Source organism: Burkholderia sp. SRS-W-2-2016 (assembly GCF_001931485.1).
Taxonomy (GTDB): domain Bacteria; phylum Pseudomonadota; class Gammaproteobacteria; order Burkholderiales; family Burkholderiaceae; genus Paraburkholderia.
Genome location: NZ_MSDV01000073.1, coordinates 1 through 57,671 on the forward strand (window position 1 = coordinate 1; position 57,671 = coordinate 57,671).

At 64.0% G+C, this 57,671-nt stretch carries 45 protein-coding genes and 1 pseudogene (1 of these 46 running past the window's edge); 31 read left to right on the forward strand and 15 right to left on the reverse strand.

What is annotated here, in order from left to right; all coding sequences use genetic code 11:
* The first annotated feature begins 141 nt into the window (after positions 1 to 141).
* The 3 genes from BTH42_RS29980 (at position 142) to BTH42_RS29990 (ending at position 3,764) form a co-directional block, all read left to right on the forward strand.
* Entirely contained in the window at positions 142 to 1,335 is a 1,194-nt protein-coding gene (locus BTH42_RS29980) for a CaiB/BaiF CoA-transferase family protein (RefSeq protein ID WP_075304805.1), read from the forward strand.
* Positions 1,332 to 2,312, forward strand: a complete 981-nt coding sequence (locus BTH42_RS29985) for a hydroxymethylglutaryl-CoA lyase (RefSeq protein ID WP_075304806.1) — start codon at positions 1,332 to 1,334, stop codon at positions 2,310 to 2,312. Before BTH42_RS29980 ends, BTH42_RS29985 begins: the two co-directional genes overlap by 4 nt.
* Before the next feature lie 120 nt (positions 2,313 to 2,432).
* Positions 2,433 to 3,764, forward strand: coding sequence for an MFS transporter (locus tag BTH42_RS29990; RefSeq protein WP_075304807.1), 1,332 nt, complete (start codon positions 2,433 to 2,435; stop codon positions 3,762 to 3,764).
* Positions 3,765 to 4,342: 578 nt separating this feature from the next.
* On the opposite strand, the gene BTH42_RS29995 is transcribed toward BTH42_RS29990, so the two are convergent.
* Together BTH42_RS29995 and BTH42_RS30000 are read right to left on the reverse strand one after the other, a co-directional pair.
* A complete protein-coding gene (locus BTH42_RS29995; protein ID WP_143752261.1) occupies positions 4,343 to 5,185 on the reverse strand; it encodes a hypothetical protein in 843 nt (280 codons plus the stop codon).
* A gap of 256 nt (positions 5,186 to 5,441) precedes the next feature.
* Complete coding sequence (locus BTH42_RS30000; protein WP_256702408.1) at positions 5,442 to 7,616, reverse strand: GGDEF and EAL domain-containing protein; 2,175 nt, start codon at positions 7,614 to 7,616, stop codon at positions 5,442 to 5,444.
* A gap of 27 nt (positions 7,617 to 7,643) precedes the next feature.
* Here BTH42_RS30000 and BTH42_RS36185 point away from each other — a divergent pair, with 27 nt between their 5' ends.
* Positions 7,644 to 7,814 carry a hypothetical protein gene (locus tag BTH42_RS36185; RefSeq protein WP_256702409.1) on the forward strand — a complete coding sequence of 57 codons (171 nt, stop codon included), beginning with the start codon at positions 7,644 to 7,646 and terminating at the stop codon, positions 7,812 to 7,814.
* Positions 7,815 to 8,005: 191 nt separating this feature from the next.
* On the opposite strand, the gene BTH42_RS30005 is transcribed toward BTH42_RS36185, so the two are convergent.
* From BTH42_RS30005 to BTH42_RS30025, 5 genes are all read right to left on the reverse strand, one after another.
* The gene (locus tag BTH42_RS30005; protein ID WP_075304810.1) at positions 8,006 to 8,578 is read right to left on the reverse strand and encodes a PAS and helix-turn-helix domain-containing protein; all 573 of its coding nucleotides are present in this window, start codon (positions 8,576 to 8,578) and stop codon (positions 8,006 to 8,008) included.
* A 79-nt stretch (positions 8,579 to 8,657) separates the two neighbouring features.
* Positions 8,658 to 9,182, reverse strand: coding sequence for a DUF5943 domain-containing protein (locus tag BTH42_RS30010; RefSeq protein ID WP_075304811.1), 525 nt, complete (start codon positions 9,180 to 9,182; stop codon positions 8,658 to 8,660).
* 25 nt (positions 9,183 to 9,207) lie between these two features.
* The gene (locus BTH42_RS30015) at positions 9,208 to 10,179 is read right to left on the reverse strand and encodes a dipeptidase (protein WP_075304812.1); all 972 of its coding nucleotides are present in this window, start codon (positions 10,177 to 10,179) and stop codon (positions 9,208 to 9,210) included.
* 46 nt (positions 10,180 to 10,225) lie between these two features.
* Positions 10,226 to 11,581, reverse strand: a complete 1,356-nt coding sequence (locus tag BTH42_RS30020; protein ID WP_075304813.1) for an MFS transporter — start codon at positions 11,579 to 11,581, stop codon at positions 10,226 to 10,228.
* A 177-nt stretch (positions 11,582 to 11,758) separates the two neighbouring features.
* The gene (locus BTH42_RS30025; RefSeq protein ID WP_075304814.1) at positions 11,759 to 12,769 is read right to left on the reverse strand and encodes a LacI family DNA-binding transcriptional regulator; all 1,011 of its coding nucleotides are present in this window, start codon (positions 12,767 to 12,769) and stop codon (positions 11,759 to 11,761) included.
* A gap of 333 nt (positions 12,770 to 13,102) precedes the next feature.
* Here BTH42_RS30025 and BTH42_RS30030 point away from each other — a divergent pair, with 333 nt between their 5' ends.
* From BTH42_RS30030 to BTH42_RS35100, 9 genes and pseudogenes are all read left to right on the forward strand, one after another.
* On the forward strand, positions 13,103 to 14,194 hold the full coding sequence (locus tag BTH42_RS30030; protein ID WP_075304815.1) for a Gfo/Idh/MocA family protein: 1,092 nt from the start codon (positions 13,103 to 13,105) through the stop codon (positions 14,192 to 14,194).
* Positions 14,195 to 14,335: 141 nt separating this feature from the next.
* The gene (locus BTH42_RS30035; RefSeq protein WP_075304816.1) at positions 14,336 to 15,250 is read left to right on the forward strand and encodes a sugar phosphate isomerase/epimerase; all 915 of its coding nucleotides are present in this window, start codon (positions 14,336 to 14,338) and stop codon (positions 15,248 to 15,250) included.
* 33 nt (positions 15,251 to 15,283) lie between these two features.
* The gene (locus BTH42_RS30040; RefSeq protein WP_256702411.1) at positions 15,284 to 16,531 is read left to right on the forward strand and encodes an aldose 1-epimerase family protein; all 1,248 of its coding nucleotides are present in this window, start codon (positions 15,284 to 15,286) and stop codon (positions 16,529 to 16,531) included.
* Entirely contained in the window at positions 16,528 to 17,298 is a 771-nt protein-coding gene (locus BTH42_RS30045; protein WP_075304818.1) for an SDR family NAD(P)-dependent oxidoreductase, read from the forward strand. Before BTH42_RS30040 ends, BTH42_RS30045 begins: the two co-directional genes overlap by 4 nt.
* An 11-nt stretch (positions 17,299 to 17,309) precedes the next feature.
* Positions 17,310 to 18,506, forward strand: a complete 1,197-nt coding sequence (locus BTH42_RS30050; protein WP_075304819.1) for a CaiB/BaiF CoA-transferase family protein — start codon at positions 17,310 to 17,312, stop codon at positions 18,504 to 18,506.
* Complete coding sequence (locus BTH42_RS30055) at positions 18,503 to 19,627, forward strand: extracellular solute-binding protein (protein ID WP_075304820.1); 1,125 nt, start codon at positions 18,503 to 18,505, stop codon at positions 19,625 to 19,627. Before BTH42_RS30050 ends, BTH42_RS30055 begins: the two co-directional genes overlap by 4 nt.
* Positions 19,628 to 19,650: 23 nt before the next feature.
* On the forward strand, positions 19,651 to 20,421 hold the full coding sequence (locus BTH42_RS30060; protein ID WP_075304821.1) for an enoyl-CoA hydratase/isomerase family protein: 771 nt from the start codon (positions 19,651 to 19,653) through the stop codon (positions 20,419 to 20,421).
* Between the two features lie 715 nt (positions 20,422 to 21,136).
* A pseudogene (locus BTH42_RS30065) lies at positions 21,137 to 23,362 on the forward strand (type VI secretion system Vgr family protein); the annotation flags it as partial.
* A gap of 1,264 nt (positions 23,363 to 24,626) precedes the next feature.
* The gene (locus BTH42_RS35100; RefSeq protein ID WP_143752262.1) at positions 24,627 to 25,622 is read left to right on the forward strand and encodes a hypothetical protein; all 996 of its coding nucleotides are present in this window, start codon (positions 24,627 to 24,629) and stop codon (positions 25,620 to 25,622) included.
* 289 nt (positions 25,623 to 25,911) lie between these two features.
* Here the strand turns inward: BTH42_RS35100 and BTH42_RS30070 are convergent, their stop codons facing one another.
* On the reverse strand, positions 25,912 to 26,640 hold the full coding sequence (locus tag BTH42_RS30070; protein WP_075304822.1) for a GntR family transcriptional regulator: 729 nt from the start codon (positions 26,638 to 26,640) through the stop codon (positions 25,912 to 25,914).
* A 171-nt stretch (positions 26,641 to 26,811) separates the two neighbouring features.
* On the opposite strand from BTH42_RS30070, the gene BTH42_RS30075 reads away from it, so the two are divergent.
* From BTH42_RS30075 to BTH42_RS30105, 7 genes are all read left to right on the forward strand, one after another.
* Positions 26,812 to 28,032, forward strand: coding sequence for an alanine--glyoxylate aminotransferase family protein (locus BTH42_RS30075; RefSeq protein ID WP_075304823.1), 1,221 nt, complete (start codon positions 26,812 to 26,814; stop codon positions 28,030 to 28,032).
* Between the two features lie 235 nt (positions 28,033 to 28,267).
* Complete coding sequence (locus tag BTH42_RS30080) at positions 28,268 to 29,578, forward strand: MFS transporter (protein ID WP_075304824.1); 1,311 nt, start codon at positions 28,268 to 28,270, stop codon at positions 29,576 to 29,578.
* Positions 29,575 to 30,336: a 2-keto-4-pentenoate hydratase gene (locus tag BTH42_RS30085; RefSeq protein ID WP_178392265.1), complete on the forward strand. Its 762-nt coding sequence runs from the start codon at positions 29,575 to 29,577 to the stop codon at positions 30,334 to 30,336. The genes BTH42_RS30080 and BTH42_RS30085 overlap by 4 nt, the downstream gene beginning before the upstream one ends.
* 57 nt (positions 30,337 to 30,393) lie before the next feature.
* Entirely contained in the window at positions 30,394 to 33,444 is a 3,051-nt protein-coding gene (locus BTH42_RS30090; protein WP_075304825.1) for an FAD-binding and (Fe-S)-binding domain-containing protein, read from the forward strand.
* A 329-nt stretch (positions 33,445 to 33,773) separates the two neighbouring features.
* The gene (locus BTH42_RS30095; RefSeq protein ID WP_372237298.1) at positions 33,774 to 35,933 is read left to right on the forward strand and encodes a hypothetical protein; all 2,160 of its coding nucleotides are present in this window, start codon (positions 33,774 to 33,776) and stop codon (positions 35,931 to 35,933) included.
* A gap of 131 nt (positions 35,934 to 36,064) precedes the next feature.
* A complete protein-coding gene (locus BTH42_RS30100; protein ID WP_075304827.1) occupies positions 36,065 to 36,322 on the forward strand; it encodes a hypothetical protein in 258 nt (85 codons plus the stop codon).
* A 104-nt stretch (positions 36,323 to 36,426) separates the two neighbouring features.
* The gene (locus tag BTH42_RS30105; protein ID WP_075304828.1) at positions 36,427 to 37,026 is read left to right on the forward strand and encodes a LysE family translocator; all 600 of its coding nucleotides are present in this window, start codon (positions 36,427 to 36,429) and stop codon (positions 37,024 to 37,026) included.
* 1 nt (position 37,027) lies between these two features.
* Here BTH42_RS30105 and BTH42_RS30110 read toward each other — a convergent pair whose 3' ends face one another.
* The 4 genes from BTH42_RS30110 to BTH42_RS30125 form a co-directional block, all read right to left on the reverse strand.
* On the reverse strand, positions 37,028 to 38,758 hold the full coding sequence (locus BTH42_RS30110) for a cyclic nucleotide-binding domain-containing thioredoxin-disulfide reductase (RefSeq protein ID WP_075304829.1): 1,731 nt from the start codon (positions 38,756 to 38,758) through the stop codon (positions 37,028 to 37,030).
* A 216-nt stretch (positions 38,759 to 38,974) separates the two neighbouring features.
* Positions 38,975 to 39,967 (reverse strand): DedA family protein/thiosulfate sulfurtransferase GlpE, encoded by a 993-nt coding sequence (locus BTH42_RS30115; protein ID WP_075304830.1) that lies wholly within the window; start codon positions 39,965 to 39,967, stop codon positions 38,975 to 38,977.
* Positions 39,968 to 40,306: 339 nt separating this feature from the next.
* Positions 40,307 to 40,558 (reverse strand): hypothetical protein, encoded by a 252-nt coding sequence (locus BTH42_RS30120; RefSeq protein ID WP_075304831.1) that lies wholly within the window; start codon positions 40,556 to 40,558, stop codon positions 40,307 to 40,309.
* A 461-nt stretch (positions 40,559 to 41,019) separates the two neighbouring features.
* Positions 41,020 to 42,420, reverse strand: coding sequence for a GntP family permease (locus tag BTH42_RS30125; RefSeq protein WP_075304832.1), 1,401 nt, complete (start codon positions 42,418 to 42,420; stop codon positions 41,020 to 41,022).
* A 328-nt stretch (positions 42,421 to 42,748) separates the two neighbouring features.
* On the opposite strand from BTH42_RS30125, the gene BTH42_RS30130 reads away from it, so the two are divergent.
* The 7 genes from BTH42_RS30130 (at position 42,749) to BTH42_RS30160 (ending at position 52,079) form a co-directional block, all read left to right on the forward strand.
* Positions 42,749 to 44,260, forward strand: a complete 1,512-nt coding sequence (locus BTH42_RS30130) for a sigma-54-dependent Fis family transcriptional regulator (RefSeq protein ID WP_075304833.1) — start codon at positions 42,749 to 42,751, stop codon at positions 44,258 to 44,260.
* 107 nt (positions 44,261 to 44,367) lie between these two features.
* Positions 44,368 to 44,634 carry a hypothetical protein gene (locus BTH42_RS30135; protein WP_075304834.1) on the forward strand — a complete coding sequence of 89 codons (267 nt, stop codon included), beginning with the start codon at positions 44,368 to 44,370 and terminating at the stop codon, positions 44,632 to 44,634.
* Positions 44,635 to 45,214: 580 nt separating this feature from the next.
* Positions 45,215 to 45,418 carry a hypothetical protein gene (locus tag BTH42_RS30140; protein ID WP_075304835.1) on the forward strand — a complete coding sequence of 68 codons (204 nt, stop codon included), beginning with the start codon at positions 45,215 to 45,217 and terminating at the stop codon, positions 45,416 to 45,418.
* A gap of 132 nt (positions 45,419 to 45,550) precedes the next feature.
* Complete coding sequence (locus BTH42_RS30145; RefSeq protein WP_075304836.1) at positions 45,551 to 46,750, forward strand: serine hydrolase; 1,200 nt, start codon at positions 45,551 to 45,553, stop codon at positions 46,748 to 46,750.
* Between the two features lie 117 nt (positions 46,751 to 46,867).
* Positions 46,868 to 47,164: an H-NS family nucleoid-associated regulatory protein gene (locus BTH42_RS30150; RefSeq protein ID WP_075304837.1), complete on the forward strand. Its 297-nt coding sequence runs from the start codon at positions 46,868 to 46,870 to the stop codon at positions 47,162 to 47,164.
* Between the two features lie 699 nt (positions 47,165 to 47,863).
* Positions 47,864 to 49,465: a peptide chain release factor 3 gene (locus tag BTH42_RS30155; RefSeq protein ID WP_075304838.1), complete on the forward strand. Its 1,602-nt coding sequence runs from the start codon at positions 47,864 to 47,866 to the stop codon at positions 49,463 to 49,465.
* 196 nt (positions 49,466 to 49,661) lie between these two features.
* Positions 49,662 to 52,079 (forward strand): GNAT family N-acetyltransferase, encoded by a 2,418-nt coding sequence (locus BTH42_RS30160; protein WP_075304839.1) that lies wholly within the window; start codon positions 49,662 to 49,664, stop codon positions 52,077 to 52,079.
* 163 nt (positions 52,080 to 52,242) lie between these two features.
* On the opposite strand, the gene BTH42_RS30165 is transcribed toward BTH42_RS30160, so the two are convergent.
* Together BTH42_RS30165 and BTH42_RS30170 are read right to left on the reverse strand one after the other, a co-directional pair.
* Complete coding sequence (locus BTH42_RS30165; RefSeq protein WP_075304840.1) at positions 52,243 to 52,788, reverse strand: hypothetical protein; 546 nt, start codon at positions 52,786 to 52,788, stop codon at positions 52,243 to 52,245.
* Positions 52,789 to 52,887: 99 nt separating this feature from the next.
* Positions 52,888 to 53,673 (reverse strand): IclR family transcriptional regulator, encoded by a 786-nt coding sequence (locus BTH42_RS30170; protein WP_075304841.1) that lies wholly within the window; start codon positions 53,671 to 53,673, stop codon positions 52,888 to 52,890.
* A gap of 245 nt (positions 53,674 to 53,918) precedes the next feature.
* Here BTH42_RS30170 and BTH42_RS30175 point away from each other — a divergent pair, with 245 nt between their 5' ends.
* The 4 genes from BTH42_RS30175 (at position 53,919) to BTH42_RS30190 (ending at position 57,567) form a co-directional block, all read left to right on the forward strand.
* Positions 53,919 to 54,959 (forward strand): aldo/keto reductase, encoded by a 1,041-nt coding sequence (locus BTH42_RS30175; RefSeq protein WP_075304842.1) that lies wholly within the window; start codon positions 53,919 to 53,921, stop codon positions 54,957 to 54,959.
* Positions 54,960 to 54,965: 6 nt separating this feature from the next.
* On the forward strand, positions 54,966 to 55,796 hold the full coding sequence (locus tag BTH42_RS30180; protein WP_075304843.1) for an amidohydrolase: 831 nt from the start codon (positions 54,966 to 54,968) through the stop codon (positions 55,794 to 55,796).
* A 135-nt stretch (positions 55,797 to 55,931) separates the two neighbouring features.
* Positions 55,932 to 56,675: an SDR family oxidoreductase gene (locus tag BTH42_RS30185; protein WP_075304844.1), complete on the forward strand. Its 744-nt coding sequence runs from the start codon at positions 55,932 to 55,934 to the stop codon at positions 56,673 to 56,675.
* A 43-nt stretch (positions 56,676 to 56,718) separates the two neighbouring features.
* Entirely contained in the window at positions 56,719 to 57,567 is an 849-nt protein-coding gene (locus BTH42_RS30190; RefSeq protein WP_075304845.1) for an ureidoglycolate lyase, read from the forward strand.
* A 41-nt stretch (positions 57,568 to 57,608) separates the two neighbouring features.
* On the opposite strand, the gene BTH42_RS30195 is transcribed toward BTH42_RS30190, so the two are convergent.
* Positions 57,609 to 57,671, reverse strand: the 3' end of a protein-coding gene (locus tag BTH42_RS30195; protein WP_075304846.1) for a PaaI family thioesterase. It continues 375 nt past the right edge of the window; only the last 63 of its 438 coding nucleotides appear in the window; the start codon falls outside the window, past its right edge; it ends in the stop codon at positions 57,609 to 57,611.

A 57,671-nucleotide genomic window follows, 5' to 3' on the forward strand; every position in this document is an offset into this window, starting at 1 on the left:
CCCAACCACCCCCCGCCCGCGCTCCCCCCGCCGCTGACCGTTCGCCGTTCGCGAACGGTCGTTGACGAATTGCGGTTGGACGCGAGCGCCGCACCGCTCCTAAGCTGTCTCCCAACACGAAACCAGTTCGGAGACAGCAACATGGGTGGACCCCTTCAGGGTATTCGCGTCGTCGAGATCGGAACCCTCATCGCCGCGCCGTTCGCCGCGCGCCTGATGGCCGAGTTCGGCGCCGACGTGATCAAGATCGAAGCGCCCGTCACCGGCGACCCGCTGCGCAAATGGCGCAAGCTCCACGAAGGCACGTCGCTGTGGTGGTATCTGCAATCGCGCAACAAGAAATCGATCTGCGTGAATCTGAAATCGCCCGATGGGATCGACGTCGTCAAGCGCCTCGTCGCCGATGCTGACGTCGTGATCGAAAACCTGCGCCCCGGCGCGCTCGAAAAGCTCGGTCTCGGCTGGAACGTGCTGCACGCGCTGAACCCGAAACTGACGATGGTGCGCATCTCCGGCTACGGCCAGTCCGGTCCGTATCGCGACCGGCCTGGCTTCGGCGCGATCGGCGAAGCGATGGGCGGGATCCGCTACACGACCGGCGAAGTGGACGGCGCGCCGGCGCGCGTCGGCGTGAGTCTCGGCGATTCGCTCGCGTCGCTGCATGGCGTGATCGGCGCGCTGATGTCGCTGCTGCGCGTGAAGACCGGTCAGGGCGACGGCCAGGTGGTCGACGTATCGCTGGTCGAGAGCGTGTTCAATCTGATGGAAAGCCTCGTGCCCGAATACGACCTGCTCGGCCACGTGCGCGAGCGCAGCGGCGGCGCGCTGCCGGGCATCGCGCCGTCGAACACGTACCGCACCGAAGACGACGGCTACGTGGTGATCGCCGGCAACAGCGATCCGATCTTCAAACGGCTGATGCAGCTGATCGGCCGCTCCGACCTCGCCGACGATCCCGCGCTCGCGCACAACGACGGCCGCGTGAAACAGGTGGCGATGCTCGATCAGGCGATCAGCGCATGGACCTCGCATCACTCGACCGACGACGTACTGGCCGCGCTCGAACGCGCGGAAGTGCCGGCGGGGCGGATCTATTCGGTCGCCGACATCGTCGCCGATCCGCACTACCAGGCGCGCGAGATGTTGCTGCCCGCGCAATTGCCGGGCGGCGCGTCGGTGAAGATGCCGGGCATCGTGCCGAAGCTGTCGGACACGCCGGGCGAAGTGCGCTGGCAAGGGCCGGCGCTCGGCGAGCACACCGGCAGCGTGCTCGGCGAACTGGGTTTCGCAAACGATGAGATCGAGCGGCTGCGCCGCGAAGGAGCCGTGCAATGAACGCATTAAACGCCGCCGCATCCCAACCCACGCATGACGACCGCCTGATCGTGCAGGAAGTCGCGCCGCGCGATGGTCTGCAGATCGAACCGACGTGGGTCGACACGCCCGACAAGATCGCGCTGATCGATGCGCTGTCCACCTGCGGTTTCTCGCGCATCGAAGCGGGCTCGTTCGTGTCGCCGAAAGCGATCCCGGCGCTGCGCGACGGCGAGGCCGTGTTCCAGCAGATCGAGCGACATGAAGGCGTGATCTACGTGGCGCTGGTGCCGAACCTGAAGGGCGCCGAGCGCGCGTTGTCCGCGCGCGCCGACGAACTGAACCTCGTGATGTCCGCGAGTCAGACCCACAACCGCGCGAACATGCGGATGAGTTGCGAGTCGTCGCTGGCGGCGTTCGACGACATCGTGCGTCACGTGCAGGGCTCGGGCGTGCTGCTCAACGCGACGGTGGCGACCGCGTTCGGTTGCCCGTTCGAAGGCCGCATCGACGAGGACCGGGTGGTCGGTATCGTCGATACGTATCGCGAGATGGGCATCGAAGGCATCACGCTCGCCGACACGACCGGCATGGCGAATCCGCGCCAGGTCGCGCGGCTCGTCGCGCGCGTGCTAGAACGGTTGCCGGCCGCCGCGCTCACGCTGCACTTTCACAACACGCGTGGCCTCGGCCTCGCCAACGTGCTCGCCGCTTACGAAGCCGGCGCGCGCCGCTTCGACGCGGCGCTCGGTGGCCTCGGCGGCTGCCCGTTCGCGCCGGGCGCGTCGGGCAACATCTGCACGGAAGACCTCGTCAATCTGTGCGACGAAATGGGCATCCCGACCGGCATCGATTTGCCGAAGCTGCTGACGTTGTCGCGCGGTCTGCCGGCGTTGCTCGGCCATGAAGTACCCGGACAACTCGCGAAAGCGGGCCGCAATTGCGACCTGCATCCGGTGCCCGACTACGTGCTGCAAATGCAGGCGGCAGCCTCATAAAAGCACGTAACGAGCAAGTAACGAGCAAGTAGCAAGCACGCAACAACAACCTAACCGCAATCCTCGTTCAACCGATCAAACGACCGGACGGCACCGCCGAATCCGGCAATGGAGACAAGCATGAGTGACCTGGGCGTAATGGCGGGCGACCGCCGCGAACTTGGCGCGGACGATGCGATCGCCGTGATCCGCAAAGTCGCGTGGCGACTAATGCCGCTGATCATGATCTGCTATCTGTTCGCGTTCTTCGACCGCATCAACATCAGCTTCGCGAAGTTCCAGCTGCAAAGCGATCTGGGCCTGTCCGACACCGCGTATGGCCTCGGCGCGAGTCTGTTCGTGATCGGCTACGTGTTGTTCGAAGTCCCAAGCAATCTGTTCCTCTACAAGGTCGGCGCGCGGCGCTGGATCGCGCGGATCATGATTTCGTGGGGCCTCGCGACCGCGGCAATGGTGTTCGTCAGCAACGAATGGCAGTTCTATGGGCTGCGCTTCGTGATCGGCGCGATGGAAGCGGGCTTCGCGCCCGGCGTGCTGTACTACCTGACGCTGTGGTTTCCGAACGCGTATCGCGGTCGCATCACGTCGATGCTGTTTCTCGCGTCGGCGTTTTCGGGGCTGGTCGGCGCGCCGCTCGCGGGACTCGTGATCGGCCATATGGACGGCGTGCTCGGCATGCCGGGCTGGCACTGGCTGTTCCTGCTCGGCGGTCTGCCGTGCATCGTGCTCGGCCTGCTGGTGCTGAAGTTGCTGAAAGACCGGATCGAGGACGCGGGCTGGCTGTCGCCGGCCGAGAAGACGTTGCTCTCCCAGCAGATCGCGCAGCAGAGCCGCCCGCCGCAGACCGGGCACTCGCTCGCTGGCGCGTTGCGCACGCCGGGCTTTCTGGTGCTGTGCCTCGTGTACTTCCTGATCCAGGTCGCGTCGTATGGACTGAATTTCTGGGCGCCGCATCTGATTCACGTGGCGGGCACCAAGAATCCGACCGTGGTCGGTCTGTTGACCGCGGTGCCGTACGTGTGCGGCGCGATTGCGATGGTGGTGGTCGGGCGGCTGTCGGACGCAAGCGGCGAGCGACGCAAGTTCGTGTTCGGCCTGCTGTTGATGTCGGCGCTCGGCTTCTTCGCGGCCGGCTACTTCGACAAGCAGACCACGCTGCTGGTGGTCGCGCTCGCGGTGATGGGCGCCGGCGTGGTCGCATCGATTCCGGCGTTCTGGGCGCTGCCGCCGAAGCTGCTGAGCGGCGCGGGCGCGGCCGGCGGGATCGCGCTGATCAATACGCTCGGGCAGCTGGGCGGGATCGTCAGCCCGGTGATGGTGGGCCGCGTGAAGGATCTGACCGGCAGCACGACGCCGGCGCTGTATGTGATCGGCGCGATGAGTCTGCTGTGCGCGCTGATCGTGTTGTACGGGTTGCCGGAGTCGCTGCGCCGCCGGGAGACCGCGCGTTGAAGTGGCGGTGCGCGGCGCGGGCGGTGGGTGGCTTGTCTCGTACGCCACGCCGTGTCGCTGCCCGCTGCCCGCTGCTGCACCCGCGCACGATAGGCCTGTCGCATCAAGCACTTGGCGGGCCTATGAGCAGGTTGTCCACAAGCTTGTTCCCAAATTTTGTGGACAACTGGATGCGTGGACGTCGCGAGTAATACGGCGTCCTTGCGAATTGCCGGTCGCGACTATCACGGACTCCGTAGCGACCGGCGCTGCCTACGCCTGCACCGCGAGTCGATAAATCTCTCGCATCAAGCACTTAGCGTCGCTGTGAGAAAGTTGTCCACAGGCTTGCCAACATTTTAGGTGGACAAGTTTCGCTGTGGATTTGCCACTCAGCGGTCCTGAGCATCGCACTTCGACGTCACGCTCGCGTGAATTTTTCCCACTCGAATCTGCTCGCGGCGCAACGCTGCTCAAGTCTGCACCGGCGACAATAAATGCCGGTGCATCAAGCACTTAAGCGGGCTGTGCGAAGGTTGTCCACAGGCTTGCGAACATTTTGCGTGGACAACTTTCGTTATCTTCGGCGTCCCTAATGATCAGGACGTCGAACTCGAAGTCTTCTTGACTACGAACATGATGCCGGCGGTCTTGTCGGTTTTCGAGGTCGCGCCGTAGAACGTCGACGCGGTCGAATCGTAGAGCCCCATGCCGGTCATCGCGATCCCGTTGTACGTGCAGGTGGTCGCCGCGAACGTGATGCTCAGGTCGTACGCGTTGTTGGTCGCGTGCGTGGCGACCGTGCCCGAGAAGAAGCAGCCGCTCGCGCTTTCGCCGGTCACGGTGCCGGCCGGCAGGATGATCAGCGACAGGTCTTCGGTGCCGCCGGCGGTGGTGCCCACGGTGCCGGAATAAATGCCGGCGACGGTGGTCAGCGACGGCGTGGCGCTAGATAGCGTGCTGTCGTAAGTCGACGCAAACGTATTCGATGCGCTGCCGGTGTTGTGGGTGATGGTCCCGGACATCGATGCATAGGTCGAGTAACTTGCCGACAGCGTGCTCGCCGCGACCCCGGTGCTCAGACCGGTCGTCGTGACCTGGTAGTCGTAGGCACTTGAGGTCGCAAAGCTGCCGCCCGAACCGCTGCCCTTGCCGGTCACTACGCCGCCGACGGTGTTCGTGGTGGTCGTGGTCGTCGCGGCGCTGCTCGACGCGTCAGTCGATGAAGCGGCGCTCGTGCTCGTGGTCGGCACCCCGCTATAGAAGTCATAGAACGTGCCGTCGGTGAGCACCATCGAGACGAAGGTCCGGGAATCGCCGGTCGTCCCTTTGAAGATGCCGACGAAACTATCGGGCGCGGCCGCCGCGGAGCTGTCGCCGCCACCACCGCAGCCCGCCAGAATTGATGTCAATGCGAAAGAGAGGACGACTCGTTTATTCATGTGGTTAGCAGAAGGGTCCGGAAAATTTCGGCAAATCGTAGCTTGGCGTTGCCGGGGACCATCCGCTAATAAAAAACGAGTCTTGCTTTCTGCTTCTGCGATCGAACCGGTGCATTCTACGCATCGGCGTCATTTCGCTATCCGTATGATTTCTTTGCCTTACGCGGCGTGTTGAGAAGAGGCGAGTTGGTGTATAGGCGTGATCGCTCGGAGTAATCGCGTACTGGCTGCCGGATTTCGTTTGTTGCAACGGCGCTCAGTTGCCGTCGACACTCAGCAAAGGCACCGGGCTTTCCGTCTGCCGCATCACGATCGATCGGCATGCATCGACGAGTCTGTCCGCCGCCATCGGTTTCGTCAGGAAGAACCCCTGTACGTAGTCGCAATGGGCGTCGCGCAAGATGTCCAGTTGCGCATTCGTTTCGACACCTTCGGCCGTCACCTTCATCCCGAGCTGGTGCGAGATCTGAATGATGCCTCTGACGATCGACACCGTGGCTTCATCGCGCAACAGTTTCGCGGTAAAGGAGCGGTCGATCTTGACCGTGTCCGGCGAGAAGTCCGCGAGATAACGCAGGCTCGAATAGCCGGTGCCGAAGTCGTCGATAGCAATACGCACGCCCAGGCGCTTCAATGACATCAGCGTTTGCTGCGCCAATGTCGGGTCGTCCATCAGTGCGCTTTCGGTCAATTCGATTTCGAGGCAACGCGGCGGCAACTGATGCTTGCGCAGTGCCCTGTCGACCACCGCGACGATCGAGTCATCCTTGAGCTGGCGCGCGGACACATTCACCGACACGCACAGCCCCTTTCTGCCGGCAATGCGCCAACTGGCCAGTTGTGCGAGCGCCGCGTCCATCACCCACGCGCCGACTTCGACAATGAAGCCGCTCTCTTCGAGGATCGGGATAAAGCTCGCGGGTCCGACCATTCCGCGGGTCGGATGATTCCAGCGAACCAGCGCCTCGACGCTTTTCACGGCCAGCGATGCCGGCTCGTGGATGCCCTGGAAATGCAGCACGAACTGGTTCGACGCGAGCGCGGTCGGCAGACTGCGCTCCAGTTCGAAGTCTTCCAGCACGTCGCTGGCCGCTTTGTCGGCGAACTGGAAGCCGTTGCGACCGGCTTTTTTCGCCGCGTACATTGCGATATCGGCGCTGGTCAGCAGCGCTTCGTGGTCACGTCCGTGCTCGGGAAACAGCGAGATGCCGATCGATGCGGTGACGAACGGCGCGGCGTGATTGGTCCGTACTTCGTTCGAGAACATGTTCAGAAGCGACTGCGCGAGCGTTGCCAACGCGGCCTTGTCGCTCTCGCCGCTGACGATCACCGCGAACTCGTCGCCGCCGAGACGCGCGACGCATGCGGCCGGCGGGAGCGCCTCCTGAATGACCTTGCCGATGTCCTTCAGCAGGCGGTCCGCGACCGTATGGCCGAGCGTATCGTTGAGAACCTTGAAGCGGTCGAGATCGATGAACATCAGACCGAACGCGACGTTTTGCCGGCACAGCGCCTTGATTCGTTGAACTAATGCAGTGCGATTGGCGAGGCCGGTCAGGCCATCGGTATAAGCGAGCCGGTCGAGCGCGACGAGGCGTTCCTGTTCGACGGTAATGTCTTCGCTGACGCCGACCACGCGCGCGACGTTGCCGGCTTCGTCGCGCACCGGGTAGGCGGTGCTTCTGATCCAGCGAATGCAGCCGTCGGGACGGCGGATCCGGTATTCGCAACGGCCCTCGGAGGCTTCTTCGACGATGCGGCGCATTTCTGCGAGCAGACGTGCACTGTCGTCGGGGTGCACGAGTTCGAGCCACGCGGAAGAGTTTTCGCCGAGCATCCGCGGCGTGATGCCGAACACCTGCTCGACGCCCGTGCTCACATACAGGCAGTTCGTCAGGTCCGCGCTGTACGAATAAAACACCAGGCGGACATGCGACTCCATCTCGCACATCAACTCGCTCTTTTCGCGCAGTGTGTTCAGCAATTCGGTTTGCCGGGTCACGTCTTCCGACGCGCACAGCAGCGCGATCACTTCACCGTTGGCGTCGGGAACCGGCGCGAGCGTCGAATTCCACCATTTCGTTCGACCTTTGGTGGTTTTGCAGCTGCCGGTGAACGAAGCACTGGTGCCCGACAGTGCGCTCGCCAACGCGGTTTCGGCGGCGATGCGATCGTCGCCGTGCCAGAAACTGAGCCAGTCGGCGCCGGCGAGCTGTTCGGGCGACTCCGCTTCCATCAGCGCGGCGCCGTATTCGGAAACGCGCAGCATGTTGCCGTCGGGCCCGAGTACTTTCAGGCAGTCGCGATTCGCGTTCAGCAGGCCGCGGGCGAGCGTGAGCGTCGCGCGTTGGCGGGCGTGGTCGGAGGCGAGTTTGCGGGCGACGGCCGCTAATGTTGCGATGCCAGTTGTGAGGGAGAGAGCGACGCGCACCGCGTTTGCTGCATCGCTGGCGGCGGAATGTACGAGGGTGGCGGCGCCGATGCCGGCCGCCGTGGCAATCAGGAGATCCGTCAACGCGACCGTTTTAAGCCGGCCATAGCGCGACAGGAAAAAGGTCAGGAACAGTTGATTGCGAGCGGGCGGGCAGACGCCGGGTTCGATAGCGGCATCGAACCCAAACTGATCTGAATTGCATTTTTTAGCGCGCCATGCCGCTTTAAACTTCACGCCGTCCTCCCCGACTTCCTGTTCGATTGGCGGTTCGAACTATCTTTGCTACTTGCGTATTTAATTACGGTCGGGATTCGTAAATCTTTAATGGAGGTCGTTGCTGAAAAAGGGACGTTCGGAAATTCTCCCGCGTCGTGTCGAAACGCGATTCAGGCGAGAAGCCGCGCGATCAGGTCGGGCGTTGCCCGCACGTCGTACTTTCGCAGCAGGCTCGCGCGATGGATGTCGACCGTGCGCGGGCTGATGCTCAGCTCCTTGCCGATCTCCTTGCTCGTCAAGCCATGGACGAGAAACGCGGCGACGTCGCGTTCGCGCTCCGTCAACGTGCTCGCCACGTCGGTCTGCTTGGTGTTCCCCGACAGATCGGTAAAAGTCCAGACTGCCAGTTCGAATGGCCGTTTCGGGTTATATCCGTAGCCGCAAACCGTGACCCAGAAATGGCTGCCGTCGACGCGACGCATGATGCGGTCGTCGCTGAATATCGCGTGTTTCGCGAGCAGCGGCGCGAGGCGCTGGCCCGTCGTCGCGAAGTCTTTCTGCTGCGGATAAAGCTTGGAAAACGACTGATCGATGATGTCGCCGCGTTTTGCCCTGAACAGTTCCAGTGCCCGCGTATTGCAGTCCACCATGATTCGCTCTCTGGCCACGATGACCGCGACAGGCAGATGCCTGAAGAGATCCTCGTAGTCGAGAGTGGGCATCGTGTCGGTCAGGTTCGGCATTAGGTTCACCGTAGGCGGCGTTCTGATCAGGCTTGGGGTACGTAGTCTCCTAGGTGATTGTAGCGCGCGTGCGTGCCGGTCACGCGACCTGAAACACGCAGCAATCGTGGCCTTCGCCAGCGCATTGCGTTTCGACCGAATGCGCGCGCGGGCCCTTGATTGCGCTGTCGGGTGCCGTGTCATTGACCCAGTCCATCGCGCCGGCGAACCAGCCCGCGAACATGTAGCAGAGCTTTCCGTGCCGGCCCGGCTGAGCCAGCACGAACGACGAATGATGCAGATGGATGCGCGCGGTCGAGGTCGCCGGATCGGCGTCGGCGATGCTGAACGAACCCCAGCCGCGCTGCGACAGGCGCTTCAGATAGTGCTCGAACACGGCCATGCCGCTGATGCCGTGCTGCGCCGCTTCTTTTTCGCACCAGTGATAGGCGGACTTGTAGCCGGCCGCGTAAAGAATCCGCGCATACGCTTCGCGACCGAGCGCATCTTCTATCGCGGCATGATTGTTCGTGAAGAAATGACGCGGAACGTACAGCATCGGCAATGCGTCGGTGGTCCAGACGCCGGTTTGCGGATCGACGTCGATAGGCAATTGAGGCTGCATGGCGGGCTTCTATTCTCCGTTCGATTCAACCGTTCCAGACTTCGCCGAATACGCGCAACCAGTTTTCGCCCATGACTTTCCTGATGCGCGATTCGCTCCAGCCGGCGCGCTCCATCGCGGCCGTCAGATTCGGAAATTCACCGATCGTGCGAATGCCCTCGGGATTGACGACCTTGCCGAAATCCGTCAGACGGCGATAGCGGCCCTTGTCGTGCGTAATCCAGTCGAAGAACTCGGTGCTGTAGCCCTGGGTGAAGTCCGTGCCGATCCCCACCTTGTCTTCGCCGATCACGTCGATCACGTACTCGATCGCTTCGAGATAATCGTCGACGGTCGCATCCGCGCCGCGTCGCAGAAACGGCATGAACATCGTCACGCCGACAAAGCCGTTCGCCGCGGCGATCTCGCGCAACTGCTCGTCGGTCTTGTTGCGCGGATGCTCTTTCAATCCGGATGGGCAGCAGTGCGAATAGGTGACGGGCTTCTTCGAACACGCAATCGCGTCCGACGAGGTTTTCGCGCCCACATGCGAAAGATCCACCATGATGCCGACGCGATTCATCTCCTGAATCACTTCGCGGCCATAGCCGGACAAGCCGCCGTCCGGTTCATATGAGCCGGTGCCGACGAGGTTCTGCGTGTTGTAGCAAAGCTGCACGACATTCACGCCGAGTTCCTTGAACACTTCGATATAGCCGAGGTTGTCCTCGAACGCATAGGAGTTCTGGAAGCCGAAGATGATGCCCGTCCTGTTTTCTTTCTTCGCGCGCAGGATGTCGTCCGTCGTGCGCACGAGCGTGAGAATCTCGCTGTACTCGCGGATCTGCTGTTTCATTGCCGCGATGTTGTCGATGGTCTTCTGAAAGTCGTCCCACACGGAGACGGTGCAATTGACGGCGGTGACGCCGCCCTTGCGCATGTCTTCGAACACGGAGCGCTCGAACTTCGAAATGTTCAGACCGTCGATGATGATGCTCGAATCGTGAAGGCTACTCATTGCGTGGTTCCGTTCGGTTTCGCAGAAAGAGGGGGACGTGACGCGCTCAAATGGTTCGTTCGAAGCTGCGCCGGGCCGAGCTTGCACCGCTTCCGGTCGGGGCGCCGGCTTCCGCGAGCGAGATTCTGGACGTTTCGGGCAGCGCGAGGCCGCCGATCATCGCGACGATCGACATCGCGATCAGGTAATACGCGGGCGACAGCGTCGTACCCGTCGTCGCGATCAACCAGGTCGCGACCAACGGCGCGGTGCCGCCGAACAGCGTGTAAGCGAGGTTGTACGTAATCGCGGAAGCGGTGTAGCGGGTTCTGGTGGCGAAAACTTCCGACATCAGCGGCGCGGTGACCACGCCCGATAACACGGCGCCGATCGCAAGGAGCGCGACGCCGGTCAGCGAGGGCGTCAACGCGCCCGAACCGCCGAGCGAGAAAGCGGGGTACACCGACAGGATGATGAAGATGCAGGTCGTCGCGATCGTCGCGCGGCGGCCCACGAGGTCGGAGAACAAACCGGCGAGCGGGCACAGCGCGGCGGCGAACACGAGCGCGAGGACGGTCACCAGCAGCGAGGTGCCGCGGCTCAGATGCCCGGCCACCTGCAGATAGGTCGCGAAATAAGTCGTGAACGTGTAGAACGACAGCGCGGTGACCGACACGAACGCGCCGAGCTTCAGGATGTTCGCCGACTGCGAGTGCAGGGTTTCCAGCAACGGCGCATGCGCGACTTCGTGCTTGCCTTCGAGCGCCTGAAACGCGGGCGTTTCATTCAGACTGACACGCAGATATACGCCGATCAGACCGACCGGTGCCGCGATCAGGAACGGTACGCGCCACCCCCAGTCGATCATCGCCTGCGAAGACAGCGACGCTTCGAGCAGATAGGCAACCACGGCCGCGCAAGCGAACGACGAGAAGGTCGAAACAGGAACGAAGCTGCCGAAGAACGCGCGACGCCGGCGCGGCGCGTGCTCCATCACGTAAGCGCAGGCGCCCGCGTATTCACCGCCGGCGGAGAACCCTTGCACGCAGCGAATGACCGTGAGCAGAAGCGGCGCCCAGTAGCCGATGCTCGCGTAAGTGGGCAGCAGGCCGATCAACGTCGTCGAGCCCGCCATCAGCAGAATCGTGAAAGCGAGCGTGCGCTTGCGGCCGATCCGGTCGCCGACCACGCCGAAGAACAGCCCGCCCAGCGGACGGAACGCGAAGGCGACCGCAAAGACCGCGAAGGTCTTCAGGAGTCCGACAGTCGGGTCGCCACTCGGAAAGAACTCGCGCGTGAGGATCGTGGCGAGAAATCCGTATGCGGCGAAATCGAACCATTCGACAAAGTTGCCGATCGACGCAGCGGCGATGACGCGCCGTAGCGTCCGGGTGTCGACTTCCTGGGTACCGTGAGCTGGCATCGTTCCTCTCCTCGTGAAGTTTCGCTTCCTTGCGGTAGTGAAACGAGAGTAGAGGCTTCAATTACCTAGGTCCATACGTGTCAATTACCTAGGTAATCGCGAATGCGATGCCATGCGAGCGGTGCCGCTCCGGCGGCAATACTTCGGACGATTAACGAGTCTGTTGCCCCGTGCGGATCAATTCAGCGGGATGTTCTCGCGAAAGATCACCTGCAGGCGCGGCATATAGGTCGGCTCGGTTTGTCCTCGCACCGCCGATGCCAGAAGCCGAACCGCTTCACGCGCCTCGACCCGCGGATTCTGTTCGATCACGGCGTCCATCGTGCGATCGAGCAGGAACTGCCGCGAGGTATCGGTCAGGTCGTGGCCGACGAACATGATCTGCCGATGCACGCCCGCTTCCTGCAACGCGCGGCCGATACCGGAGTTGCCCGCGCCGATATTGTAGATGCCCGCGGGTGTGCCCTGCTCGAGCATTTGCCGGGTCAACTCGTAGGCGCGCGTGCGGTCGTCGCCGATTTCGAGCATGCGGGTGATCCTGAGGTGCGGAAACTCTTCGCTCAGCAACGCGCGAAAGCCCATCTCGCGCTCTTCGTGGCCGCGATAGGCCAGTGAGCCGAGAAACACCGCGACTTCCCGCGTTTCGCCTTGCGGCAGGAAGCGACCCAGCAGCCACGCCGCGAGGCGCCCGGCCGCACGATTGTCGATACCCACATAGGCGATGCGCGACGAAGTGGGAATGTCCGATACCAGCGTGCAGACATGCACGCCGCTTGCCTGCAGCGCCGCGATCGCCTCGCGGACCTGCGGATGGTCGAGCCCGACGAGTCCGACCGCGTCGGTGTTGCCTTTCAATTGATGCAGTTGGGCCGCGAGCTTTTCGGCATTGAACCCTTCCACCAGGTGAATGCGTGCGTGCACTTCCGGCCGGCATTGCGCCTCAACCAACAGATGCTCGTGCAGCAACGCCATGAAACTGTTGTCGCCGGCGGGCAGCACGAAGCTCAGGCGGATGCCGGCCTGGCTTTGCTGATCCGCCTGGGCCTCATGGCCGAGCTTGCGGGCGACGGCCAGCACATGGTCGCGGGTCAGGCTGCGCACTCCGTCGCGGCCGTTCAGAACGCGATCCACGGTGGCGGTCGAAACACCCGCTGCTTCCGCGATTGCCGTGATGGTGGCGTGGCTCATCGTTTGATTGACTCGGTTGAAATGTCGATGAGGGGATCATATCACATCATTTTGATGTGATTCTTCATTGTGGCTTTTGCTAAATGGAGACCAAGGTCTGTTCATGTGAACGTGCGGGAAAAGACCGGCTGGCGGGCATTTGAGGCCTGTTTTATCTATGCTTGGGCCATCGGTGGGACGCGCAGCGAGCTAAGCCTGTCCGAAAAAAGCTTCAAAATGATGTTGCACGTCAATGAAAATGAGGTGATAGTTGCATCTCAATAGAACGGTGATGCCTCGGTAGTCATAGCGTTCGCGACGGCAATCCTCACCGTCCAACACAAGGAGACGAGCATGTCGATCGACGGGCTGCAACCCGATGCGCCGGTGCGCGAACGCGGCTACACCATTGGCTGCATCGGTGCCGGCATGATCATGGCGGACTGTCATCTGGCCGCTTATCGCGAGGCAGGTTTCGAGGTGGTCGCGATTGCGTCGCGCACGCCCGCCCGCGCGCAGGAGGTTGCGCAACGATGGTCGATCGGGCGCGTGCACGACACGCCGCAGGCGTTGATCGACGACCCCGAGGTGGACATCGTCGATCTCGCGTTTCCTCCCGATCAGCAGCCGGCGCTGATTCGCGCCGCGCTCGCGGCGCCGCACGTGAAGGCGGTGCTCGCGCAGAAGCCGCTCGCGCTGTCGCTGCCGGAAGCGCTCGCGTTGCGCGACGAAGCGCGCCGCGCCGGCAAGCATCTGTCGGTCAATCAGAACATGCGCTACGACCAGTCGATGCGCGTGCTCAAGCAACTGCTCGATCAGAACGCGTTGGGAGAACCGGTGCTCGCGCAGATCGACATGCATGCGATTCCGCACTGGCAAGGCTTTCTCGAAGGCTACGACCGGCTCACGCTGTCCAACATGAGCGTGCATCACCTCGACGTGCTGCGTCATCTGTTCGGCGAGCCTGCCGAAGTGACCACGGTGGTTCGCACCGACCCGCGCACGCGCTTCGCTCACCAGGACGGCATCGCGGGGACCACGTTGCGCTTCGACTCGGGCCTGCTGGCGTTTTCGCTGGAGGATGTGTGGGCCGGACCGCGACACGCCGGTTTCGCCGACGATCAATACATCCACTGGCGCGTGGAGGGCACAGAAGGTGTCGCGAAAGGCACGATCGGCTGGCCGCACGGCAAACCCTCGACGCTCAGCTACGCATCGCAGCGTCTGACGGACGGCCAGTGGGTCACGCCCGAGTGGTCGACGATGTGGTTTCCGCACGCATTCGTTGGCGTGATGGAGCAACTGCAATACGCGCTCGCGAGCGGCGCCGAACCGGCGCTGACGGTGGCCGACAACGTCCGCACGATGGCGTTGGTGGAGGCGGCGTATCGCTCCGCGGCCGAGCGCCGTACCGTGCGCATGTCAGAAATTGCGCTGCCCGATTAGAGCTCTGCGCGCCGAGTCGTGCGCGGTTTCGCAAGTCCCGCAGGTCAAGCAAAAGTCCCGCAAGTCCAGCAAGTCCACTAGCGAGCAGGCACCCGGTTGCCCCAAGAAAGCGGCGCCTGGCTCATCCCAAGGAGACAGAGGATGATTCAACCCGGCATTTTCTCAGGCTATTTTCCGTACGATCTGGCCACCGCGGCGGACAAGATTCGCGCGCACGGCTTCAACACGGTGCAACTGGACTTGCACTTCAAGGACATGGATCTCGGTCGCGGCCAGATCACCGTGGACAAATGCGAGCACATCCGCAACACGTTCCGCGATCACAACCTGCCGATCTCCTGCATTTCCGGTTACACGAATATCGTGCACCCGGATCCGGAGGAACGGCGGCGGCGCAATGATTATCTGAAGGAAATCATCGCGCACGCGCAGCACCTGGGCTCGCCTTATGTGATCTCGGAGACTGGCACCTTCGCGACCGACAGCGACTGGGTCCATCACCCGCACAACAAGACCGACGAAGGTTGGGACCAATGCCGTGCCGTCATTCAGGAACTGTCGCAGCATGCGTACGATCACGGCGCGGTATTCCTGCTCGAAACCTACGTGAACAACGTGGTGGGCTCGGTCGAGGAAACGCTGCGCATGTTCTCCGAAGTCGATCATCCGGGTCTCGGCTTGCTGATGGATCCGACCAATTACTTCGAAGACCATAACATCGATCAGATGGACAAAACGCTCAACCAGGTGTTCGACGCGCTGTCCGACAAGATCTGCATCGCTCACGCGAAGGACGTCAAGCGCGCGGGCGGCGACAAATCGGAAAAGCACTCCGATATCGGCGATGCCGATGCCGCCGAGAGCCACACGTTCCGCGGCGTCGGCGAGATCGAGCTGCCCGCGCCGGGGCTCGGCGCGTTGAACTACGACCTGTACCTGCGGCGTCTGGCGAAACGTCACCCGAATATTCCGATCATCATCGAACACCTGACGGAAGACGACGTGCCTCGCGCGAAGGCGTTTCTGGATGGCCGGCTGCGCGCGAACGGTGTTTGAACGCCGCGCGCGAGTGTTGCGCTCGATCCCACCTTGCAAACCCTGCCGGCACCTCAGGTGCCGGTTTCCGGAGTAGCCGCGCATATGGTGCAGTTATACGACACGACGATGAGCCGGCAGCAGCTCGAAGCGCGCAGCGGGCAATTAGGCCAGTTTGCGGGCGTGAGACTGCTCACGCTGGAAGACGGGCTGGAGCGCGGGATCCGGCTGCTGGAGTTTCGCAGCGGCACGGGTCTGCGCTTTACCGTGCTGATAGACCGCGCGATGGATATCGCCGACTGCGAATATCGCGGTTACGCGGTGGGCTGGCATTCGCCCGCCGGCTTCCGGCATCCCGGTTTGCACGAGTACGAGGGCGAAGGTGGCTTGGGTTGGCTGCGTTCGTTTTCCGGCCTGATGGTCACCTGCGGGCTGGACCATATCCTCTTCATGCATGACGCGCCGGCGGACAACTATGTGTACAAGCCGCGCCAGAAAGTGCAGCACTCCATTCATGGGCGAGTCGGCACGATCCCCGCGCGCCTCAGCGGTTACGGCGAGCGTTGGGACGGCGAGCGCTGCTTCCTGTGGGCGGAAGGCGTGGTCTCGCAGGGCACGGTTTTCGGCGAGCACCTGGAGCTGCATCGGCGCATCGAGATCGAGGCCGGCACCAACGCTATTGAACTAAGCGACCGCGTGGTCAATCGCGGCTTTTATCGCACGCCGCACATGCTGTGCTACCACCTGAACATCGGCTATCCGGTGCTCGACGAGGGCGCTCGTTACCTGGCGCCGATCGCCGACGTGGTGTGGGCCGCGCATGCCGACACGTACCGCGCGCAAGGCGTCGGTTATCAGCGTATGCCTGAGCCTCAATTGGGCTTTCACGAGCAGGTGTGGCAGCACGAGATGAAGGCCGACGACACCGGTCTCGTGCCCGTCGCGCTGGTGAATGACCGGCTCGGCATCGGCGTCGAAGTGACGACTCGCAAGGACCAGTTTCCTTGCCAGTATCAATGGCAGAACCTGCAAGCCGGGCAGTACGCGCTGGGTATCGAGCCGTCGACCAATCACGTGCTCGGCGACGGCGGCGCGCGCGAGCGCGGCGAACTGATCTGGCTCGAGCATGGCGATGAGCGTTGCTATCAGACCAGCATTCGCATTCTGGCCGGCAAAGACGAGATTGCCGGCAGCGAGCGGCGGATTCGCGCGATTGCCCAGCAACCGCGCGACGACTACCCGGAACTGTCCGGCGAGTTTGTGCCGTTGCGCGGGCGTCAGCCGCGAGGAGAGCCGCGATGAGCGCGCAATCGATGCAGTTCTCGCTGCGTGGCCGCCGCGTGTTGCTGACGGGCGCGGCGGGCGGTTTGGGGCATGGCGTGAGTCTCGCGTTGTTGCGGCAGGGCGCGCATGTCGTGGCGCTCGATCGCGATGCCCAGGCGCTCGCGAGGCTGCGCGACGCCGCGGCACCAACGTTTACCGAGCAGCTGCAAACGCTGCAGGTCGATCTCGCGGACGAAGCCGCGTTGCAGGAAACGCTGGCCCGGCTGACCGCCGATGCCGCGCTCGACGTGGTGATCAATAACGCAGCCATTTATCCATCGAAGCCGTTCGACGCGTATTCCAACGACGAGCGCGCATTGATCTATCGCGTGAACGTCGCCGCCGCGCTGCAAATCGTTCGGGCGGCGTTGCCGGGTATGCGCGAACAGCGGTGGGGCCGCATCGTCAATATCGCGTCGATCACGCTGTCGGGCGGTTGGGAACGCCTGCAGCCCTACGTCGAATCGAAGGGCGCGATGGTCGGCAATACCCGCGCGCTGGCGCGCGAATTCGGCGCCGACGGCATCACCTGCAACGCGATCTCGCCGGGCGCGTTTCCAACGGCGGCCGAAGCGATTCATCCGGACCTGGCCAGCTACGAGCGCATGGTGCTCGAGCGTCAGTCGATCAAGCGGCGCGGCCACGCGAACGACATCGCCGCCGCAATCGTATTTCTCGTGTCCGACGAAGCAGGGTTTATCACTGGGCAGACGCTCAGCGTCGATGGCGGCTGGATCATGCACTGAAGGGAAACATCATGGGTATTTTGACGGGGTACAAGGTTCTGGATTGCTCGATCGCGATGGCCGGGCCGTTCGCCGCGCAGCGGCTCGGCGATCTCGGCGCCGACGTGGTGAAGATCGAGCCGAAAGAAGGGGAGTGGCAGCGTCACGCGCCGGCCGGCGGCATCAAGGGCAACAGGATCAACGTGTCGTTCCTTTCGCTGAACCGCAACAAGCGCTCGCTGGCGGTCGATCTGAAAAGTGAGGATGGCCAGGCAATCATGCGCCAGCTGGCCAGTCAGGCCGACGTGTTCATTCAAAACTACCGCCCCGGCGTGGCCCAGCGCCTCGGTGTGGACTACGAGAGCCTCGCGCGAATCAATCCGCGACTGGTCTATGTGTCGATGTCCGGCTACGGCGAAGATGGTCCGTATGCGCGCCGGCCGGGTCAGGATCTGCTGTTGCAGGCGATGTCGGGCGCGATGCTGTCCACCGGCTGCGACGGCGAGGCGCCGCGCGCGGCCGGTCAATATCTGGTCGACGCGGTGACGGCCTACTGCGCGTTCGAGGGTGTGCTGGCGGCGCTGTTGCACCGTGAGCGCACCGGTGAAGGGCAGAAGGTCGAAGTCAACATGCTCGACGCGATCACCACGTTGCAGATGCAGGAGTTGTCGGTATTCACCGTGGGCGGCAAAGCGCAGACGCGCAGCGCCGAACCGCATGCGCACAGCTACATTCGCGCACCCTACGGCACCTTCGCCACCCGCGACGGTTATCTCGCGCTCGCCATGCCGGACCTCGCGGTACTCGCGCGCGAGCTGGAACAGCCGGCGCTGCTGGACTTCACCGACGAAGCCGCCGGCTGGAACCGGCGCGATGAAATCTTCCGGCTCGTGCGCGATGCGCTGACCCGGCGCACGACCCAGGACTGGTTCGAACGGCTCGACAAGGCCGGTATCTGGTGCAGTCCGGTATACGGCTACGAGCAACTGGTGGCGGACCCGCAGATCGCGCACAACGGCACGTTCGTCGAGTACGAGCATCCGACCGAAGGGCACGTGAAGACGCCGGGTTTTCCGATTCGCTTCAGCAAAAGCCCGGCCGGGATTGAACGCGGTGCGCCGCTGGTGGGGCAGCACAGCGCCGAAATTCTGCAGGACTACGGATTCGACGAAGCGCAGATTGCGGCCTTCGTCGCGAACGGCGCGGTCGTCCGTGGAGAGGAGGTATGAGTCGACGCTGGCGAGGGCTGACGTGGGATCATCCGCGTGGCTATGCCGCGTTGCGGGCCGCGGCGGAACGGTCGGAACTGATCGAGTGGCACACGCATTCGCTGGAGGGATTCGAGTCCGCGCCGATCGGGCAGTTGTGCGAACAATACGATCTGATCGTGCTCGATCATCCGCATCTCGGCGAAGCGTTGGCGCAAGACTGCCTGCGCCCGCTCGACGAACTGCTGCCGGCCGACGCGCTGCAACGCATCGAGCGCGACAGTGTGGGACGCTGCTATGCGAGCTACCGGATGGCGGGCCGGCAGTGGGCGTTGCCGCTGGATGCGGCGACCCAGGTGATGGCGCTGCGTGCCGATTTGCTGGCGCGCGCGGGGGCCGGCGTTCCCGAGCAGTGGCAGGACGTGCTGGCGCTGTCGCGACGCACGAAACGGGTGGCGTTGTCGCTCGCGGGACCGCATGCGTTCCTGACGCTGCTGTCGATCTGTGCGGCACTGGACCCGCAGTGTGTGCTCGCCGATGGCGCTCGCTGGCATTCGCCGCACGTGGTGCTGCAGGCGTGCGAGCTGCTGAGCGAACTGGCATCGCTGAGCCCCGCGTCGGTGCGCGAGCGTAATCCAATCGGTCTGCTGCAGCACATGACGTCGCACGAGGATGTCTTGCTGTGTCCGCTGGTCTATGGGTACGTCAATTACACGCGGGTGCAAAGCGGGGTGCCGCTGGCGTTTCATAACGCGCCGCGCTTCGCGTCGGGGCCGCCCGGTTCGATTCTGGGCGGCACCGGCGTCGCGATCTCGCGGCGTTGCCGGGTGGACGCTCCGTTGCTCGAGCATCTGCAGTGGTTGCTCGGCGAAACCGCGCAACGCGGTTTCATACCGGAGCACGACGGGCAGCCCAGCCATCTCGCGAGCTGGTCCGATGAGGCCGTCAACGCGGCGAGCGGCAACTTCTATGCGAATACCGTCGATACGTTGCAGGCGGCCAGCTTGCGACCCCGCCACGATGGCTACATCGCTTTGCAGGCGCGCGCGTCGGCGCAATTGCGCGAAGGATTGCGCGCCGGTGTATCGGCAGCCACTCTGGCCGCTGGTCTGAACGACCTGTGTGTCCCGCTAACCTCGTGATCTCGCGATCGAAAGGATTCCTTGTGACTAGCCTCGTGAATTTCCACGTTCAGGACCGGGTGGCCTGGATCGAATTGAACCGGCCGGACAAGCTCAATGCGATGACGCCCGAGATGGCGGAACTGCTGCTGGATGCGGTGAACACGTGTAACGGTAGCGATGAGGTTCGCGCGGTGGTGTTGACCGGTGCGGGGCCGAAGGCCTTTTGCGCCGGTTCGGACATCACGGAACTGGATACGTACCCAACCCCGTGGGCGTTTCGCAACCGGCGCGACTACTGCGACCTGATTCGGGCGATCAAAAAGCCCGCGATTGCGGCGATCAACGGCTATGCGTTTGGCGGCGGTCTGGAAATGGCCTTGGCTTGCGATATCCGCATCGCGTCGGATAACGCGCGGCTCGGCGCGCCCGAGATCAAGCTGGGGTGGATTGGCGGCGGCGGCATGACCGCGCAGCTATTGCATTCGGTCGGCGCGTCCAGTGCGGCGTTGATGGTGATGACCGGCGACCCGATAACGGCGCAGCAGGCGATGGCCTGGGGTCTCGTCAGCGAGGTGACGGCGCCCGATGCGCTGCGCGAGCGAGCGTCGGCCATTGCGGTTGCGATCGCGGCGCGCGCGCCGATCGCCGCCGAAACGGCCAAAGTCAATTTGCGCGCGGCCATGAGCATGCCGTTGGAGCAGGCGATTGCCTACGAGCGAGACTTGCAGACGATCTGTTTTGCCACCGCCGACGCGATGGAAGGTAGAAATGCGTTCGAGGAAAAGCGGCCTGCGCAATTTAAACGGCGGTGAGGGTTGGTGGGGGGCGGCTGGCGCGGTCGAGCTCCGTTGCGTTGACCGGCCGCGGTCTTTGCGGTTTCAGTCGCACTGGGCGTCGCGCCGCAATGCCGCCGCCCGTGCTCACCCCTCGCCCACTTCCAAAAACTGCTACCGCATCAATTACTTAGGCGCCCTGTGAGAAAGTTGTCCACAGCCTTGCCAACATTTTCTGTGCGCAACTTTTGTAGCGACACCGAATCGTTGTCAGGGGCACGGATATACCGCTCCTCTGCCGGAAGCACCCAATCCGGCTTCCGGTTTCCGGTTTCCGGCTTCTGCGCCGAAGGACCGCGCGCTGCTTGCAGCGACGATCAAGATGCTCCGCAAAAACTGTGCGTTCGACGTGAGTTGGCACCTGCATTCGCTGACGGTAGTCATCGGGTCATCGTCGAGCCTTCACTAGATCTGTTTCTCCTCATCTGTTTTTGTGTTTCGAAAATAGAAGATTTTTATGGTTGAGAAGCGACAAATCACTTGTCGGTAGACCCGTCTCTGCGGGAGTTGTATCGATGCTTTGTGAATCGGACCATTCTGATAATTCGTGAACATTTGTCATAACGCTCCTATCCCGTTTTAAATCCGTTGACTGCCCGAAATTTAAATGATCAGGTAGCAGGCTTCGCAGCCGACGCTGCATCGCTGGTCTTTTCGGGGAGCGGGAGTGGCAGAGTTCGACCCATTACGCCTGATGGTCTCGGGACGTCAGGCTTATTACCTCGCCGTGCCTGGCACGGCCAGTGCGGCGGCGCTATCGGTCGTGTCGTTTCAGGCAACCGAAAAGATGGGCGCACCGAACGAAGTGCGGATCAGGTTGACCCACCCGCAGCAGCTTCGCCGTACTGATTATCTGAATCTTGACGCGGTCTTCAGCCTCGTTGCCGAAGATGGGAGCTTGCGAAAGTTCTCGGGTTATATCGAGCGATTTTCAACGGTGCAGACGACTAAGGATTTCGTCGCGTATGAAATCGTTCTGAAGTCGCGCTTGGGACGGCTTCAGGTCGTCACGAATACCCAGCCCTATCAGCACCTCACGACACCGCAGATCATCGAGACGGTCCTGCGCCGGCACGGCATCCCGGATCACCTGATTGCACTTCGCCTGAGACGCCAGTATCCGGTTCATGCGTGGCGCTTCCAGTATCAGATGAATGATCTGGCTTACGTGCAGATGCTGATGCAGAAAGCCGGCATCTACAGCTATATCGTGGAAACGGAACATGGCGACATGACCGTTTTCGCCGACGACATTGACCACTACCTTTACGACGAACCGCAACGGATCGTGCCGTATCGCGAAGGCACTGGACTCGAAGCGGACGGTGTGGAAGCGGTGACGGCTATCAGGACCCATACGGTGACGGTGCCGCAGTCGGTGATGGTGGCGGACTACAACCCGGAAAGCGCGTGGGAGCGTTTCCGGGACACGGCGAATATAGCGCCAGGAGATCCGACCACCTACGGCCAGCCCTACCTCTACGGCACAAATCACCTCGACCAGGCGGGCGCAAAGTGGGAGGCACAACTTCGGCACGAGGCGGCGATCGCCCGCCAGGTTGTGTACGAAGGTGAAAGCAACGTGCTCGCGTTGCAATGCGCCACCGTGCTCGAAACGGATATCGTCCTGCCCGATGCGCCCAAAGGTCAGGTGATCATTGAGATCACGCACAGCGGCGCGCGCGACCTGGCCTATTCGAATACCTTCAGGGCGATTCCAGCCGACCGGCGCTTCCGGCTGGAACTGAAGCCGGAAACCTGGCCAAAAATTCCGGGAACACTCTCCGGCCGTATTTGCAGCCCGGACAAGTACACGTACGGCTACCTGAACGCGGCGGGCTACTACGTGGTGCGGCTCGATGCCGACTTCGGCGCGTGGCCCAAGGGCGGCGAGAGTGTGCCGCTGCGCCTCGCGAAGCCGTTCGCGGGCAAGCTTCAGACCGGCATGCACTTTGTCGCGCTCGATAACGACGAAGCCGTGATTTCGTTCCGGGACGGCGACCCGGACAAGCCTGAAATTGTTGGGTTTCATCACCACAGCCAGGCGCGCGATCTGGTGACGAACGATCGTCGCTGGCTCTCGCGCAATATGATCCGCACGCAGAAGAACAACAAGCTGCGGATGGAGGACTGGGAGGGGCAGGAAGGCATCAAGCTCAGCACCGAGCACTCAGGCAAGTCGCAACTGAATCTCGGCTACCTGGTGAATAACAAACTCGAATACCGGGGTGCAGGTTTCGAAGCGAGAACATCGGGTTACGGGGTTCAGCGCGCGGGCAAGGGGCTGATGCTCACGACCTACGACCGTCCCGCTGCAACCGGCGAGCAGCTCGACATGCAGGAGACGATCGCGCAGCTTGAGAGCGCGCTGGCAATTGCAAAGGCGCTCGCCTCATCGGCGACGAACGCGAAGGCCGAACCTGCTGACACCGACGCGCAGCAGCAAATGAAGGACGACCTCGACGGTCTGAAAAAGCCCGGCCTACTGATGAGTACGCCTGCATCGGCTGCGCTCGTGGCGGCCGGAGAGATCCAGCTTTCGGCGCAAGACAACATCGCTGGCATGGCCGGCAAAAATGCTGACTTCAGCGTCATGAAGCGTTTTACTGCGGCGGCGGGAGAAAAGATATCGCTCTTCGCACAGAAATGCGGCATCAAGATCTTCGCCGCAAAGGGACCTGTCGAGTTCCGGGCGCAGGGGGGACCGATGTCGATCATCGCCGCCAAGGACGTCAGCCTTGGCAGTGTCAACGGGAATTTCAACCTCGCAGCCGCCAAAGAAATCATCCTCGAATGCGGCGGCGCTTTTATCCAGATCAAAAACGGTAGCATCACGCTTGGTGGCCCGGGTGATCTATTTCTCAGGACCATTACGGTGCAGAAACAGCCGTCGGCTCAAATGCACCTTGCTATGCCGCCGTTCGCGCTCCAGGCTGTGCCGTTTGTCACGAGCTGCAAGGCGTGGCTGGGAAGACCCACACTCGCGAGCAGGACCACACCGGTGCCAGGCGCATCGCAGTGGCCCGCGCTTGGCAACCAGACACACAGACCCGCAGCCCCTGTTGCCGGACAATCGGCGACGTCTCAGATGCCGGAAGCCGCAGCAGCGTCGCGGGCAAATTCGCCAGATTCAGCGAACGCAGATCACGATTCAGTGCATGAGCCGAAGTTGGCATTATCCAAAGACCCGTCTAGTCCCATTGCACTCGACCCGCCTGTCTGGTGCGATGCGTCGCCGCGCGATGTGAAAAAGGAGTGTACAGACGAGACAGAAATGGAGAACTACCAAGGGCTATATACCGATAAAACGCCAATGGGATTTCTCGTTGCCTACAAGTTTCCGAGCGCATTCGAGCTGATGTATGACAGTCAGCAGAAAGTGCTGACAGCAACAGTGCGGATCAAGATCGTTCCAGTGGATCTATTCAAGGCCGACGCGACAGGTCGGGAATTGCTTGGGCCGGATGGGGCAAAGCAATCGGTCCCGTACGACCACGATGTACATGGCCGCTACGGCATAACCGTGGATACACCAATCTCCGGCGGCTATGTCATACGGTACAGGGACGCAGCAGGTGCAGCATTCAACGCGCCGACACGTAAGCGAGCCGTCGAGAGCGTGTTAAACGGTCACGGAGGCGTGTTAATTCTGGATGGATGTTCGAAGAGAGCGGCATGCGGATGTCGCGTGACCGTGCGCTTTCGCGTCGAATTTCTGATGAGCAATAAGGATGCTAATTTAGAGAACGGCAAGACGCCCCATAAGACAATATTTCTCTTTCCACAAGTAGCGCGTGCCGATGCTGGCGCGTGGGGTGAGATCAATGGCTCGTTCACTAAGGGAGGCTTCGATCATCCAGGCAGGTTTGTTCCGCTACCAGAGCAGAATGTTATTGCTCACGAATGCGGGCATTTATTCAACTTCCCTGACGAGTATTGGGAATGGGGAGGATGGGTACACAAGCGGTATGTCAAAGACGGTCAGCTCGATTTCGAAGCTGGCGAGCACTTCAAAGGACAGCAAGTCTGGCAAATCCGCTCCGATAGCAATGTCATGGGCTATGGTGCAACGAAAGACGTTGCGAGTGATGCGTCGAAACCAAGTGCATCGGTGCAACCATACTATCTTGAATACATACAACGACATTTCAGCCAATTAACGCATAAGCGATGGAGAATCGGGTATGAGGCCAAGTAAATTTCTGCTCGAGACCTGCCCTGTATATAGCTATTTGGCAAGATTCATTTTTGTTCTCTGTGGGGTATTCGCTATGTCGAATGGTTCTGTCGCTGCTGACAACAGCAAAATCAATGCGGGCGGCGCCGGCGAGGGATTCGCAATTATTGGCCTGAATGGTCACGAATCTGGATCGAATAGCGTATGGGTTTGGCTGGCCGGGAACATTCGCATTGGCAGATCGGATACCGCCAATAGTTCCGATTTGTCTGGCGTGGGTATCTTTGATGCCACGCTTACACCTGACGATTTGCAGCTCGTCCGGCAGTTGCATCAGCAACTATGCGAGGCAGCTGTCGCAGACCCCAAGGACGAGCTAAGACCGATAGAGCCTCCTACGCTTTACGTTGTTGAATGCCGTCGCGATGGTGAGCCTGTGCAGCACCAGGGTAGGACATTTGAATTAGGTCGTGTCTTGAATGGCAAACTCGTCGACTTCTTTTTGCGCACTCGGGATTCATACCTGTCTCAAAGTCGACCGGTTGCACGGCTCAATGTTGAGGTTGCGAATGTCGAACGGGAAAAAGACCAGTTTCTGGTTTCGATTCGGTTCGTCAACGGTGGGCAATATCCGATTCAAATGGACACTCCGGATAGATGGTCCACGGCAATGGGCTACCAATTGGGTTTTGGAGGTGAAAACGAAGAAGACAGGACGGGGTGGGGCGGTGGGAATCTCGCGGGCTTGTCTCTCGAAAACAAGTCAGAATTTCCCGATGGCATCGCCCTTATTCCGGCACAGGGAAGTGTGATTTTCAAATTTTTGACTTTGCCAAAAAATCGATTCACCCATGGCACCTACCGGTTCAACGCCTCCGTAAACGGTTATGCGTCGGCTCCGGGCATCGCACCCAGCTTGGGGCGGGTCGTCTTCCACTCGGACTACACCGCGCCCACACGGATCACGTTTTCTCATGACTATTCTCCAACCCCCGAGAATTGAAGCATCCCTGTTCTGCGCTGACGGGAAGAGTGGCAACAACTTTCGGGAGACCCGATGATGGACTATTCGGCTGGGGGCCTTCGGGAAAGGCCGTAGATTAGCAAGGTCGCTTTGGCGACTGATCTAGGAAACTGGCCTTCCTTGTAAATGACTTTTCCAGGGCTTCAATAAAAAACATCTTGCTGATGGCCAGATAATCGTCAAATTTGACGTAACCGGTGCTGACGTTCAGCGACCGAGTTGTCCACAGTCTTACGAACATTTTCCGTGGACAACTTCCCCACCCCACTCAACCCTTCACCTCCGGCGTCCCCACCACAGCCTCCTGCGACGGCACCTGCAAAACCGCATCCCGCTTATCGAGCAGATGCTGCCGCAAAATCGCGCTGAGCTTCTTCCCATCCCGCGCTTCAAGCGCCTTCAGCATCTCATCATGATCGTGAATCGCGCGATCCCACTTCGGCGTCTGATAATTCGAACGAAACCGCAGCGCCTGCAGTCGCCGATTCACCGACATATAAGTCTGCCGGAGTGCTGAATTTCTCGCCGCTTCATTGATCTTGTCGTGAATCGCCTGATTGCGGCTGTAGTACCCAGGCAGATCGTTCTGCGCACGGCAGGCGAGCATCGCGTAATGCAGCGCCTTGATCTCAGCGAGTTCCGCGGCCGTCATCCGCTCGGCGGCCAGCTCGCCGGAAAACGCTTCGAGCCCGCTCATCAATTCGAAGGTCTCGCGCAGTTCGGCTTCCGTCATCTTCGACACCGACGCGCCACGGTTCGGCGAAATCTCGATCAGCCCCTCGGCGGCCAGCACCTTCAGCGCCTCGCGCAACGGCGTGCGAGAAATGCCCAACGTTTCGCACAACTCACGCTCGTTCAGCTTCTTGCCGGGCTCCAGCACCCCTTCGACGATAAAGCGCCGGATGTGCTCCACCACCGTGTCATGCAGACGCTGACGCTCGACCTTCGGCATCAGCGGAGCAGCGGTGAGACCCGCTTCGATATCCGAATTTTGCATACAAAAACCCTCGACTACACATGATGTGGGATTTTAGCGGAACCGACACCATTAGTTAATCACGGGAAATACGCGGGTAAACACCGGCCCGCACAGCCAATTTTCACCTTGGGATCGGCGAACTTCGTCTGATATAGTTTTTTGAATGCAAAATTCAATCGGAGGAGTTCAATGCTGAAGCTCGATTTCCATCCCGCCGGCCGTCACTTCCTGCAGATCCCCGGGCCGAGTCCGGTGCCCGACCGGATCCTCCGCGCGATGAGCTATCCGACCATCGACCACCGCGGCCCTGAGTTCGGCGAACTCGGCCTCACTGTGCTCGACGGCATCAAGAAAATCTTCAAGACGCAGCAGCCGGTCGTGATCTATCCGGCGTCCGGCACGGGCGCATGGGAAGCGGCGCTGTCGAACACGCTGAGCCCCGGCGACCACGTGCTGATGTTCGAGACCGGCCACTTCGCGACGCTGTGGAAAAAGATGGCCGACAAGCTCGGCCTGAAACCGGAGTTCCTCGGACTGCCAGGTATCGAAGGCTGGCGGCGCGGCGTGCAGCCGCAAATGATCGAGGAGCGCCTGCGCGCCGACACGCAGCACGCGATCAAGGCGGTCTGCGTGGTGCACAACGAAACCTCCACCGGCGTCACGTCCGACATCGCCGCGGTGCGCCGCGCGATCGATGCAGCCGGCCACCCGGCGCTGCTGCTGGTCGACACGATCTCGGGTCTGGCGTGCGCGGATTACCGTCACGACGAATGGGGCGTCGACGTGACCGTGTCGGGTTCGCAAAAGGGTTTGATGCTGCCGCCCGGCATCAGCTTCAACGCGATCTCGCCGAAAGCGCTGGCCGCCAGCCAGCACGCGAAGCTGCCGCGCAGCTTCTGGGACTGGGCGGAAATCGTCGAGATGAACAAAACCGGCTATTGGCCGTACACGCCGAACACGAATCTGCTGTACGGGTTGCACGAGGCGATCGAGATGATCCTCGGCGAAGGGCTCGACAACGTGTTCGCGCGTCACGAGCGGCTGGCCGAAGCGACGCGCCGCGCGGTGCGCGCGTGGGGGCTCGACATTCAATGCGCCGATCCCGCCGTCTATAGCCCGGTGCTGACCGGCGTGATGATGCCCGACGGCGTCGATGCCGACGCGGTGCGCAAGCTGATCTACGAACGCTTCGACATGTCGCTCGGCACGGGCCTCGGCAAGATGAAAGGCCGCATGTTCCGCATCGGCCATCTCGGCGACTGCAACGACCTGATGCTGCTCGCGACGCTCGCCGGCTGCGAGATGGGTCTGCGGCTCGCGGGCGTGGCGCTGAAAGACAGCGGCATGCCGGCCGCGATGGAGTGGCTGAGCCAGGCACCCGCCGCGCCGGGATTGAAGGCGGCGGCCTGAGAGCGCAAAGAAACGCGCTGGGCGTCGCCAGCGCGTTCAGCACAGCAAATCAATATCTCGCAGCAGCCAGCAGCCAGCAGCCCGCATCACCAGGGAGCGTTTCCCTCATCGAACCGCGCATAGAACGTGGTCCTAAACAACATGCAATGCGTCCGCGCCGGCCCTCGCCGGCGCCGGGCGACGACGAGGCGCGTCACTTCAGCCGTGCCGTCGACACATGCCATGGAGAGAGACGATGAAGCGGTTTCGATTGACCAGTGCAACCAGTATCGTTCTAGTGATGCTCTGCATCATGTACTTCATCACCTACCTCGACCGCGTGAACGTCAGCACCGCGGCCGCCGGTTTCGGCAAGGAATTCAATCTCACCCATACGCAGGTCGGCCTCGTGTTCTCGGCCTTCGCGTATCCGTATCTGCTGTTTCAGGTGATCGGCGGCTGGGTCAGCGACCGCTTCGGCGCGAAGCGCACGCTGCTGCTGTGCGGCGCGGTCTGGGGTCTCGCGACGATCTTCACGGGTCTCGCCGGCGGTCTCGCTTCGCTGCTCATCGCGCGTCTCGTGCTCGGTTTCGGCGAAGGCGCGACGTTCCCGGCCGCGACCTCGGCGATGTCGCGCTGGGTCGCGAAAGAAAAACGCGGCTTCGCGCAGGGCATCACGCACGCGGCGTCGCGGGTCGGCAATGCGGTCGCGCCCGCGTTGATCGTGCTGGTGATGGCGAACTGGGGCTGGCGCGAATCGTTCTATATCTGCGGCGCGCTGAGTCTGCTGTGGGTCGTCGTGTGGGCGTTCACGTTCACCGAGCATCCGAAGGATCACCCGCGCATCACCGCCGAAGAACTCGCGATGCTGCCCGCGCCGAAGCCGAAGCTCAGCGGTCTGCCGTGGGGCAAGCTGTTTCGCCGGATGGCCCCGGTCACGATCGTCTACTTCTGCTACGGCTGGACGCTTTGGCTGTTTCTCAGCTGGATTCCGCTGTACTTCCTGCACAACCATCATCTGCAATTGCAGAAGTCGGCGATCTTCGCGTCGGTCGTGTTCTTCGCCGGCGTGCTCGGCGACACGCTCGGCGGCCTTGTCACCGATGCGATTTTCAAACGCACCGGCAGCCTGAAGCGCGCGCGCAGCTGGATGGTGTCGGTGTGCATGCTGTTCTGTCTGCTGTCGCTGATTCCGCTGATGTTCACGCACAACCTGTATCTGTCGATCGCGTGTCTCGCGTCGGGCTTCTTCTTCGCCGAGATGACGATCGGCCCGATGTGGGCGATTCCGATGGACATCGCGCCGGACTTCTCCGGCACCGCGAGCGGGATGATGAACACCGGCTCGGCGCTGGCTGCGATCATCTCGCCGGTGATGGGCGGTTTCCTGATCGACTATTCGGGCAACTGGGATTTGCCGTTCGTCGGCAGCATGCTGTTGATGGGGATCGGCGTCGTGCTCGCGTTCCGGATGCAGCCGGAGAGCCGCTTCGAACTCGGTGGATCGGATGCGGATAAAGATAAGGACAGCGCGCACGTGGCGGCCCGGATGGAGGTGTCCAAATGAATGCGTCGATCACGTCATCGCTGGGCCAGAGTCTTGCCGAGGCTCGCACTCGCCGCGCGACGCTCGATACATTGCCGCCCGCGCAGATTCCCGCCGATGCCGATGCGGCCTACGCGATCCAGCACGAGATCCTGCGCGTGAACGGCGGCCGCATCGGCGGCTGGAAGATCGGCGCGAAGTCCGCGAGCGGCCCGATTCAGGGCGCGCCGTTGCCGGCGAGCGATCTGCATCCGGGCGGCGCGCGAATCTCGCGTGACGGCTTCAAACCGCTGGGCCTCGAACTCGAAGTCGCGTTCCGTTTCGGGCGGCGCTTCGAGGCGTCGAGTACACCGTACAGCGACGACGAAGTGCTCGCGGCGATCGGCTCGATCGGCGCGACCATCGAGATCGTCGCGAGCCGCTATGCGACGTGGCCCGACGTCGACAAACTCGCGCAACTCGCGGATTTACAAAATCACGGCGCGTTGATCGTCGGCGAATTCACGCCGTATCGCGACGACTTTCCGTTCGTCGCGCCGTCGTTGCGCTTCAACTTCGACGGTCAGGACGTCGTCGACACGACGCCCGCGAATCCGGCCGGCGATCCGCGCAGGCTGCTGCCGTGGCTCGTCAATCACGCCACCTCGCGCGGTATTGCAGTCACACCGGAAATGGTCGTGACCGCCGGTTCGTACACCGGAATGTTTTTCCCGCGCGACGCGGGCACGGCCAGCGGGCATATCGAAGGGCTCGCGCCGGTCAGTGTGACGTTGTACTAACCACTCCGAGCCACCCCGAGCCGCGCGGTGCCGGCGGCTTCCGACAGGGCCGACGATATGACGAACCCCACCTCCGGTTTGCTCGTCAAGCCGATCCATCTGGTGCCGTCCGCCGCGCGCATGACGAGCCCGCTCGCGCAGCAACTGCGCAAAGCGTTGCGCGGCGACGTGCTGTTCGATCTCGCGAGCCGCGGCCGTTACGCGACCGATGCGTCGATCTACCAGGTCACGCCAATCGGTGTCGTGGTGCCGCGCGATCAGGACGATCTGCGCATCGCGCTGGAAATCGCCCGTAGCGAGAAAGTGCCGCTGCTCGCGCGCGGCGCGGGCACCAGCCAGTGCGGGCAGACGGTCGGCGAAGCGCTGGTGATCGACACCAGCAAATGGCTGAACAACATTGTCGCGTTCGATGCCGACGCGCGCACGGTCACGGTCGAGCCCGGCGTCGTGCTCGATCACCTGAACGCGTGGTTGAAACCGCATGGGCTGTGGTTTCCGGTCGATGTATCGACGGCGGCGCAATGCACGCTCGGCGGGATGGCCGGCAACAACTCGTGCGGCTCGCGCTCGATCGAATACGGCAACATGGTCCACAACGTCGATGCGATCGACGCGATCCTCGCCGACGGCAGCGAGGCGCGTTTCGCATCGCTTAAAGAGCCACCGCAAGGGGCACGCTTGCAGCAGATCGTCGCCGGCGTCACGCGCATTGCGCAGCGCGAGCGCGACGAGATCGTCAGACAGGTGCCGAAGGTGCTGCGCCGCGTGGCCGGCTATAACCTCGATCTGTTCGACTGCCAGAATCCGCGCGCCTATACCGACGATGGCAGCGCGAACCTTGCGCATCTGCTGGTCGGCTCCGAAGGCACGCTCGCGTTCAGCCGGCAGATCACGCTGAGGCTCGCGCCGCTGCCCGCGCACAAGACGCTCGGCGTGGTCAACTTCCCGACCTTCCGGCAGGCGATGGCGCTCACGCGGCACATCGTCGAACTGAAGCCGGTCGCGGTCGAACTGGTCGATCGCACGATGATCGATCTCGCGCTGAGCAATCCGGCGTTCCGGCCGGTGATCGAAAAGGCGCTGGTCGGCAAGCCCAAAGCAATCCTGCTGGTCGAATTCGCAGGCGAGGACCGCGACGCGCAGCTGGCGTCGCTCAATCAGCTAACCGAACTAATGGGCGAACTCGGTCTGCCGGATTCGGTGGTGGAGATGCCCGACGCGAGCGCGCAAAAAGCGCTGTGGGAAGTGCGCAAGGCCGGGCTCAACATCATGATGAGCATGAAGGGCGACGGCAAGCCGGTGTCGTTCATCGAAGATTGCGCGGTGCCGCTCGAACATCTGGACGAATACACGAACCGCCTGACGGAGGTGTTTCATCGCCACGGCACCGAGGGCACCTGGTACGCGCATGCGAGCGTCGGCACGCTGCACGTGCGACCGATTCTCGACATGCGCCGCGACGGCGCGAAGAAGATGCGCGCAATCGCCGAAGAAGCGGCGGCGCTGGTGCGCGAATACAAGGGCGCGTATTCGGGCGAGCACGGCGACGGTCTGTGCCGCGGCGAATGGGTCGCGTGGCAATACGGACCGCGCCTGAACGAGGCGTTCGGCGAAATCAAGGCGTTGTTCGATCCGGACAATCGCTTCAATCCCGACAAGATCGTGCGGCCGCCGAAGATGGACGACGCGCGCAACTTCCGCTTTCCACCCGGCTATCGCGAGCAGCGCATCGACACCGCGCTCGACTGGTCCGCGTGGAACGTCGAACGCGATCCGCTGAGCGGCAAGGAAAGCGCGCCGGGCAGCGGCGGCGATCTGAGCGGCGGCCTCGCGAAAGCGGTCGAGATGTGCAACAACAACGGCCATTGCCGCAAGTTCGACGCCGGCACGATGTGCCCGAGCTATCGCGTGACGAAGGACGAGCAGCATCTGACGCGCGGCCGCGCGAACACGCTGCGGCTCGCGATTTCGGGGCAACTCGGCGCGGGCGGTCTCGCAAGCGACGACGTGAAGGACACGCTCGATTTGTGCGTGTCGTGCAAGGGCTGCAAGCGCGATTGCCCGACCGGCGTCGATATGGCGAAGTTCAAGATCGAGGCGCGGGCGGCGCGCGTAAAAACGCATGGAGTGCGCTTGCGCGACAAGCTGGTCGCATTCATGCCGCGTTATGCGGGCGCGGCGAGCCGGATGCCGGGGCTGTTCGCGCTGGCCGATAACGTGCCGGTGTTATCGGCATGGTTCAAGCGGTCGGTCGGATTCGCTGAGGAGCGCAGTTTGCCGCGCTTCAAGAAAGCGTTTCTGGCCGAGGCGGCGGCCGCCGCCGAGAAGACAGAACGAAGCGCGGGGCAGGCGAAGACGCAAACCGCCGCACTCAAGGAAGTGCTGCTGTTCGTCGACACCTTCAACAACCACTTCGAACCCGACAACGCCCGCGCCGCGCAACAGGTGCTCGAAGCCGCCGGCTACACCGTGCACTTCAACGTACGCGGCGGCGAACGGCCGGTGTGTTGCGGCCGCACGTTTCTCGCGGCCGGCATGGTCGATCAGGCGAAGCAGGAAGCGCGGCGCATGCTCGATCTGTTCAAGCCGTATGTAGAACGCGGGGTGCCGGTGGTCGGACTCGAACCGTCGTGCCTGCTGTCGTTGCGCGACGAATTCCTGCAATACGGTTTCGGCGACGAAGCACGTCGGCTTTCGCAGCAAGCGTTTCTCTTCGAGGAATTCCTGGTGCGCGAGCAACAGGCCGGACGCCTGCAACTGGCGTTGAAACCGCTGCCGATGCAGCAGGCGCTCGTGCATGGCCACTGCCATCAGAAAGCGTTCGATGCCTTCACGCCGGTGCAGACCGTGCTCAAGTGGATTCCTCAGTTGAACGTAGCGACGGTCGAATCGTCGTGCTGCGGGATGGCCGGCAGCTTCGGCTACGAAGCCGAGCACTATGCGACCTCGCAGGCGATGGCTGAGTTGTCGCTGCTGCCCGCGGTGCGCAAGCTCGACGCCGATACGCTGATGGTCGCCGACGGCACCAGCTGCCGGCATCAGATTCACGATGGAGCGGGCGTCGACACGATCCATGTGGCGCGCGTGCTGGCGATGGCGCTGCAATAACTAGCATCTCGGCGCCCCCACGCGAATCGCTCAACGGTGAGTATTTACGGGAGCCAGAAATAGCAACCGGATTTGCCACCGGTGAGACTTTCCGGGAGCCGCTTTTACCGTCGGCGTAATCGGAAAGTTCCGGTGAGAAACGTAATGCTATGCGATAAGGATTAATTTAATCGAATCCAGTCCAATACGATTTTTTCTTCAATAAATTTACTATTTTTATATGAGAGGATAAAACGCCAACTTCAAGGTATGCCGATTGGCGGCACTCGTGCCGCCGCCGCGCATACCTGCAAGGAACGACCGCCGTGAAGCTTTTCTCCCGTCTTGGCATGACTGTGGTGCTAATTCACAGTCTGATTTCGCCGAATGCCACCGCCCAATCCCAACTGAATTACACGACGTCGTGGATCGGTAATAGTTTCGGCTTTGGCGACGGTAAATGGATGCAGCAGGATATTCAGGCCATTAGCGTCGGCGCCGACGGCACCGTTTATACCAATGCGCCGTGGGACGAAAGCGGCAGCGAAATCGCCGCGTACCGGGCCGGCGACAAACTCGCGGTGGCCGGCTCGACGCACGGCTGGGGCGCGGCCGGCGGCGACGCGGTCGCGGTCAATCGCAGCTACCTGTATGCGGCGATGTCGATCGGCAACCAGAGCAACGCGCTGGTCGGCGCCGACTATCCGCCGGCCAATCAGACCTGGTACGGCATCACGCGCCGCACGCTGGCGAATCCGGCGAACGGCGCGCCGTTCAGCGGCGGCATCGGCAACAGCGCGAACGCGACGAAGAACAGCTTCGTCGCGGTGCAGACCGTCGCGACCGGCACCGACGCGGGCATTCGCGGCCTCGCCGCGACGGACAGCGAACTCTACGTGGCCGACACCTACGGCAACCGCATCGTCGTCTACGACGCGCAGTCGATGGCGCCGCTGCGCTCGTGGAGCGTGAATTCGCCGGGCCGCATCGCGATCGATACGGATGCAACGCTGTGGATCATCAGCGGCGTCGCGACCGGCAACCTCGGCATCCTGCACTACGCGGCCGACGGCAGCGCGCTCGCCGGTCCGCTGACGCTGCCCACAGGCACGGTGCCGGCCGACCTCGCGGTGAGCCCGTCCGGCCAACTGCTGGTCGCCGACAACGGCGTATCGCAGCAGATTCTGGTGTTCAACAGGAATGCGAATGGCCAGTTGCAGGCCGGCACCGCGCTCGGCACGCGCAACGGCCTGTTCCACACGGTGCGCGGCGTGACGGGCGACGTGCGCTTCAACGGCATCACCGGGATCGGCGTCGATCAGGCCGGCAATCTGTACGTCGCGCAGAACGGCGAAGGGCCGCGCGGGATCGGCTCGGCATCGGTCGGGCAGGGCGCGGTGCTGGAGAGCTATGTGTACGGCACCCGCGTGCTCAACTGGCGGCTGTACGGCCTCGCGTTCGTGGACAGCGCCGCGTTCGATCCGGCCTCGCCGGCCTCCGTCTATACCGGCTCGAAACGCTTCACGCTCGACTACAACCAGCCGGCCGGCCGCGAATGGTCGTACGCGGCGTTCACGCTCGACCGCTTCAACTATCCGGACGACCCCACGTTTCACCAACCGCGCGGCGTGCGCGGCGAACCGATGGTGCGCCGCTTCAACGGCCAGCGCTTTCTGTACACGCTCGATCCGGGCGCGCACTACCTGAACGTCTACCGCTTCGACAGTGCGCAAGGCGAGATCGCGATTCCTTCCGGGCTGCTTGCGCAGAATCCGCTGCCGGGCACGTGGCCGGCAGCGCAGCCGACTTACGGCGAATGGCTGTGGCGCGACGGCAATGGCAACGGCACGGTCGACGCGAGCGAGATCAGCGGTAATCCGTCGACCGGCGCAACGGTCGGCAACGGTTTCTGGTGGGTCGACGAACCGGGCAACGTGTGGCTCGCGACGCCGCTGAGCGGCATCCGCGAAATGCCGTTGCAGGGACTCGATTCAGTTGGCAATCCGATCTATACGTACGCGAGTTCGACGATGTTCGCGATGCCGGCGCCGTTCACGCGGCTCGCGCGGCTGGTCTACGTCGCCGCGACCGACACGATGTACCTGTCCGGTTTCACCAGCGCGATTCCGTGGGACTCGACGCACTGGAAGGAGGCCGGCCCGGTGCTCGCGCGCTACGACAACTGGAGCAGCGGCACGCCGACCCAGACGTACGCGATCGCGCTGCCGTGGAATACGCAAAGCGATCCGCAGACCACGACGGTCGGCGTCGCGGTCGCGGGCAACTACATCTTCGTCGCGGAGCTGTACACCAACAGAATCGACGTCTACGACGCGCGCAACGGCAGCGCGGTCGGCTACATGACGCCGGGCGCGAGCGTCGGCGGCACCAGCGGCTGGGTCGACGTGTATCTCGGCATCAGCGCGGTGCAGCGCGATAACGGCGAGTACGTGGTGCTGGTCGAGGACGACGCGCGCGCGAAGGTTCTGATGTATCGCTGGACGCCGTGATCGAAGCGCACCGGATGCGCTTCGAATGCACTCCGAATGCGCGCGGCGGCGATTGGACGGCGGCGCGCGATCGGTATATAACAACGTGACACGGTGGTTGCACCGATGCATTCACAGGAGCGATGTTCGCTATGACGCAAGACGTTTCCCCCAAGCCGCCCTCCGGCGATCGCCCGGAAATCGAACAACTCGACGCAGCGCTCAGTCACGTCAATCAGCAGGTGTCGTCGGGCGGGATTGCATCGGGCGCGGCGAAGGGCATTGTGTACAGCCTGATCGAAACACTCGGCGCGCTGGTCGGCGATCCCGATCTGCCGGAACACGCGCGCTCGGGTTACGAAGGACTGCTGGAGGCCGCGCGCGAGTTGCGCGCGAAACTGGACCACTGATCGGGCCGCTGATCGGACCGCCGATACGCGGGTCCGCGGCGGCGCGTTCCTCGCGCCGCTTGTGATACAAAGCGCACTGTGTGAATTCACTGTGCGCTTTTTTCATGCTCTCTGCGACTCAGATTGCGTTGCTGGCCGCCGGCGTCGTCGTCGTGCTGGTGACGCCCGGCCCGACCAACACGCTGCTCGCGGCAGCGGGTTTGCGCCATGGCTTGCGGCGCGCGCTGCCGTTGATCGGCGCCGAACTGACCGGCTACCTGATCGCGATCTCCGCGTGGGGACGTTTCTTCGCGCGGGTCGCCGATGCGTGGCCGTGGTTGCCGTCGCTGCTGCGGATCGCGGCGGCGTTGTATATCGCGTGGCTCGCGGTCGGGATGTGGCGCGCGGCGGTCGCGCTGCCCGGTTCCACGCAGCGCGCCGGCAATCTGCGCACGCTGTTCGTCGCGACGCTGCTCAATCCGAAAGCGCTGCTGTTCGGCGGCACGATTTTTCCGGCCGTCGCGTTCATGCAGTGGCCCGCGTATCTGTTCTCGATGCTGATTTTCGCGGGCCTCGCGGCGCCGATCGCGTTCGGGTGGATCGCGTTCGGCGCGGCGCTCGGCAGCGGCCGGCTCGGCTGGCTCGAACCGGCGCAGGTGCAGCGCGGCGCGTCGATCGTGCTGGGGGTGTTTTCGCTGTCGCTCGCATGGGCGGCGTTGCACTGAATCACGCGCCGAGCGCGACCGCCTCCCCATTCGCCACCGCCAGCAACTGATGAATCTGCGCGACCACGGCCGCGCCTTCTCCCACCGCCGCGGCGACGCGCTTGGTCGAACCGGCGCGCGCATCGCCGATCGCGTACACGCCTTCGACGGTGGTCGCCAGATCGCAGGCCGTCGCCGAGCCGACCGCGCCGATGCCGGTCAGCACGAAGCCCTTCGGGTCGAGTTGCACGCCGCAGGTGCGCAGCCATTCGGTGTTCGGATCCGCGCCGGTAAACAGGAACAGGTGACGCGTGTCGATGCGATCGACACCATCGGGCAGCGGCTGTTTCAACGCGACCGACGCGAGGCCGTCCGCGTCGGCATCGAGCCGGCCGATCTCCGAATGCGGATGCACGAACACGTTCGGCAGCGAACGGATCCGGTCGATCAGATAACGCGACATCGTCGCTTCGAAACCGCTGCGGCGGATCAGCACGTGGACCTTGGCCGCGTGCGTCGCCAGATAGACGATCGCCTGGCCGGCCGAATTGCCGCCGCCCACCAGCACGACCTCCTGGCGTTTGCACAGCTTCGCTTCGACCGGCGACGCCCAGTAATAGACGCCGCGGCCATCGAAGCGCTCGAGTCCGTCGAGCGCCGGGCGGCGGTACACCGCGCCGCTCGCGATCACGATCGCGCGCGCGGAGATATGGCCGCCGCATTTCAGTTCGAGCCGGTACGGCGACTGCGCGCATTGCAGCGACTTCACGTTGACCGGAATCGCGACGTGCGCGCCGAATTTCTGCGCCTGCACGAACGCGCGGCCGGCCAGCGCCTGGCCGGAGATGCCGGTCGGAAAGCCGAGGTAGTTTTCGATCCGCGAGCTGGCGCCCGCCTGGCCGCCGGGCGCGCGGCTGTCGAGCACGATCACCGATAGACCTTCGGACGCCGCATACACCGCGGCGGCGAGGCCCGCGGGTCCCGCGCCGACGATCGCGACGTCGTACACATAGGCGTCGTCGAGATCGGGCAGCAGGCCGAGACTGGTTGCGAGCTCCGGCATGCTCGGATGACGCAGCACCGAGCCGTCCGGGCAGACGACGAGCGGCATGTCCTCGGGCTGCGCGCCGAATTGTTCGATCAGCCGCAGCGCGTCGGCGTCGCGTTCGTCGATCACCGAATGCGGATGGCCGTTGCGCGACAGGAAGCCTTGCAGCATCACGAGCCGCGCGTCGAAGCTGTTGCCGATCAGGATCGGGCCGCCCGCGCCTTTTTCGATCAGCGACACGCGCCGCAGAATCAGCGCGCGCATGATGCGCTCGCCGAGTTCGGCTTCGGCGACGATCAGCGCGCGCAGTCGGTCGGGTGGAATCAGCAGCGCTTCGACCGCGCCGATCGCCATCCCGTTGACCAGCGCCGGGCGTCCGGACAGCTGCCCGACTTCGGCCAGAAAATGCCCGGCGCCATGTTCGCCGATCAGCACCTCGCGGCCGATGCCGTCGCGCTGGTAGACCTTCACGCGCCCTTCGAGCAGCACGAACATGCCGGGGCCGGGGTGACCGGTCTCGAACAGCAGCTCGCCGGAGCGCCAGTGACCGATCTCGCCGAAGCGGCGCAGCCGGTCGATTTCCGCGCAGGTGAGCGCGGGGAACATCTGGTGCATGCGCGTCGACAGCGACGAAAACGGCGCGTCGGCAATAACTCCCTGCTGTCCTTCTACCTCTTGAGTCGAAACGTCCTGAGTCGAAAGCATTGAACCGCTCCTTCGATGTTCATTGCACGATTGAACGGGAGGCGATACGGCGCGCGGGCGCTTTTAGGGGAGCGGCACCGCGTGCTTTGAATTGCTTTGTTTGCCGGTGGGCGGCCGGTCGCTTTGGCCGCCGAAGGTGCTCAGCGGCTCCGGCTGCCGAGGGCGCACACGCCGCCCAAAGCCATCATGGCTGCAACAACCACGCCGAGGCCGCGTTTAAACCGCCTTCGGCGCACCGTGCTCGACCGCGACTTCCGGCGCCGGCTCATCCGGCAGCGCATCGACCGGCTTGCCCGAATCGCGCCACGCCTCCATGCCGCCGCGCAGCGGCAACACGTCGGAGAAGCCGGCCTCGCTCAGCTGCTTGGCCATCCACGCGGCGGAAATCTCGTTCGGACACGAGCAGTAGATCACCAGCTTCTGATCGGACGGATACGCGGCGACGATGCCGGAGAGCTGCCGTTCGTCGGCGAATTGCGCGCCGGGAATCACGAACGGGTCGAGCTTGCGCTTTTCCTCCGAGCGGATGTCGAACACGACCGGCGGCTGGCCGGCCTTGTAAAGCGTCGCGAGTTCGTCGATTTCGATGCGCGCGGACGCGAGCTTCGCGATCAACTGACGGCGCCGGATCCACCGGTACACCGCATACAGCAACAGCAATCCGACGACGACCACCGCCGCGGTGCGGCCGAGCCGTCCGGCGATCGCGAACAGCATGTCGATCTGCCGCGCGAACAGCGCGCCGACGATCAGCCCGGTGCCGGACCACAGCGCGGCGCCCAGGCCGTCGTAAGTGAGGAAGGTGCGGTAGCGGGTGCCCATTGCGCCGGCCATCGGGATCGACACGATCGACAGCCCCGGCACGAACTTCGCGACCGCCAGCACGCGCACGCCCCAGCGGCCGAAAAAGCGTTCGGTTTTCTTCACGCAGGTGTCACGCGACAGCGACAGCCGGCAGATCGTTTTCAGCGTATTGCCGCCGTAGATGCGGCCGGCGAGAAACCACGCGCTGTCGCCGAGCAGGGTCGCAAAGATCGCCAGCACCAGCACCGGCATCAACTGGGTGCCGACAGAGCCGGGGTGCATCGCGGCCATCGCGCCGAACAGCACGAGCGACGGCATGGCCGGCACCGGCAGCCCGAGCGCGGCGGCCAGTACGTTGACGAAGACGAGCGCCGGTCCATATTGCTCGACGAGGTCATGTAGCATCGGTTTACATCCGCGGTCCTTGCGGGCGCGGTGCGGTAAGGAGTGCAAAGGGGAATGCAAGGATTATGGACGCATTTTCGAGACGTGCAAAACGGCTCGAAAAGCGGCCCGTTGCGTAGCGACGCGCGGCCTTTTAGCAGGCGAGGTAACGCGTACCGAATCCCGCGAAAAAAGCGCGGATTGGCGACGCAAACGGAACAAACAACCGGCAAGCGCTACGCGCCGACGCGGCCAGAACGAACAATGCCGCGCGTCGGCGGCGCGGCAACAGGGAAGAAACGGGACTGGCCGGTAATGCGCGCGGCACTCACGCTTTCGCGCGGCGCCGCGGGTTTGTTTTCACTGGCGATGATTGTGCTGTTCGCCCGGCAATTCGGCGCCGTGCGCGCGGATCGCGGCGATCAGTTCGGCGGGCGTGATTTCGTAACGTACTTCGCGATGGATGCCCGGCTTGCGCTCATCGACTTCGATCAGCAGGATGCCTTTGCCGTCTTCGGTCGATTCGAGGCGCAGCGTGCGGAGTTCGCGCGCCGTTGCGTCGTCGTATTCGGAGAGCAGGGCCATTGACCCGGAGGACCCGGTAATGCGCATCGAAGTTGTCCTTGTTACGTGGTTGAGCGACCAATTGTACGGATAGTGCGACGGGCTGTCTTTTGCGGCTGTCCTTGCCCCGCGCGGTTCGCCCGGCGGAATGCTCAGTGTAACGCGACTGCCCGCGGTTTCGGATGCATTTTTCGTGCCCCTCGATGACCTGTCGCCGACGGCCGTCTGTCATGCTGCTGACGTATCGCCGGGGTAGACGCGCCCGGTCCGCGCACGCTTACGCGCGCGTTTATGAAGCACGAACGCACCACCGGCGAACCCAAAAAAATGGCCCGTCCAGAGGGCGGGCCATTAAACGCCGTTGTTACTCGGGTCAGCCGGCCCTGCAACGATTGGGCGCTGACGGTTCCTATCCTCGTGCGCGGCGCGCGCGTTGTCGAGGTGGGACTAATGCCGATCTGTCAGATCAAAGCGGGTCAAAGCGAGTCGACGCGAGCGCGGCGGCGTCATTAAACCAGGCCCGTCGCGTAGTACACCGCGATCACGAAGAACACCGCCAACGTCTTGATCACGGTCACCGCGAAGATGTCGCGATACGACTGCCGGTGCGTGAGCCCGGTCACCGCCAGCAGCGTGATCACCGCGCCGTTGTGCGGCAGCGTGTCCATCCCGCCGCTCGCCATCGCGACCACCCGGTGCAGCACTTCGAGCGGAATCTGCGCGGCTTGCGCTCCCTTGATGAACAGATCCGACATCGCCGCGAGCGCGATGCTCATGCCGCCCGACGCCGACCCGGTAATGCCCGCGAGCGTGCTGACCGACACGGCCGCGTTGACGAGCGGATTCGGAATGCTCTTCAGCGCGTTGCTGACGACCAGAAAGCCCGGCAGCGCCGCGATCACGCCGCCGAAGCCGTATTCCGACGCGGTATTGAGCGACGCGAGCAGCGCGCCCGCGACCGCCGCCTTGGTGCCGACCGCGAAGCGCTGGCTCACGCGCCGGAACGCGGTCACGACGACCATCACGATGCCGAGCAGCAGCGCGCCCTGCACCGCCCAGATCGCGACCACGGTCTTCACGGTGGTTTCGATCGGCGCATGCAGCCCCGGCAGCAGATCCGGCGTAATCGTGAAAGTCGGACCGTACCAGCTCGGAATCCAGCGCGTCAGCAGGAAGTTCGAGACGCCGACCACGATCAGCGGCGCGACCGCCAGCAGCGGATGCGGCAGTTCCTTCGCTTCGATGCGTTCCGGTTCGTTGACGAGGTCGGTGCCGTAGCCTTCGCCGCTCGCCATCGCCGCGCGGCGGCGCCATTCCAGATACGACAGACCGACCACGATGATGAACAGCGAGCCGATCACGCCGAGCGTCGGCGCGGCCCACGAGGTCGTCTTGAAGAAGGTGGTCGGGATGATGTTCTGGATCTGCGGGGTGCCGGGCAGCGAGTCCATCGTGAACGAGAACGCGCCGAGCGCGATCGCGCCGGGCATCAGCCGCTTCGGAATATTGCTCTGGCGATACAGCTCGGCCGCGAACGGATAGACCGCGAACACGACGACGAACAGCGACACGCCGCCGTAGGTGAGCAGCGCGCACACCGCGACGATCACCGCATTGGCGCGCGAGCGGCCGATATAGCGGATCGCGGCCGCGACGATCGACTCGGAGAAGCCCGATAGTTCGATCACCTTACCGAACACCGCGCCGAGCAGAAACACCGGGAAGTACAGCTTCACGAAGCCGACCATCTTGTCCATGAAGATGCTCGTGAACACCGGCGCGACCGCGGCGGGTTCGGTGAGCAGGACGGCGGCGAGCGCCGCGATCGGCGCGAACAGGATCACGCTGTAGCCGCGATACGCGGCGAACATCAGAAACGCCAGAGCGGCGACGACGATGAGAAAGGACATTGAGTCTCCAAAACCTGGTTGTTCTACATATATGCGCCGTCCCGGTGCTGCGACGGCGTGGCGCGGACAGAACGCAGGTTCCATGCCACACCGGGCGCTGTGCTTGCGCAGCGCGATGGCATAAGCGTGGAGCGTCAGCCGGTGCCTAAAAACAGCGCGGCCGATTGTACCCAGGCGTCTCCAACGCGGGACTCGATTGCGCTGAAGAAAGGCTAAAACCAGGGTAAGTCATGATCGATAAGGCCTATTGCCTGTCTCAATTTAGAGATAAATTCGTCCACCGATGGAGACTCAGGCATTTAGAACGATAAGCGGAGACAGCGACAGAATGATGACCGACTGGACGGGCCTGCCCGCCAACTACAACGACGTATTGCGCCGCGCGATGGATTCGCTGTTTCGCACCTTCGAGAACTTCAGCGAAGGCACCTTCATCGTCGATGCCGATGCGCGCGTGGTCTGGATCAACAAGCGCTACGCGGCGCGTTTCGGCTTCGCGGATCCGCAGCAGGCGATCGGCCGCGACTGCGAGGCGGTGATCCCGAACAGCCTGATGCGCGAGGTCGTCCATACCGGCAAGCCGATCCTGCTCGACATCATGGAGACGGATCGCGAGCCGCTGGTCGTCACGCGTCTGCCGTTGAAGGACGACGCCGGCGTGACGGTCGGCGCGGTCGGCTTCGCGCTCTACGACGAACTGAAAGCGCTGACGCCGCTCTTTTCGCAGTACTCGCGGCTTCAACAGGAGCTGATCGCGACGCGCCAGTCGCTCGCGCAGGCGCGGCGCGCGCGCTACACGTTCGGCAGTTTCGTCGGCACCAGCGCCGCGAGTCTCGAAGTGAAACGCCAGGCGCGCCGGGCGGCGCAGCTCGAAGCGCCGGTGTTGCTGCTCGGCGAAACCGGCACCGGGAAGGAGCTGCTCGCGCATGCGATCCACGGCGGCTCGGCGCGCGCGCATCAGCCGCTGGTGAGCGTGAACGTCGCCGCGATCCCCGACACGCTGCTCGAAGTCGAGTTCTTCGGCGCCGCGCCCGGCGCGTACACCGGCGCGGATCGCAAGGGCCGGGTCGGCAAGTTCGAGCTGGCCAACGGCGGCACGCTGTTTCTCGACGAAATCGGCGACATGCCGCTCGCGTTGCAGGGCAAGCTGCTGCGCGTGCTGCAGGACAAGGAGTTCGAGCCGCTCGGCTCGAACCGGATAGTGCGCGCGGACGTGCGGATCATCGCGGCGACGTCGGCCGATCTGCCGGCGCTGGTCGCGGCCGGGCGCTTCCGCCCGGACCTGTTCTATCGGCTCAACGTGCTGACGATCCACGCGCCGGCGCTGCGCGAGCGCGCGTCCGACATCGAGGCGCTCGCCTACGCGATGCTCGAGGACCTCGCCGCGCAGGCCCGCGGCGGCGCGCACTTCGAATTGCACGACGACGCGTTGCGGCTGCTGTGCGCGTACCACTGGCCGGGCAACGTGCGCGAGCTGCGCAACACGCTGGAGCGGGCGGTGATGCTGTCGGACAGCGAGTACATCGATGCGCGGATGCTCGCGCCGTTTATCGGCTCGGGACAGCCCGGCGGTACTGTGTCGCACGATGCGCGTGGCGGCGGCGAGCGGCGTTTGCTGCAAGCCGGAGCACCAGCGCAGGGCTCGGCTGTAACCGGCACGGACGTCGGCACTTCCGCCGACCCCGTCACATGGAACGCCGCGATGGCCGCTTTCGAAAAGCGCTTCCTGAGCGACGCGCTGCGCGCGAACGGCGGCCGCGTAATTGACACTGCGAAACAGATCGGCATGGGCCGCGCGACGCTCTATAAGAAGATCGCCGCCCACGGTATCGACGTTTGAGCGCCGGGGCGCATCGGCCGTATCGGCTGCATCGCCCGACTGACGCAGCGCCAGGGCCGCGTGGCACAATCGCGCAATCGAACAACAAGACGTGATCGGGGCTTTCCATGAAACGCAGTCTTTCCTTCTTCGCGCGCCGCTCGAGCCTGCTGCTGTCCGCCGGCGCGGTGCTCGCGCTCGGCGCTTGCAGCAGCAGCGCGCCGCTGTTCCTGTCGGACGGCCGCCCGACCGTGCTGGTGCAATGCCCGGCCGGTTCGAGCTCGTGTTCGGAGCAGGCCAGCGCGAACTGCAACGGCGCATACGACGTCGTGCGCCAGTCCAGTGAGGGCGGCACGCTGAGCCTGATCTACGCCTGCCGCGCGGCCGCGAGGTAACGCGCGGATAAGCTTGCTGATAAAGCGCCGGTGCGATGCCAGCGCTTTTTTTATTGCCGCGAATTAAAAAAGCCGCCGTTTTTTTCGCCGCAATTCGAGTCCCGTTGTTCGCGACTCGACTCGTATTCGCCGCCCAACGCGCAATCCACGCTTCTTCCGTTCAATTGGCACGCTCGTGCTATCCGCATCCGCACATGGCTGTCATAAACGTATGCGTGTAATGTCGATCCGCCGATCCGCTTAACATGCGGATTGATTAATCCGGTCCCGGTGCCGGTACGCCCGAAGCCGTATTCTGTTTACGGGCCCGCAGGCGAATAATTCTGGTCGGTTTTTAGCGTTGAGCGAAGTCGGTGCGCCAGCTAACGGAACGTCGAGTTTGGTGGCTGTATTCTTTTTAAACCGTTGGCGATTTAACCCCGGCACGCAGATTTTGCCGGTTTGCTTTTAGCGCGGGAGACCACCAGGAAGCTTTTTCCGCTTCCATGAGCAGCGTCGAGATGGCCCACGAAGGCCACCACGCCGGCTCATGCTTTCGATTTTTGCTTTGCAATTAATTCAATAGAATTCGGGGAAAGCAATGAATCATCAGCAGCTAGAAAGAGACATCCGGCATCTGGAGCAGGTCATTTCACATATTTCGGCGGAGGACCGAATTCCGCTGTCTTACTGGCGCAACCGTATCGAGCTGGTTTCCGACGCGGTTATCGTGCCGGCGCAGGCGTCGCGGGTCAAACGTCTGGATGCCGCGCTGTGCGCATTGGAAAAACGCCAGAAAGCCTGAATGCCGGCATTGCGGGTCAGCCAATGGGGAATATCGTCGTGTACGCTGCGGACGGATGAATTTTTGTTTAAAGACATCTGAAGCGGACGCTCACCCGGTTTTCTTTTTTCCTTTCGTTGACACGGGACCTATATGCAGATTGCAGGATTTGCCGCGAGCCGGCTGGCCGCATTGACCAATGCAATGCAAGGCTATGTGGAGCGCGGCGAAGTGGCGGGCGTGGTGTCGCTGGTATGGCGGCGCGGCGAGACCGGTTATTTCGAACCGCTGGGTCTGCGCGACGAAGCCGCGCAATTGCCGATGGAGCGCGACACGCTGTTTCGCATCGCGTCGATGACCAAGCCGGTGACGAGCGCCGCGATCATGATGCTGATCGAGGAAGACCGCCTCGCGCTCGATACGCCGGTGTCGCTGTGGCTCCCCGAACTCGCGGCGCCGCGCGTGCTGCGCGACCCGAACGGCTCGCTCGACGACACCGACCCGGTCCGTACGCCGCTCACGGTGCTCGACCTACTCACGCATCGGGCGGGCTTCGCGTATCACTTCACGTCGACGGGGCCGCTCGCCGAAGCGTACGCGGCCGCGTTCAACGGCTTCGAGTCGAACGGCGACAACAGCGCGTGGCTCGCGCGGATCGCCGCGTTGCCGCTGATGTTCCAGCCCGGCGCGCGCTGGCATTACGGCGTCGCGACCGACGTGCTCGGCGTGCTGATCGAGCGCGTCAGTGGCATGTCGCTCGGCGAGTTTTTCCGCACCCGCATTTTCGAGCCGCTCGGGATGCGCGATACCGCGTTCTGGGTCCACGACACGCAGCTTGCGCGACTGGCCACCGCTTACGGCATCGATCCCAATACTCGGCGACGCGTGGTCGAAGATCATCCGGCCGCCAGCCGCTGGGCCAATCCGCGACGTTTCCAGAGCGGCGGCGGCGGGCTTGTATCGACCGCCGAAGACTATCTGCAATTCGCGCAACTGCTGCTCGGCCGTGGGCGCGTCGGCGGCACGCGTCTGCTGTCGAACCGCTCGGTCGATCTGATGCGCAGCAATTTCCTGTCGCGCGACCAGCGCCGTTTGCCCGCGTTCGGTCATGTGATCTGGGCCGGGCAGGGCTTTGGCCTGGGGCTGTCGGTGGTCGACGATCCGGCCCAGCAACTGCCGCTCGGCTACCGTTCGCTCGGCTCGTTCGGCTGGCCAGGCGCGTACGGCACCAGCTGGTTCGCCGACCCGGTCGAGGATCTGATCGGCGTGATGCTGATCCAGCGCCGCTCGCTCGACCCGTTCCCGATGGCGATCGACTTCGAACGCCGCGTCTACGATGCGATCGACGTTTGAGCCCATCCGCCGCGCATGCAACTGGCCGCGCGATTCACTATCCTGAGAATTATTCGTCTGATAGTCTCCGGACAGCAATTCATCGCAGTTCGTCGAACCGATGGGGGAGCAACCGGCATGGCCTCGTACAAACAGTTGACTGCGCAACTCGAAAAACTTCATAAAGAAGTCGCAGTGGCCCGCGAGAAGGAAATCGCGCAGGCTATCGCCGACATCAAACAGAAGGTCGCCGAATACGATCTGACCGCCGAGGAACTCGGCTTCACCAGCGCGGCGAAGCCGCGGCGCAAGGCGGCGTCGACGTCGGTGGCCAAGTACCGCAATCCGAAGACCGGCGAGACGTGGAGCGGGCGCGGCCGCTCGCCCGCGTGGCTGGTGGGGAAGAACCGCGAGCGCTTTCTGATCGAAAGTTGAGCGGCGTCTCCCCGTCAGTGATGGCCGGCGCGGTTTGCGCCGCACCGTTGGCTGGTCCCGAAAACGCTCACCTTTGCGCGGCCGCGTCACGCGAACGACCTGCTTCGCCGCCGCATTCCCTGTATGCGAGCTTGCTTCGGTGAGCCAGGTTTTGTGGCGACGCGCACCGCCGTGCGGGTTGCCTGCGATCGGCGAGCGCGGCGGCGCGGGTGTCGCCGCAAAGCCGCGCCAGCCTTTGCCGGCGGGCGTTTCCAGGTGGTCGGCCGGCGCGGCTTGGTCAGTCATGCAGAGTTTTGTCGCCGCATTTGCCGCGTTGGCGTCGATGCGCGGCGCGCGTGAGCCGGTGCATGCGGGCGCTTCGCGATCCTCACCTTTCGTCGTCGGTCACCGTTAGCCGCCGCAAGTCCCGAAAACACTCACCTTTGCCGCCGCGCCGGATTCCCGCCGGGCGCGCCCAGCCCGCTTTCCCCCGGCGTTAGCCTCACGCGTGTATCATTCGCACCTTGCGCCATTCCGCGCTGGCGTTTCCCGTGCTGTCGAACCCAAGCTCGAGCCCTGTCCGCAAGCCGTTTCCGGCGCGGCGGGCATGCTGAAACGGCCCGACTCCCGCCGCCCGATGCCGCCGCGCCACGCGCGGCATGCCGGCCGCCCAGGGCCGCCGGGAACCGCCCGAACCTCTTTCCGTGATCGCCAGACCCGATGTCAGTCTCCGAACTCAAACGCCGCCGCACTTTCGCGGTCATTTCCCACCCGGACGCGGGTAAAACCACGCTGACCGAAAAGCTGCTGCTGTTCTCGGGCGCGATCCAGATCGCCGGTACCGTGAAGGGCCGCAAGAGCAATCGCTACGCGACGTCCGACTGGATGGAGATCGAAAAGCAGCGCGGCATTTCGGTCGCGAGCTCGGTGATGCAGTTCGAGTACGGCGACTGCGTGATCAACCTGCTCGACACGCCGGGCCACGAAGACTTCTCGGAAGACACGTACCGCGTGCTGACCGCGGTCGACGCCGCGGTGATGGTGATCGACGGCGCGAACGGTGTCGAAGCGCAGACGCTGAAGCTGCTCGAAGTCTGCCGCAGCCGCAAGACGCCGATCGTCACCTTCATCAACAAGCTCGACCGCGAAGTGCGCGAGCCGCTCGAACTGCTCGACGAAATCGAACAGCATCTGGGCGTGTCGGCGGTGCCGTTCACGTGGCCGATCGGCATGGGCAAGGATTTCCAGGGCGTGTACGACGTCCAGCGCGATCAGGTGCGGGTGTTCCGCGCGGGCCAGGATACGGCCGGCGGCGCGGTGGAAACGCTGCATGCGCTGAGCAACGAAGACGGCGAGAGCCGTTTCGGCTCCGCCTGGGTGCGCGCGAAGGAAGAGATCGATCTGATCAGCGGCGCGACGCCCGCGTTCGATCGCGAGCAGTTCCTCGCCGGTCAGCAGTCGCCGGTGCTGTTCGGCTCGGCGATCAATAACTTCGGCGTGAAGGAAATTCTCGACGCGCTGGTCGATCTCGCGCCGCCGCCGTCGATGCGGATGACGGTGCAGCGTCCGGTGCTGCCGGAAGAGTCGAAGTTCACCGGCGTCGTGTTCAAGGTGCAGGCCAACATGGACCTCGCGCACCGCGACCGCGTCGCGTTTATCCGCGTGTGCTCGGGGCGTTTCGAGCGCGGCATGGCGGTGAAGGTTACGCGGTCGAACAAGACGTTCCGCGCGAACAACGTGGTGACGTTCCTGTCGCAGCGTCGCGAGACGGTCAGCGAGGCGTACCCGGGCGACATCATCGGGATTCCGAATCATGGCACGCTGAGCCTGGGCGATACGCTGACCGAAGGCGAGCAGCTGCAATTCGTCGGCCTGCCGTTCTTCGCGCCGGAAATTTTCCAGACCGTCGAAGTGGTCGATCCGATGCGCGCGAAGCAGCTCGGCGAAGCGCTGAAGCAATTGGGCGAAGAAGGCGCGATTCAGGTGTTCCGTCCGGAAGCCGGCGGCCTGATGATTCTCGGCGCGGTCGGTCAGCTGCAGTTCGAAGTGGTGTCGCACCGTCTGTCGACCGAGTACAAGGTCGACGTGCGGATGGCGCCGGCGCGTTATCGCTTGTCGCGTTGGGTGACCTGCGACGATGCGGGCGAACTGCGCCGCTTCACCGACTCCTATTCGGCACGGATCGCGCTCGACGCGTCCGATGCGCCGACCTACCTGGCCTCACACGTGTCGGAGATCGAAGTCGCGCAGAAGGCGTGGCCGAAGATCGTGTTCAACGAGTTGCGCGAGCACTCGGGGGCGCCGTTCCGGAAGACGATGTAACGCGGTTGTCCGACCGCTGTTCGCAAGTCCGTAGGCAAAAAAGCCGCGTCGATCGACGCGGCTTTTTTTTCGCGCCGTCGCCCGCCGTATCGCGCGCCGCCGTCACGGACTTCGCCTATGCTGACGTAACCGCGCGCGCCATCATGCCACCGCGCCGCCGGCGCTTCCCTCCAACCGCAACCCGCCCGGAGTGCCCGTGACCGTCCGCAACCTCGATGCGTTGTTTCGCCCCAAGTCCGTCGCCGTGATCGGCGCGTCCGAGCGGCCGGGCAGCACCGGCGCGATGGTGTGGGCGCGCGTGCTGGAAGGCGGTTTCGCCGGACCGGTGTGGCCGGTCAATCCGAAATACGACACGCTCGGCGGCCACCCGGTGATTCACGATGCCGGCGATCTGCCGCAGCCGCCGACGGTCGCGGTGATCTGCACCCCGCCCGCGACCTGGCCCGGCCTGATCCACAAGCTCGGCGGGATGGGCACGCGCGCGGCGATCATCGTCGGCACCGTGGACGGCGACGAGGACCGGCTCGCGGTGCGGCACGCGTTGTCGGCGGCGCGCCCGCATCTGTTGCGGATCGTCGGGCCGGGCAGTCTCGGCGTGGTGTCGCCGGCGCTCGGCGCGCAGCTGGGCGCGCCGTCGTGCACGGTCAAGGCGGGCGGCGTCGCGTGGGTGTCGCAGTCGAACGCGCTGACCAACGCGGTGCTCGGCTGGGCGCAGGCGCGCGGGCTCGGCTTCTCGCACGCGGTCGCGCTCGGCGAGGAAGCCGACGTCGATGCCGGCGACGTGCTCGACTATCTGGCCAGCGACCCCGGCACCCGCGCGATCCTGCTCGAACTCGACAGCGTGCGGGCCGCGCGCAAATTCATGTCGGCCGCGCGCGCGGCGGCGCGCAACAAGCCGGTGCTGGCGCTGCGCTCCGGTCGCGACGATCCGGCAGACGGCCTCTACACGGCGGCGTTCCGGCGCGCGGGGCTGGTGCGCGTCGACGCGCTCGACGATCTGCTCGACGAAATCGAAACGCTCGGTGTGGGCCGCGTGGCCGCCGGCGGCACCGCGACGCTGATCACCAGCGACCACGGTCTCGCGACGCTCGCGCGCGACGCGTTCGGCGCGGCCGGCGGGCTGCTCGCGCCGTGGCCCGAAGAGGTGTCGGACGCGCTGCGGGACGCGTTGCCGCGCGCGGTCGGCGGCAATCCGCTGCTGCTCGGCGACGACGCGCGCCCCGAGCATTTCGGCACCGCGCTGAAGCTGCTCGCCGCGCATCGCGATACCGGCACCGCGTTCGTGGTCCACGCGTCGACCCACGGCGCGCCGGTCGATGAAGTCGCGCAGGCGCTGATCGAACATCAGCAGTTCGCGTATCGGGGACTGCTCGCGTGCTTCTTCGGCGGCGTCGATGCGACGCGGCGCGATGCGCTGCACGCGCAGGGCATCCCGGTGCATACGACCCCGCAGCGGCTCGCGCGCGCGTTCGCGCGGCTGGTCGATTACCGCTTGGGCCGTGAGCTGTTGATGCAGACGCCGGAAGGTTTGCCCGCGCAGATTCCCGACGCGATCGATGCCGCTCAGGCGCAGGCGCGCGACGTGTTGGCGGCAGGTGAACATGAATTGAGCGGGGACGCGGCGGCGCGGTTTCTTGCGCGCTTCGGATTGCGGGTGGAAGGCGCCGAACGACAGGACGCGACCTCAGCTTCCCAACCCATCGTCGACCTGGCGATCCAACTCCACGACGACGACAATTTCGGCCCGGTATTCCGCTTCACCGCACCCGCGATAGACGGCGTCTCCGAAGGCCTGCGCGTGTACGGCCTGCCGCCGCTCAATCCGATCCTCGCGCGCGACATCGTCACGCGTTCGCACTACGCGCGGCTGGTCGCGCCGGAACCGACGCTCGCGGCATTGACCGCGCTGTCGCAGGCGGTCTGCGACGTGCGGGAAATCGTCGGTCTGAAGCTGGCGCTGCGGGTCTACCGCGACCACGTGACGGTCGTCGACCCGGTGCTGCGCGTCGGCGCCGAGCGCAGCCGGCTCGCGATCATGCCGTACCCGCGCCGCTTCGAGGAAACGATCGACTGGCATGGTCTGCGCGTGACAGTGCGGCCGATCCGCCCGGAAGACGAAATCGCGCACAGCGACTTCGTGAAGGCGATGACGCCGGAGGATTTGCGTCTGCGCTTTTTCGGCGCGGTCGGCACCTTCGACCATTCGCAACTCGCGCGGATGACGCAGATCGATTACGACCGCGAGATGGCGCTGATCGCAACCGTCGAGAACGCCGACGGCGTCGCGCACACGCTCGGCGTGGTGCGCGCGGTCGCCGATCCGGACAACGAGACGGCCGAGTTCGCGGTGACCGTGCGCTCGGACCAGAAGGGCCGGCGGCTCGGTCAGTTGCTGATGGAGCGGATCATCGCGTACGCGCGGGCGCGCGGCACGCATTGGCTGATCGGCGAGGCGTTGCGCGAGAACAGCGCGATGATCGCGCTGGCGAAGCGCAGCGGCTTCACGATCACGCGCACCGAGGATCCCGGTGTGGTGGGGTTCAGGATGGCGCTGGATGAACCGGAGCCGACGGGCGCGGACACACGGTCCGCGCAAAGACAACCGGCAGGTTGAGGGGGCGGCTGCCGCGCTTGGCGCATGCGATGCGTGAGCCGTGCGTCGCAAGCCTCGCCCGCAGGGCTCCTCGCGTCTACGCGCCGCGAGTGCGCGGCACGCAAGCCGCCTTACGCGTTCGCAGCGCGTCGCTCCGTGCTGCGAACGCTCCCACTCGCTAACTTCAGGCCGCGAGCTTGCCCGCCGCCTCATCGACCTGCGCGCGCGTCACCGCCAGCTCTTCGAGCCACGCCTCGGCATACACCGCGCCGGTTTCGCGTTCCAGACGCGCGATCGTCGTCGCGCAGCGGGTCGCATCTTTCAGCGTCGAAATAAACGACTTCACCGATTCGCCGGCCTTGAACGCATCGAACAGCGGCACGCGGATTTCATCGGGCAGCGCGCGCGTAGTCCACTGATACGGCTTGCCGTTGAAGATCAGCGACGGCGGCAGCACGCGCTCCTTGCGCGCGGCCGGGATCAGGCCGAAGGTGCGCGCGGCGTCGCCGATCTGCTCGGCCGAAAACAGCTCGTCGGGCGTGATGTCGAATTGCTGGATGAAGGTCTCGATGCTCTGCATCGCCGCGGCGCGATCGTCGCGGCGCTTCTGCGCGTGCGCGACGAGGTCGCGCAGTTCGTCGGCTTCCGCCGCGGTGATCGTGAAGCTCGACTGCTTCTGCTGGAGTTCGGAAAAGCGCTGAAATTCGGAATCGGTCAGAAGTTTGGCCATTGCTCAATCGATGCGCGCGCATGAGCGATTCATGCGGCGTAATTTTGGAAGGGCCGCCATTCTAAACCATGTGCGAAGGTGTGCCGCGCAGCCTGCCGGTCACATATCGGGGGCCCGATGCATCGACAGCGCCTGCACCGTATCGCGCAGCAGCTCAGTGACCGTTTCGACCGACGGCGCGACGTATTCGTCGATGCGCCGCAGGTACGGGCAGGTGAGCACCGCGATCGCCTGACCCGCGGGTCCGAGCAGCGGGAAGGTCAGATCGGTGACGCCGAAGGTCTGCTGGCTGTCCTTGCGCGAGAAGCCGGTCGCGCGAATCTGCTCGCAGGCGTCCTCCAGCGCGTCGCTATCGATCGTCACCTCGCCCTTCACGCGGGTGTGCTCGGCGAACATCTGGCGGCGCTGCTCGACGCTCTGGAACGCGAGCATCACGCGGCCCGAGCCGGTGTCGATCAGCCCGACCCGCGAGCCGAGCCGCACCGACATCCCCCACGTACCCGGGCCGTCGACCTGGGCGATCACCAGCAGGTTGCCGCGATCGTAGACGACCAGGTGACACGACTGCTCGGCCGCATCGGCGAAACGCTGCATCAGCGGCAGCGCCTCCGAGATCAGCCGGTTCATCGGCGGATGACGATGCGCGAGCGCGTACAGCTTCAGGCTCAGCGAATAGCGGTCGCCGGCCGCCGAGCGCACCACGTACTGACGCGCGACCAGCCGTTCGAGCATCCGGTACATCTCGCTCGCGTTGCGGCCGAGCAGGCGGGTGATTTCGGCGCGCGTCAGGCCTTCCTTCTGGTCGGCCAGCAGTTCGAGAATGTCGAGGCCTTTATCGAGCGCGGGGGCGCGGTAGCGGTCGTCGTCTTTGTCTTCTGCGTCCATCGTTATCGTCAGGAGAATTTCGTCCGGAGTTCTTATTATCTGGTGATTGGCCCGGCGTTCGGCGTGCTTTGCCGTTATGGCGACACTCATCCAGGGAAAACCCAGGCCTCCAGGCCGCGCGCTGGTCTTGACTTGTAAAAATTCGGCTATGAATAATACGTTTATTGGTGAATGAATGCACGCTGCCGATGCTCGGCCGCCACGCATGGTAAAACCATCACAAAATCGAGATAGGAGACGCGCTGATGACGGCATCGATCGGATCGAAGGTCGGACGGCGGCGCCGCATCGGCCGCGGCACGCTGGAGGTGACGGGCCTGAGCCTCGGCACCGCGCCGCTCGGCGGCCTGTACCGCGACCTGACCGACGAGGAGGCGCACGCGACCATCGCGGCCGCATGGGACGCCGGCGTGCGCTACTTCGACACTGCGCCGCACTACGGCAACACCAAGGCCGAGCACCGGCTCGGCGCCGCGCTGCGCGGCTATCCGCGTGCCGACTACGTGCTGTCGACCAAGGTGGGCCGCCGCTTCGTGCCGCGCACCTCGCCGTTCGACGACCGCGAGGGCTGGCAGAATCCGCTGCCGTTCGAAGCGATCTACGACTACACGCACGACGGCATCATGCGCTCGTTCGAGGATAGCCAGCAGCGCCTGGGCATCGTCGATATGGACATCCTGCTGGTGCACGACATCGGCCGCGCCACGCACGGCGACCGGCATCCGCACTACTGGCGGCAACTGACCGAAGGCGGCGGCTTTCGCGCTCTGGACCGCCTGCGCGCGAGCGGCGCGATCAAGGCGGTGGGCCTCGGCGTCAACGAAGGCGCGGTGATTCTCGACGCGCTGGCCGAATTCGATATCGATTGCGCGCTGCTCGCCGGCCGTTATACGCTCCTCGAGCAGAGCACTCTCGACGACCTGCTGCCCGCGTGCGAAGCGCGCGGCGTCGGCATCCTGTTAGGCGGCGCGTTCAACTCCGGCATTCTGGCGCGCGGCGTCGCGGGCGATCTGAAGTTCAACTATGGCGCGGCGCCCGCCGAGGTGATCGAGCGGGTCGCGCGTCTGGAGGCGGTGTGCCGCGCGCATGGCGTGCCGCTTGCCGCCGCCGCGTTGCAGTTTCCGTATGCGCATCCGGCGGTCGCCACCGTGCTGACCGGCGCGCGCAGTGCCGATGAATTGCGCGAGAACGTCGCGTCGTTCGAACAGCCGATTCCCGCCGCGCTGTGGTCCGCGTTGCGCGAGGCCGGCCTGCTCGACCCTCGCGCGCCCGCCCCCGAGGACTGACCCGACATGCCGATCGACGCTCACCAGCACTACTGGGACCCCGCGCGCGGGGACTACGAGTGGCTGACCCCCGAGCTGAAAATCCTCTACCGGCCGTTCGGCCCCGCCGACCTGAAGCCGCTGCGCGAGCAGGCCGGCATCGAGCGGACCGTGGTCGTGCAGGCCGCGCCGACGCTCGACGAAACCCGCTACCTGCTCGAACTCGCGCGCCATGAGCCGTCGATTGCCGGCGTGGTCGGCTGGGTGCCGCTATTGCTGCCGAATGCGCCCGAGCTGATCGAGGCGCTCGCGCGCGAGCCGAAATTCAAGGGCGTGCGGCCGATGCTGCAGGACCTGCCCGACGACGGCTGGATCGCCAACCCCGACCTCGCGCCGGCCATCGACGCGCTGATCGCGCACGACCTCGCGTTCGACGCGCTGATCTTCGCGCGCCATATCCAGTACATCGAAATATTCGCGCAGCGTTTTCCGGCGCTGCGCATCGTCGTCGATCACGGCGCGAAGCCGCCGATCCGTTTCGGCCAGGCCGGCTACCAGGTGTGGCGCGACGCGATCACGCGGCTCGCCGCGCTGCCGCAGGTGCACTGCAAGCTGTCGGGTCTGGCGACCGAGGCGTCGCCGGGCTGGACCGAGGACACGCTGCGGCCCTACGTCGAGCATCTGCTGAACACGTTCGGCCCCGCGCGGCTGATGTGGGGCAGCGACTGGCCGGTGCTCGAACTGAACGGCGACTATCTGTTATGGCATTCGGTGGCGACCACGCTGCTCGCGTCGTTGAGCGACGCCGAGCAGGCGGCGGTGTTCGGCGAGAACGCCGCGGCGTTTTACCGGCTGTGATCGAAGCGCGATGCGGCGCTCGCCACACCGCGCAAGTTGACGAATAAGCAACGAGTAAACAACGAATAAGCAACGAATAAGCAGGCAACCCAGCAATCCCGCAACGTTAGCAGTCCATTCAACCTGGAGTCGTAGATGACACAAAGACTGGCCGGCAAAACGGCCTTGATCACCGCGGCGGGACAAGGCATCGGTCTCGCCACCGCCGAACTGTTCGCGCGCGAAGGCGCCCGCGTGATTGCCACCGATATCCGCATCGACGGACTCGCCGGCAAGCCGGTCGAAGCGCGTCAGCTCGACGTGCTGGACGGCGCGGCGATCAAGGCGCTCGCCGCCGAGCTCGGCACGGTCGACGTGCTGTTCAACTGCGCGGGCTTCGTGCACGCGGGCAACATCCTCGAATGCAGCGAGGAAGACTGGGACTTCGCGTTCGACCTCAACGCGAAGGCGATGTATCGGCTGATCCGCGCGTTCCTGCCGGCGATGCTGGAGAAGGGCGGCGGCTCGATCATCAATATGTCGTCGGCGGCGTCGAGCGTGAAGGGGGTGCCGAACCGCTTCGCGTACGGCGCGTCGAAGGCCGCGGTGATCGGGCTGACCAAGGCGGTGGCTGCGGATTTCGTCACGCGTGGTGTACGCTGTAACGCGATTTGCCCGGGCACGGTGGCCTCGCCGTCGCTCGAACAGCGGATCGCCGCGCAGGCTCAGGCGCAGGGCGCGACGGTGGACGCGGTGCAGGCCGCGTTCGTCGCGCGTCAGCCGATGGGCCGCGTCGGCAAGCCCGAGGAAATCGCCGCGCTGGCGCTGTATCTCGCGTCCGACGAGTCGTCGTTTACGACGGGACAGATCCATGTGATCGACGGCGGCTGGTCGAACTGATTCGCGAACCGAACACAACTGAACATCAAAGGGAAAGTGCAAGATGAAACTGCTTCGTTATGGGCCGAAAGGCCAGGAAAAGCCGGGCCTGCTCGATGCGCAAGGCAAGCTGCGCGATCTGTCGAAGGTCGTCGGCGATATCGACGGCGCGGTGCTGAGCGATGAGAGCCTCGCGAAACTGCGCGCGCTCGATCCGGCCACGCTGCCGCTGGTCGAAGGCAATCCGCGGCTCGGCCCGTGCGTCGCGAGGATCGGCAAGTTCATCTGTATCGGCCTGAACTACGCGGACCACGCGGCGGAATCGAATCTGCCGGTGCCGGCCGAGCCGGTCATCTTCAACAAGTGGACGAGCGCGATCAGCGGCCCGAACGATGACATCGAAATTCCGCGCGGCTCGAAGAAGACCGACTGGGAAGTCGAACTCGGCGTGGTGATCGGCAAGGCCGCGAAGTACGTCGACGAAGCGAACGCGCTCGAACACGTGGCCGGCTACTGCGTGATCAACGACGTGTCGGAGCGCGAATGGCAGATCGAGCGCGGCGGCACGTGGGACAAGGGCAAGGGCTTCGACACGTTCGGCCCGATCGGCCCGTGGATGGTGACGCGCGATGAAGTCGCGGATCCGCAGAACCTGAACCTGTGGCTCGAAGTGGACGGCCACCGCTATCAGAACGGCAGCACGAAGACGATGATCTTCAGCGTCGCGAAGGTCGTGTCGTACGTGTCGCAGTGCATGAGCCTGCAACCGGGCGACGTGATCTCGACCGGCACGCCGCCGGGCGTCGGCATGGGCGTGAAGCCGAACCCGGTGTACCTGAAGGCGGGCCAGACGGTGCGCCTCGGTATCGAAGGGCTCGGCGAGCAGACGCAGAAGACTTACGCGGCGGAATAAGCCGCGGGCGCAACTAGGGCGGCGCGCTCTGGCGGGCCGCCTTAGCCGCCGCCTCCCACCTCATCCCCATTCTCGCCAATCCGGTTGACGGTCCCCTGCGCGAC

What these genes read in the sequence shown, in the direction of transcription:
- BTH42_RS30095 (WP_372237298.1), top strand. Translation starts at nt 33,774, where the DNA reads ATGACTGTGGTGCTAATTCACAGTCTGATTTCGCCGAATGCCACCGCC.
- BTH42_RS30075 (WP_075304823.1), top strand. Translation starts at nt 26,812, where the DNA reads ATGCTGAAGCTCGATTTCCATCCCGCCGGCCGTCACTTCCTGCAGATC.
- BTH42_RS30025 (WP_075304814.1), bottom strand. Translation starts at nt 12,769, where the DNA reads ATGAGCCACGCCACCATCACGGCAATCGCGGAAGCAGCGGGTGTTTCG.
- BTH42_RS30035 (WP_075304816.1), top strand. Translation starts at nt 14,336, where the DNA reads ATGATTCAACCCGGCATTTTCTCAGGCTATTTTCCGTACGATCTGGCC.
- BTH42_RS30180 (WP_075304843.1), top strand. Translation starts at nt 54,966, where the DNA reads ATGCCGATCGACGCTCACCAGCACTACTGGGACCCCGCGCGCGGGGAC.
- BTH42_RS30050 (WP_075304819.1), top strand. Translation starts at nt 17,310, where the DNA reads ATGGGTATTTTGACGGGGTACAAGGTTCTGGATTGCTCGATCGCGATG.
- BTH42_RS35100 (WP_143752262.1), top strand. Translation starts at nt 24,627, where the DNA reads ATGAGGCCAAGTAAATTTCTGCTCGAGACCTGCCCTGTATATAGCTAT.
- BTH42_RS29985 (WP_075304806.1), top strand. Translation starts at nt 1,332, where the DNA reads ATGAACGCATTAAACGCCGCCGCATCCCAACCCACGCATGACGACCGC.
- BTH42_RS29980 (WP_075304805.1), top strand. Translation starts at nt 142, where the DNA reads ATGGGTGGACCCCTTCAGGGTATTCGCGTCGTCGAGATCGGAACCCTC.
- BTH42_RS30105 (WP_075304828.1), top strand. Translation starts at nt 36,427, where the DNA reads ATGCTCTCTGCGACTCAGATTGCGTTGCTGGCCGCCGGCGTCGTCGTC.
- BTH42_RS30165 (WP_075304840.1), bottom strand. Translation starts at nt 52,788, where the DNA reads ATGGCCAAACTTCTGACCGATTCCGAATTTCAGCGCTTTTCCGAACTC.
- BTH42_RS30145 (WP_075304836.1), top strand. Translation starts at nt 45,551, where the DNA reads ATGCAGATTGCAGGATTTGCCGCGAGCCGGCTGGCCGCATTGACCAAT.
- BTH42_RS30110 (WP_075304829.1), bottom strand. Translation starts at nt 38,758, where the DNA reads ATGCTTTCGACTCAGGACGTTTCGACTCAAGAGGTAGAAGGACAGCAG.
- BTH42_RS30080 (WP_075304824.1), top strand. Translation starts at nt 28,268, where the DNA reads ATGAAGCGGTTTCGATTGACCAGTGCAACCAGTATCGTTCTAGTGATG.
- BTH42_RS30045 (WP_075304818.1), top strand. Translation starts at nt 16,528, where the DNA reads ATGAGCGCGCAATCGATGCAGTTCTCGCTGCGTGGCCGCCGCGTGTTG.
- BTH42_RS30130 (WP_075304833.1), top strand. Translation starts at nt 42,749, where the DNA reads ATGATGACCGACTGGACGGGCCTGCCCGCCAACTACAACGACGTATTG.
- BTH42_RS30175 (WP_075304842.1), top strand. Translation starts at nt 53,919, where the DNA reads ATGACGGCATCGATCGGATCGAAGGTCGGACGGCGGCGCCGCATCGGC.
- BTH42_RS30070 (WP_075304822.1), bottom strand. Translation starts at nt 26,640, where the DNA reads ATGCAAAATTCGGATATCGAAGCGGGTCTCACCGCTGCTCCGCTGATG.
- BTH42_RS30185 (WP_075304844.1), top strand. Translation starts at nt 55,932, where the DNA reads ATGACACAAAGACTGGCCGGCAAAACGGCCTTGATCACCGCGGCGGGA.
- BTH42_RS30125 (WP_075304832.1), bottom strand. Translation starts at nt 42,420, where the DNA reads ATGTCCTTTCTCATCGTCGTCGCCGCTCTGGCGTTTCTGATGTTCGCC.
- BTH42_RS30120 (WP_075304831.1), bottom strand. Translation starts at nt 40,558, where the DNA reads ATGCGCATTACCGGGTCCTCCGGGTCAATGGCCCTGCTCTCCGAATAC.
- BTH42_RS29990 (WP_075304807.1), top strand. Translation starts at nt 2,433, where the DNA reads ATGAGTGACCTGGGCGTAATGGCGGGCGACCGCCGCGAACTTGGCGCG.
- BTH42_RS30020 (WP_075304813.1), bottom strand. Translation starts at nt 11,581, where the DNA reads ATGCCAGCTCACGGTACCCAGGAAGTCGACACCCGGACGCTACGGCGC.
- BTH42_RS30115 (WP_075304830.1), bottom strand. Translation starts at nt 39,967, where the DNA reads ATGCTACATGACCTCGTCGAGCAATATGGACCGGCGCTCGTCTTCGTC.
- BTH42_RS30005 (WP_075304810.1), bottom strand. Translation starts at nt 8,578, where the DNA reads ATGCCGAACCTGACCGACACGATGCCCACTCTCGACTACGAGGATCTC.
- BTH42_RS30015 (WP_075304812.1), bottom strand. Translation starts at nt 10,179, where the DNA reads ATGAGTAGCCTTCACGATTCGAGCATCATCATCGACGGTCTGAACATT.
- BTH42_RS30030 (WP_075304815.1), top strand. Translation starts at nt 13,103, where the DNA reads ATGTCGATCGACGGGCTGCAACCCGATGCGCCGGTGCGCGAACGCGGC.
- BTH42_RS30150 (WP_075304837.1), top strand. Translation starts at nt 46,868, where the DNA reads ATGGCCTCGTACAAACAGTTGACTGCGCAACTCGAAAAACTTCATAAA.
- BTH42_RS30155 (WP_075304838.1), top strand. Translation starts at nt 47,864, where the DNA reads ATGTCAGTCTCCGAACTCAAACGCCGCCGCACTTTCGCGGTCATTTCC.
- BTH42_RS30135 (WP_075304834.1), top strand. Translation starts at nt 44,368, where the DNA reads ATGAAACGCAGTCTTTCCTTCTTCGCGCGCCGCTCGAGCCTGCTGCTG.
- BTH42_RS30055 (WP_075304820.1), top strand. Translation starts at nt 18,503, where the DNA reads ATGAGTCGACGCTGGCGAGGGCTGACGTGGGATCATCCGCGTGGCTAT.
- BTH42_RS30085 (WP_178392265.1), top strand. Translation starts at nt 29,575, where the DNA reads ATGAATGCGTCGATCACGTCATCGCTGGGCCAGAGTCTTGCCGAGGCT.
- BTH42_RS30140 (WP_075304835.1), top strand. Translation starts at nt 45,215, where the DNA reads ATGAATCATCAGCAGCTAGAAAGAGACATCCGGCATCTGGAGCAGGTC.
- BTH42_RS30190 (WP_075304845.1), top strand. Translation starts at nt 56,719, where the DNA reads ATGAAACTGCTTCGTTATGGGCCGAAAGGCCAGGAAAAGCCGGGCCTG.
- BTH42_RS30170 (WP_075304841.1), bottom strand. Translation starts at nt 53,673, where the DNA reads ATGGACGCAGAAGACAAAGACGACGACCGCTACCGCGCCCCCGCGCTC.
- BTH42_RS30010 (WP_075304811.1), bottom strand. Translation starts at nt 9,182, where the DNA reads ATGCAGCCTCAATTGCCTATCGACGTCGATCCGCAAACCGGCGTCTGG.
- BTH42_RS29995 (WP_143752261.1), bottom strand. Translation starts at nt 5,185, where the DNA reads ATGAATAAACGAGTCGTCCTCTCTTTCGCATTGACATCAATTCTGGCG.
- BTH42_RS30090 (WP_075304825.1), top strand. Translation starts at nt 30,394, where the DNA reads ATGACGAACCCCACCTCCGGTTTGCTCGTCAAGCCGATCCATCTGGTG.
- BTH42_RS30100 (WP_075304827.1), top strand. Translation starts at nt 36,065, where the DNA reads ATGACGCAAGACGTTTCCCCCAAGCCGCCCTCCGGCGATCGCCCGGAA.
- BTH42_RS36185 (WP_256702409.1), top strand. Translation starts at nt 7,644, where the DNA reads ATGTACGAGGGTGGCGGCGCCGATGCCGGCCGCCGTGGCAATCAGGAG.